Consider the following 57,671-nt stretch of genomic DNA (forward strand, 5'->3'; position numbering starts at 1 on the left):
TATTTTCAGTCTTCGAGAATTGATTTGAATCAGGATATTTAGATACTTTAACGGGAGGAGGCTGCTTTGCAATTAAATTGTGGCAGGCAGACTACTTTTAGATACGAAATTGGTTCATATTTTAGGCCTGTTTTTTTAATTGAGTAAGGATTATTGGCTTTTTTGAAAAAAAATAAAATAAATTTTAAGTGTAATATTTCTGTAATTGAGATAGTTTGCCCTATTTAAACCTAAGCTTGATTCAATTTCCAATTAAAAGATTTTTTTTAGAACTAAAATGCAATTATATTTGCACCGCAATCCAGCAAAAACGGCGAGGTAGCTCAGCTGGTTAGAGCGCGTGATTCATAATCACGAGGTCGGCGGTTCAAGCCCGCCTCTCGCTACAAAAAGGGAATAACTGAAAAGTTATTCCCTTTGTTTTTTTAATCTGACGATAATAAGCCGATGATTATTTTATCTTTGTTAATCAAAAAAAAATAATAGAATATGATGACAAATAATTGGTTCGAGTGCAAAGTAAAATATGTGAAAATTGATGAAGCATCTGGTAAGGAAAGAAAGGTTTCTGAGCCATATTTAGTTGATGCTGTATCTTTTACAGAGGCTGAGGCAAGAATTCACAAGGAATTGGAACAAATGATCAGCGGAGATTTTAACGTTACAAACATCAGTAAATCGAATGTGACAGAATTGTATCCAAATGAGAATGGTGATCGTTGGTTTAAGGCGAAGGTTTCCTTTGTAGATGTTGATGAAGCTTCCGGTAAAGAGAAAAAAGCGACTCAATATATGCTTACTCAGGCTAATAATGTAAAGCAGGCTTATGAGTTTTTGGAAGAGTGTTTAAGTACAATGATTGTTCCTTTTGAAATTCCTGCAATTTCAGAAAGTCCATTAATGGATGTATTCCCATATTTTAGCGATGAGCTTAATGAAGAGATTCCTGCACATTTAAAACCAATTGCAGAAATGGAAGTAAATAGTGACGAATTTGAATAGATCAGAATTCTTCGGATAATGAGATTTAATCTGTAATAATTAAAACAGATTTAGCATACAAAAGAGGTTGTTTCGTTTATCGGGGGCAATCTCTTTTGTATTGCTGAGAATTGTTAAATTTAGTGTTCGTTTTAAAATTGTAAGCATGACCGAAATAAAATTTGAATCCATTGGAGTAGTTCAGACTTCCTATAAGACTCTTGAAAATATGCCGATACAGCCAATGGGAGCGAAAGGGGTAAAGGCCAGTATTGTTTTAAATGATGAATTTGTTGATGGATTAAAAGATTTGGAAGAATTTTCTCATATTACTTTGATCTATCATTTGCATAAAGTTCAGGATTACAAACTTCGGGTTATTCCATTTATGGATATTGAAGAGCATGGTATATTTGCTACACGTTCACCTCGCAGACCAAATGCAATTGGTATTTCAACTGTGAAATTGATAAGTATAGATGGGAATATTCTTCATGTTGAGGATGCGGATGTTTTGGATGGCACACCTTTGTTGGATATTAAACCATTTTTTGGACAGTTTGATAATCGCGAAAATATAAAATCAGGTTGGTTGGACCGGAAATGGGATGAAAAGCACAAAACATTGAAATCTGATGAGCGTTTTAAAACATCAATGGACTAGATGGAGATTTTTAATCAGAAATAAAAAAACTGCCAAACTTCCTTTTTACAGGAAGCCTGACAGTAACCTAATTTACCACATATTACCACAGAATTGACTTTTGAATGTTTGTTTTGTGATTTGGTTTTTTTGTTGAAATTAATTAGAGCAGTAAAATAAGTTATTGTATAATTGTTTTAATTCTTTACAGTTTAGTCCTGATTTTTTTTTGGCTGAGAGCTTTTTCACAGCATCAATAAATACTTGGCTTTGCTTGTCGTTTAAATAAATTCCCATTTCTTTTAAGGTATCTTTCAGAACAGCTAAACCGGAATGTTTACCTATAATAAATTGACTTTTTTGCCCGATTAACTGTGGGTCAAAAGCATGATAACTCATTGGATCCCTGAGAAGACTGTTGCAATGAATTCCCGATTCATGACTGTAAACTTTTTCGCCTGAAATGGGTTTTGATTCTGAGTTTTTTCGTCCGGAAGCCTTTTCTACAAATTCGCAAAGCTGAATACAGCTTTTTAAATTAATTCCACTGGATTCGGAAAGTGAAAATGCCATAGCCGCAACAACTTCTTCCAAGGCAGCATTACCTGCCCGTTCCCCAAGGCCGTTCACGGTTACAGAAACAGCATTGGCTCCTGCACTTAAAGCGACAATGGTATTGGCTGTAGCCATTCCCAAATCGTTGTGAGCATGAAATTCCAATTCTGTTCCGTCTAAACAATGTTGATATCTTTCAAACAGTTTTTGCACCGACATGGGGTTCATGATGCCTACCGTATCAGCCAGTCGAATTCGATTCACCTTTAGCATTTCAGCGGCAAAAACAAAATCATCAAGCAAATCGGTTTGGCAACGGGAAGCATCTTGTGCACCGACAGAAACAAATGCAAACATATTTTGGGCTTGTTTAACTATTGTTGATAAGGTGCCAAGCATCCAATTCCGGTCTTTTCCAATCGATGTCAGATGAATTGCTGAAACAGGGAAAGAGATATTGATTCTTGAAACACCCGTTCGGGCTGAGGCCTGCAGATCGTTGGTGCAGGCCCGCGCCCAACAGGTGGCATTGAAACGAAATCTTTGATCGTTGATGATCCTAATGTCTTCTTCATCCGCCAAGGAGATGGCAGGAGTACCTATTTCCAATTCTTTTACACCAGTCTCGTCCAACAGAGCTGCAATTTTTAGCTTTTCTTCAAGAGAGAACACAACTCCAGGTGCTTGTTCTCCATCGCGAAGAGTGGTATCGATGATGTGCATGGTGTTTTTAATTAAAGAGTTATGTGTAGATTTTATTCGGCAATTAAATATTCGGCAACCGCCTCACCTTCTTCCAGGGCATCCAGAATTTCATCAATTCGATCCGGCGTTACGCCTCCATACCATAGGTTGTTTGGATGAACTACCATTACCGGACCTTGCGAGCAAACATTTAGGCAGCCAGTGGTTGAAACTGTTGCGTCGATTCCTCTGTCTGCGCATTCTTCCATAAGATATTGAACCATGTCTACTGATCCGTTTTTATTGCAATATCCTTGCGCTTCTCCTGCAATTCGAAATGAATTGCAAACTAAAATGTGAAATTCAGGTTTCTTCATGATGATAAAGATTTTATGTGTTTTTAATTGATCATTTGAATTTTGGTTGTCGTTTTTCAGCTGCATCCGGTAGCAGAACCAGTACATTCTGTTCCACATTTTGTCATTTCGGTTTTGCAGAGCGAACGAAGTTCGGTGCCTTTGTAAACAGAATCCAGGCCTTGGTCGATTAGTCCGCTCATCTCGATGATTTTAATTCCGCTGCGACCTAGAATACCTGCTGGTTTTTTGCCGATTCCTCCAACTAAAATTGCTCGGCAGTCAGCCAAAGTTTCCGCTAGTTTTTCCCAACGGGAATCGCCTTGACCAGTGTCGGGAGTTGCTCTAACATTTACCAGTTTGTATCCTTTAGGTGTTTCCCTGAAAACGTGAATTCGATCTGCTTCACCCAAATGTTGATTCACCAAAATTCCTTCCATAGAGGTGACTGCAACACAAGGTCTTTCTTCTCCTTTTTCAACTGTAAGAAGGGCTGTTTCAGAAAGTAACTTGGCCGCTTCTGCAGAATCTTTTCCGAGTAATCCAGCTGCGTCTGCCCTGCATCGTGCGCAATGTGACATTGGCGGAAGAAATACTTCTACTTTTTTGTGTAATGATTTCATAAATTCAGGGGAAGGTTCCTCCATGTGTTCCATGGCGGTATCTTTTACCGGAAACAATGGAATTGTGTTCATTAAATCCACTCCAAGTGTTGCAATTTTTTCTGCAATTTCTGCAATCTCATGATCGTTGATTCCCGGCATCACAATGGTATTTACCTTTACTGTAATGCCGGCTTCCTTTAGTTTGGCTATTGCTTCCAATTGTCTTTTAAGTAGATATTCTCCGGCTTGAGCTCCAAAATATCCTCTTTTGTCGTGTCGTACCCAACTGTAAACTTTTGCCAAAGTTTCGGGGCGCAAACTGTTCAATGTGATTGTAACATGAGATACGTCCAGCTCTTTTAATTCATCGATATACGATGCTACATTTAAACCATTTGTAGATAGGCAAAGCAGCATATCCGGAAAGTTATCCCGAACCAAATGAAGTGTTTTCATGGTTTGGGTAGGATTGGCAAATGGATCGCCTGGTCCTGCAATTCCCACCACTTTAAGCTCCGGCATTATTTTTACCAATTTAATAAGATAGCTTAATGCCTGATCGGGTGACAGAACGCTGCTGGTAACTCCGGGTCTGCTTTCGTTTACACAATCGAATTTTCGATTGCAGTAGTTGCATTTTACATTGCATGTTGGGGCTACAGGCAAATGTACCCGGGCATATTTATGATGTGCGTCTTTGTTAAAACAAGGATGAGTTGATAAATCTTTCATGATGTGGCTTTTATGTGAGATTTCTTAACTTTATTAATTGTAAATGCTCTCTTTTACATGTATTTATATCCGATAGGAGAATTATTTTGTTTGTATTCAATCATGGCATTTACCACCTTGTCGAATAATTCCTGAGTCCCCTGATAACCAAGAAGAGTAATTCGCTGTCCTCCAATTCGATCGTGAATTGGGAAACCGACTCTTATCAGCGGGATGTTAAAATTGCCGGCAATGTAATTCCCCTTACTATTTCCGATTAGAAAATCGGGTTTAATTGTATTGCACGCCTCATTGATTTGTTCAAAATCAGAATCACTAATTACTTTGATGGTTTTTCCATGTTCCGGACAATGTTTGATGATTTCTTTTTGAAGTTTTCCGCTGTTTGCTCCCGAGGCTGCCAAGACAACTTCAACTCCTATTTCATCGAGAAATGAACACAAGCCCAGTACTAAATCTTCTTCGCCGTAAACCACAGCCTTTTTCCCAAAAATGTATTTGTGTCCATCGGCATAGGAATCCAGTAAACGGCCTCGCTGTATTTTATATTTTACAGGAATGTCTTTCCCGCTTATTTTACTTAGGATATCAAATAACGTATCGTTGCTATTCATGCCAATGGGTAAAATGCATTGGTGATTTTTCACGCTGTGTTCACTTTCCAGCCACGATGCTCCGCTAACTTCTGTTCCGCCGTTTTGCCCGCCTTGTTTTACTGCTGTGAAAACACCCAATTCAATAGAGGCGTATGCTTCGCCCATTTTCTCAAGCTCTGATATTGGAGTACCTCCCTTTGGAACACGATAATATTGATCCCAAACGGGGTTGTCCAAAGTATCCGAGTAATCGGGTAAAATTGTTGTTGTAAGATCAAAGTCGATTAAAATTTCTTTGAGATGACGAATGTCTGCAGGCGAAACAAAGCCGGGGAACAAATTGATCTTGTCTGCAGACGGCAATTTTTTTGCAAAGTTTTTGACAACTTCCAATACGGTTGCATGAAATCCGTCCATGTGTGTTCCCTGATAACTTGGAGTTGAAACGGTGAATAAACTCGGTAAATTGGAATTTGTGTTGTCGTTTCTTATGTGACTTAGTTGTGATGCAACGTCTTCCCCAATGGTTTCGCTCAGGCAGGTTGTAGCAACACCAATTGCTTTAGGCTGATATTGATTGGTAACATTGGTTAGTGCAATTTTTAAATTCGCCTCTCCTCCGAAAATAGTCGTCTCTTCACTAAAATTGGAAGAGGCAATATCTACTGGCTCTTTGTAATGACTAATCATGTAACGGCGAATGTAGGTGGCACACCCTTGAGAACCGTGAATTACAGGAACGCAACCTTCAATGCCCTTTATAGCAATACAGGCACCCAAGGGTGAGCACAGTTTACACGCATTTCGCGTTGATACAAATGGTCTGATATATGATAATGTTGGGATTTTTTCCATGTGTGTTAGCGTTTAAAGAATTTCCATACAGGACTCGTAACCGAGGCGTAAACCTCGTTTGCAAAGTTTAGCATGCCTTCGAAACCAGCTAATGCTTCTTTTCTTTCGTGATTGTGATCGCAGAATCCGATTCCTAATTTGTAAGCAATCGGACGTTCTTTTACGCCACCAATAAAAAGGTCAACGCCTTTTTCTTTTACAAATTCGGAGAGTTCGTTTGGGTTCGAATCATCAACAATAATGGTTCCTTCATCGCACAATTTTTTAAGCAAATTGTAATCGTCTTTGTTTCCGGTTTGCGATCCTACCATTACGGTTTTCATCCCAATCAATCGAAGTGCTTTTACCAGACTGATTGCCTTAAAGGCACCACCAACATAAATCGCGGCCTTTTTGCCTTGTAATTTTTCTTTGAATGGTGCCAAAGCAGGTAGTAAAGTTTTAATTTCTTTTGAAACTAAATCTTTTGCTTTTTGAAGCATTTCATTATTCTTAAAAAAGCCGGCTACTTCGTAAAGGGCATCAGCCATATCTTCTATTCCAAAATAGGATACTTTAATGAATGGAATGCCGTATTTCTCTTCCATTTCTTTGGCCAGATGCATCATGGAGCCGGAGCATTGAACCACATTAATAGAGGCTTTGTGTGCCTGACGAATTTCATTTATTCTGCCATCGCCGGTAAGGCAGGTAATGATGTTTACACCAATTTTTTCGTAATATTCCTTTAGCATCCACAGCTCTCCGGCCAAATTAAAATCACCTAAAATATTAATGCTGAAAGGAGGTGCCTGAAATTCATTATCTGTGCCAACAAGTTTGGCCAAAGCATCGCAGGCTGCTTTGTACCCATCTTTTTTTGTGCCTTTAAAACCTTCGGCCATAACCGGCAGTACATCAATTTTTTGTTCTGCAGATACTTTTCGGCATACTGCCTCAACGTCATCGCCGATAACACCTACAATACATGTGGAGTAGACAAATGCAGCCTTGGGTTTGTAGGCTTCAATTAATTCAGTAAGTGCAGTATAGAGTTTTGGTTCTCCGCCAAAAACCACATCGCGTTCGCGTAAATCGGTCGAAAAACTTAATCGGTGCAATTGAGGTCCGGAGGATAATGCGCCGCGGATATCCCAGGTGTAAGCGGCACAACCTATGGGGCCGTGAATAAGGTGCAGAGCATCGGCAATGGGATAGAGTACAACCCGCGAGCCGCAAAAAACACAGGCGCGCTGGCTGACACTTCCGGCTAAGCTTTTCTTTTCACAATCTAAATCGTGGGCTGATGTCCCTATTGTGTGTACCTGAGTGGATCGTTCTTTGATTATTCTCTCCATGGTTGTTAATTGTATTTGTGCAAGGCACAGGTTCATATTGAGAGTGAAGAAAGTATGACTTTCTTTTGTTCCGGATGATAAAAATGAAGGAGGTGTGAGACACTTTATCCTAATTATGAGAAAAGGGTATGATTTTCAAATTAGCTAGTTACCTCCTTCATTTCATCGCATCACTACATTACCAGTTCGAATGATTCTTCAGGGCAGGCTGCATCCTGCTGATCCATAAGTTCAGAAAGAATTTTTTCAAGAATTCTCAATCCTCCCATATAGCCTAGTGTTGGAAAATAACTGTGTCCGATACGGTCAATAATTGGGAAGCCCATTCTTACAAATGGAATCTTTTCATCTCTTGAAATGTATTTTCCATAGGTGTTTCCAATTAACAGATCCACAGGATTTTCTTTGATCCATTGGTGCATTAAAAACATATCGGCATTGGCACCGTTTTTATATTTGGCCTCTGGTACACTTTTGCTTAGAATCTTTTCCATTCTTTTTTCGAATGTTTTACCTGGAGTTCCTGAAACAATGTAAACTGGTTTCATATCCATGTCTACCAAAAACTCTGCTAATGGAATCAATTGATCGGGATCACCCCATAATGCAACACGTTTACCATACAGGTATTGGTGCATATCAGTAATAACATCAACCAAACGTCCACGTTCATCGTTAATGGATTCAGGAACAGAAACAGATCCAAGTTTTGCCAGTGACTGAATAAAACGGTCAGTTGCCTGAATGCCAATTGGCAGATCCTGCATACTGAATTTTACTTTACACTGATTGTCGAGATTGATAGCTGCTTTTTCCGTTGCCCATTCACCCAAAGCAATAGTATGAAGGCTGTCACCCATGCTTACCATTTCAGGAATTGTAGTTCCTCCTTTGGGATACATTTCAAATTTCCCGTTCATTGGCGAATCCAAGACATCTGAAGTGTCAGGAAGCAAAACATTTTTCACCTTCATTAGTTTTAAAATCCTTTTTAATTCTCTCATATCAGAAGGTTCTACCCAACCAGAGAGAATATTCAGCTGATTTTTAAGGTTATCGCTTTTCTTAGCGAAATATTTTACAATACCTTCCAGCATATTGGCGTAACCAGTAACATGACTCCCCACATAACTTGGGGTTGGAGCCTGTATCACGTGCTTTCCTTCCGGAATTTTACCATCCGATGCAGCCTTACTTACAATCTGACCTAAGTCATCGCCAATTGTTTCTGATAAACATGTGGAATGTACAGCAATAATATCCGGTTCATATATTGTAAAGATATTTGTGATTGCCTGCAGTAAGTTTGCTTGTCCGCCAAAAACAGATGAACCTTCGGTAAATGAACTGGTTGCAGCCATTACAGGTTCTTTGTAGTGTCGGGTTAAAGTACTTCTGTGATAGGAACAGCAGCCTTGTGAGCCATGACTGTGAGGCAAACATCCGTGTATTCCTAATGCGGCATACATTGCGCCAACAGGCTGACAGGTCTTCGCCGGATTTACCGTTAAGGCCTTTCTCTCTACTATTTTACTTGTTGTATGATTTAATAACATCTATTTGTCCTCCTTTATTCGTTAATGGCAAAACTTCCAACAATTTCAGGGTCGGTTTTCCAAGGTGTAGTAACCATTTTCCAGATTCTTGTGCAAAGCATACGCTCCATTTCCAGATAGAAATTGATTGCTCCTTCAAAACCTGCATAGGGTCCACCGTAATCGTAACTGTGTAGTTGTTTCAATGGAACTCCTGACTTTTGTACCACATATTTTTCCTTAATACCTGCACAAAAAATATCAGGTTTGTAGTACTCAATCAGCTTTTCGGTTTCCCAATGGTTGATGTCATCAATAACCAGTGAGTTCTTTTTCATTTCGGGCATCATGCCGTCATAGTTGCTGAATTCGTAACCATTTTTAAGAAGTTTTTCTTTTTTTACAGCTAAGTCTTCGCGGTATAATTCAAGATCTTTCTCAACAGTCAGATCTTCAATGTTTCGGGTGTCGGCATCAATTTTGATGCTTGGAATAACATCTCTGCCTTCGTAATCGTCACGGTGAGCAAATTCATATCCTGCCGATACTGTGGTTACACCTATTTCAGTGAATAAATCCTGATAATGATGAGCTCTTGAACCTCCAACAAACATCATAGCCAATTTGCCTTCTGTTTTTGCTTTCACAGCTTCTCTTACCGTTTCCACTTTCTTCATCTCGCGCTCAATAATCTCTTCCACTTTTGCACTTAGCTCAGCATCATCAAAATACTCAGCGACTTTACGAAGAGCTTTTGCACTGCCTTCTGCACCAATGAAACTAACTTTCACCCAGGGAATACCATATTTCTCTTCCATCATCTCAGCAATGTAATTGATGGAGCGGTGACACATAATCAGGTTCAGATCGGCCATATGAGAGTATTCCATGCTTTCGATCGTAGAGTTTCCACTAAATGTGGACAGCAAAGTGATTCCTGCTTCATCAAACAATCTTTCCAATTCAAAGGCATCACCACCAATATTGTATTCGCCAAGCAAATTAATTTGGTATTTACCGATGCGCTCTCTGTTGTTGTTTCCAATTACATTTTTGAATACTCCATTGTTTGCGATGTGATGACCAGCAGACTGAGACACGCCTCGGTATCCTTCGCAGCTAAAACCGAAAATATTAATTCCCAATTCTTCTTTCATTTCGCGGGATACAGAATGAACATCATCTCCGATCAAACCAACAGGACAGGTTGAGAAAATACCAATCGCTTTGGGTTTAAAAATCTCGAATGCTTCTCGAACGGCATCTTTTAGCTTAGCTTCACCACCAAATACAATGTTAGAATCCTGTATGTCGGTAGAAAAACTGTAGGTAATAAAGTTATCTTCTCCTTCAGCAGGTCTGGTTTGGTTTCTTCTTGTAAGCCAGGCGTAAAAACTGCAGCCAATTGGCCCGTGAACCAAGTTGATAATATCTCTGGTTGGGCCTAATACTACCCCTTTACATCCTGCGTAAGTACATCCCCGTTGAGTAATAATTCCCGGAATGGTTCTTACGTTGGCTTGAATTTCTTTTCCTTCGGCAGGATCATTAACCACCAATGACTTTTGACGTTTCTTGGCAATTTTTGTCGGGTATTTTGCCATAATTTCATCCATCACTTTCGATGGATCCGGCAAACCCTGTGTTATATCTAATTTTTTTACCATAGCTTTTCGTTTAATTATCCAGAACTTGATCACCGCTTTCTGCAGTTCTTACACGTATCGCTTCATTTACAGGCAAAACGAAAATTTTACCATCTCCTGGGCTTTTTGATTGATTGGCTTCGATTATTGTTTCGATACATTCTGATACCTTATGGTTCGGAACAACAACTTGAAGCAGGCGTTGAGGGCGAAGTCTGGGCTCTTTTCCTAAAAGCTCCAATGCTTCAGGCTGATCATTCTTCACGCCTTCTAAAACTTTAGCATCCCAAAGGCCTTTGCCACGTCCGAATACACTACCAGTTGCAGTCATCGAAGAAAATCCGGCATCACGTAAAGCCCTTTTGGTTTTGTTCATTTTGTTAATCTTGATAATGGACATTATACACTTCATACCTTCGAGTTTTTAGGTTTATAATTCTTTGGTGCCTCTGCTTATTGTATAGGCTTCATCAACAGGAGATACGAATATTTTTCCATCACCGAAGGCTCCTTTTGGAGTGGATCGGGCAGCATCCAAAATGGTATTGATGGCGAAGTCTTTGTCTTCATCTTTTATAACCATCATCAGCATTTCTTTAGGCAGTTCATCGTAAGTAACATCACCAATTTTGATTCCCCGTTGCTTACCGCGGCCAACCACAGGCATTTTTGTTACAGCGATGTATCCAGCTTCAAACAGAGCTTTTAAGACCTTATTGGTTTTTTCAGGGCGGATTATTGCTTTTATCATTAACATAGTCTGTATTGTTTTAAATGTTTGGGATTATGTGTTTTATTAATTTGGGTAAGATTTGTTAGGCGTCAATACCAAAATCGATTAGAAGTTTTTCCAATTCTTCCATTTCCAATGGCGTTGGAATTACAAACATTTCATTGTCATTTATGGCATTGGATAATTTACGGTATTCATCGGCCTGTCCATGTTCCGGTTCATATTCAATCACTGTTTTGCGATGAATTTCAGCTCTTTGAACAACATTGTCACGAGGAACGAAGTGAATCATTTGTGTGCCTAATTTTCGTGCCAATTCTTCAATCATATCACTTTCGTGATCAACATTACGAGAGTTGCAAATTAAACCTCCCAAACGAACAACTCCATTCTGTGCATATTTTTGAATTCCTTTACAGATATTGTTTGCGGCATACATGGCCATCATTTCACCGGAAACAACAATGTAAATTTCTTCCGCTTTTCCTTCACGGATTGGCATTGCGAAACCGCCGCAAACCACATCTCCAAGAACATCGTAGAATGTGTAGTCTATTTCGTATTTGTCGTCCCAGGCACCCAGCTGTTCCAACATATTAATTGAAGTAATAATTCCACGACCGGCGCAGCCAACTCCTGGTTCAGGTCCTCCTGATTCAACACATCTTACTCCACCGTAACCAGGACGAACAATATCATCCAAATCAACGTCTTCTCCTTCTTCACGCAGTGTGTCAAGAACTGTTTTTTGAGCTAATCCTCCTAATAATAATCTTGTGGAGTCGGCTTTGGGATCACATCCAACAACCATGATGTTTTTTCCAGCTTCAACTAGACCTGCTACAGTGTTTTGGGTTGTAGTTGATTTTCCAATTCCACCTTTTCCGTAAATGGCAATTTTTCTCATGTCTGTTATTTTTATTTGGGTTAATAGTTGCCAAGCCGTATTCATAAAGCGTACCATTTGCTTTTTTAGTTTCGTTTCTCCTGGTCTCTTGTGGTGTTTAAGTGTTTGTTGTAGAGGTGTTTATTGTTTCTTTATCCGTATTTGTTTTGCATTGCAGACACTTCGATTTCCTACAAATTTGTAGGAAATATGGTTTTGGAGTACATATTTGAATTTAAGTGTGTAATCGTTGGTTCAGTAAGGGATTTCGATCTGTTTGATTATTTGATTCATACAGAAATGTATTTTAAACACGATGTTGAATTGAGGATTCAAACTGTAATAAAATGGTTTTGTAAGTGATGGGAATTGTTTAAATGGGGGTGTATTGGTTTTTAATGTATTTTTATTTGCATCAAACTGTATTTTTAATAGGGTATGATTTGTAATAAATATAAATTATTAAATGAATTGTGTATTTTATGGGGGTGTTGTTGCTTTTTTTATAATTTTGCAGATGTACCCCCTTAAATATTCGCTTATGAGTTTAAAATGCAAAAAAGCAGGCGACGAATGTTATGGTTTTAATGAAATGTCTCTTCTTTTCGATATAAGCCAAAGACTTTTGAACAGTAATGAATTAAAAAAGGATTTATCTCCGATATTAGCTTGTTTGGTGAAACATTTGAATGCCGAAAGAAGTTTTATCACGATTTTTAATCGGCAAACAAACCGGATGATGATTGAGGCTGCCTATGGATTAAGTGCATCGCAGCAAGCAAGGGGAAAGTACGATTTGGGTGAAGGAATTATAGGTAAGGTTGTTGAATTGGCCAGGCCTGTTGTTATTTCTGAAATATCAAAATCGAAACTTTTTATCAACAAAATTAAAACGGAACTTACAAAAGACGGACACGAGTTAACTTTTATTTGTGTGCCGCTTTTGCTTGATAATGTTGTAACCGGAGCCTTAAGTGTTGTGAGAATTTACAATTCCAACATTTCTGTTAATGAGGATATTCAGCTATTGAGTATTGTTGGATCGATGATTGCAAAAACGGCCCGATACAAGCAAGCTAAGCTTGAAGAATTAGAAGCATTACGAGAACAAAACAGAGAATTGCAAAGTCAGCTCGATAGCCAAAAACCGCATAATATTATTGGTAACTCAGGCAAAATGTGTGATTTGTATGCATTGGTGAATCGGGTGGCCCAAACAAACAGCACGGTTTTGTTACGTGGCGAAAGTGGGATTGGAAAAGAACTATTTGCTGAGGAAATACATGCCAAAAGCAAACAAAAGGATCGTAAACTAATTAAAGTAAATTGTTCTGCATTGCCGGAAAGTTTAATTGAAAGTGAACTTTTTGGACATGAGAAAGGTGCATATACAGGAGCTGATCAAATGCGAAAGGGGAGATTTGAATTAGCCGATGGGGGAACAATATTTTTGGATGAAATAGGTGATTTGCCTTTATCTACGCAAGTAAAATTGTTACGGGTTCTGCAGGAAAGAGAGTTTGAACGTGTGGGTGGTTCTAAAACCATTAAGGTTGATGTGCGAATAGTGGCAGCAACAAACCGTAATTTGGAGGAGCTAATTGAGAATGGTGATTTTAGAGAAGATTTCTATTACAGAATTAATGTTTTTCCAATATTTATTCCTCCTTTACGACACAGAAGAGATGATATTCCAATTTTGGTTGATCATTTTATCGATAAATTTAATCGAAAGAATAATTTTCAAATTAAAAGAATTACAACATCTGCAATAAATATGTTGATGGTTCATCGTTGGCCTGGAAATATTCGGGAACTGGAGAATGTAATTGAGCGATCGTGCATAATGACGAAAGATAATGTTATTCATAGTTACGATTTACCTCCAACTCTTCAAACTGCCGATTCAACAAACAGTGTAATGGAAGGTGGAATGATGGTTGTGGTTGAGCAGCTTGAAAAACAATTGATTCGGGATGCACTCACGACTACGGCCGGGAATGTGACAAAAGCGGCTGAATTGCTTTGTATTACAGAGAGAATGCTGGGGACAAGAGTAAAAAAATATGAGATTGAAACCTGGCGTTTTAAAGTGTAATTTTAAAATAGATTTCCAAACTGTAAATGCTTTTGCAAACCGAAAAACATGACAACACTTCCTTTTTCCTTTGTAGAGCTGAATCTTGATGATTCGGATCATCAGGCTGCATTGTTCAATTTAATGAATGCGTATATGTTGGATCGGATGGGATGTGAAAAGCCATTGCACGTCGATTCTTTCAAAGAATTAGTACGTGGATTGCAAAAACAGGCTAATTATATTGGTGTGTTGGTGATAAATGAGAATAAATATATTGCTTTGGCGAATTGCTTTGTGAATTTTTCAACGTTTAAGATGTCTTCTCTCATAAACATTCATGACTTAATAGTTTTACCTGATTACAGGGGGAAAGGTGTAGGGCGATTCTTAATGCAATCTGTTAAAGCCATTGCCCGGAAGAAGGATTGCTGCAAAATAACCTTAGAGGTTCGAAACGACAATCAAACAGCTCAAAATCTTTACCTTTCGGAAGGTTTCAAGGAGTGTAATCCTCCAATGTATTTTTGGGAAACAACAATTGATCGGGCTTAAAATTAGAAACTATTTAAAAATTTATTCTTTAGCTTTTCATAAGCCAAAAAGATCAAGAACCACTATTCGCATCAAATTTGCCTTATTCTGAGTCTTTTTTCTTCGATAAAAATTTCTATAAATAAATTTAAACAGCTTCTAAAAATACTTTTGAAATTAAATTGGTATTAACAACTAATAATTACCTGCCTAATGTATTGCCCTCGCTTTTATAAAATTATAATTGCGATTTTTTCATTTAACGAAGCCGTTAACGTATTATAATGACTTGCCTAAGCCTTTGGTGGAGGTATTAACAAATAATAACGACTTATTTTTGATGTTTCTCTGCAAAATGCTTATTGCTTCTGGCTTTCGAGGGTTTTACTTTCTAAAAATAAATTTGAACAGCTTCTTAGGCGAATTAATTATTTGAGGTTATGAATTAATTACCAAATCCTTCAAGGTGGCAATCCACTTCGGATGATCGTTTAGGCTCTCAACCAAGGCTAATTTTTCGCCACCGTTTTCCTCGAAAATTTCTCGGTATTCCATTCCAATTTCTACAGTTGTCTCTAAGCAATCAGCAACAAAAGCAGGACTGAAAACAAGTATCTTTTTAGTGCCATTTTTTGCTTTTTCTTCCACTACTTTATCAGAGAATGGTTCCAGCCAGTTTTTGTCCAATCGGGATTGAAAGGAAACGGTATATTTTTCTTTGGGAATAGATAATTTTTCAGCCAATAAGCGACTGGTCTCGAAGCAGGTTGAACGGTAACAATAATAATCTGTTTCCGGAATAAATTTTTTGTGACAATCGCATTTAAAACAATTCCGGTTAGGATGAACTTTGTTTATTTGACGAATTGGCAGTCCATGATAAGAGAATATGAAATGATCAAAATTGTTTAAATCATGCATTTTGGCATTTTCAGCAATAGTATCAAGGTATCCTTCATGGTCGAAGAATTGGTTTACAAATTTAACTTCAGGAATTACTTCCCAGGATTTGATAATTTCCATAGCCTTCTGGAAGGTAGAACCTGTTGATGAGGAAGCATATTGAGGATACATTGGAAGGATAATCAACTTCTGAGGCATATCCTTTTGTATTTTATCCAAAACGCTCTTCATCGAAGGTTGCTGATAGCGCATGGCCATCTCTACAGTAAAATTGGAATCCAGTTGCTTTTGAAGCAAGTCTTTTACTTTTTCTCCGTAAATCATCAATGGAGAACCTTCTTTGGTCCACAATTTTTTGTAGATTTTTGATGAACCTTTTGCCCGAAAAGGAACGATAATAAGGTTTACTAATATTTTCCGTAACAACCAGGGAATGTCAATTACTCTCGGGTCGTTTAGGAATTCGAAAAGATAGGTGCGAACATCAGATACATCAGGACTTTTTGGTGTTCCTAAATTGAGTAGTAAAACAGTCGTTTTTTTTGACATAGTGTTCGTGTTGATTATTGAGATAAAAAAGGAGTGCTTAGCTGTTTTCCAGTTTAAAGTAATAAAAATTTTCTTCTACTTCTAAACAAATCAAACAGCGAATTGTTTTTTGATTTGGTAAGTAATACCAAATTAACATCAAAACATGCCTTATAAAATGTTTCTTTTCAGCTATATCTTCGTTAAAAAAGATGCATCGTAACATGGCTATGCTTTACTTTTTTGCCTCGATACAGCTAAAAATTCATTCATTTTAATTAAAGTCTATTTTGAAATTAAATTGGTATAAACAGGATTGTAATTATTCCACCCAATTAATTCCTTTTTTTAGAAGAGAAAGTGTTAACTCTTCTTTGGAACCGCTTTCAATTGGGTACTGATAAGTCCATTTTACTTCGGGTGGCATGCTGACCAGTATTGATTCAGTTCTTCCATTGGTATCCAGTCCAAATTTGGTTCCTTTATCAAGTACCAGGTTGAATTCTGCGTATCTCCCTCGTCGGTGCAATTGCCAGTCTTTTTCTTTCTCCGAATAGCTTTCCTCCTTATTCTTGCTCATTATTCGACAGTAAAGAGGTGCAAATAAATTGCCTACATCCATTGTGAAATTAAAAATTTCCTCCTTGCTAAAACCATCTGTTCCATTTAAATGATCGAAGAATATTCCTCCAATACCGCGGGTTTCCTCCCGAAAGGGAAGAAAGAAATAATCATCAGCCCAAGTTTTGAATTTTGAATAATATTCCGGATGATGACGATCGCATACTTCTTTCAGTTCTTTGTGAAAATCTTTGGCTTGATCTACATTTATATAAATAGGAGTAAGATCGATTCCTCCACCGAACCAAAACGTACCATCCTCTAATTCGAAGTAACGAACATTCATATGAACGATCGGTACGTGTGGATTTTCGGGATGCATTATTAGTGAGACTCCGGTTGCAAAGAAATTTGAATTGGAAAGATTTAATTTGTGTTTGATTTTTTCTGGTAATTTGCCGTGAACTGCTGAGAATTGAACTCCACCTTTTTCTATAATGTTACCATTCACTATTACTCTACTTCTGCCGCCTCCACCTTCTTTGCGTTCCCAGGTATCTTCAATAAAATTTACTTTTCCATCGGTTGTTTCAATAGCTTTGCATATTCTGTCTTGTAGCAGGCGAAATTTTTCGGCGATTATTTCTTTATTCATGTAAGTGTGATTGTGTTCTTGGTCCATATCGCTTTTTCTAGGATAGAGGTTGTTTTTTCTTTTTAGGGATAAAACGGCTCAGCATTTTCTTTTCAAATTTCCAAAAGAATCGAAATTGACCCAATAAACTACCAACAATAATTAAAAACACTTGGTAGGTTGGAGTGATTATTAAAATGCTCATGAAAATTTTAATCAGCAGGTTTGTGTCAGAACCAATTGACAAGTAGGAAAAAACAGATTTTCGTACCATAACCGCGAGACTTCCGGTAACCGAAAAGGCAATAAAAATAAGTATCAATTGGATGTTAGAGGTGATCTCCCAACGCTTTTTAAGTTTCTCAAACATGAGGTTTTATTTAGAATTGTTTTGAATAAGAACAAATATAATATAAAATACCTTTATGTCTTAAATAGGATGCAAAAATTCTATTTGATTTTATTGATTGGTGTATCGAATATTTGATTGGAGAGCTGCAGGCATAAAAAAACCGCCTCAATTTGAGACGGTTTCTAATATGTAATATTTTCGTGTTAGGAAACTTTTTCCAGTTTTTTCATGATAGAGAAAATAAAAGAAGCAGCAATAAAACACAGAATAATGAAAATTGTCCATACTTGCCAGATCGCAACGCGTTCGTATAAATAGCTGCCAACGCCTAAGAACAAGTTTCCAACTGCAGTTGCTCCTAACCAACATCCTTGCATGATTCCCTGGTATTTTGGAGGAGAAACTTTTGATACAAAAGAAATTCCCATCGGACTCAAGAATAATTCAGCGATAGTTAAAGTAAAATAAGTACTAATTAACCAACCTGTACCAACACGAAGATGGTTTGGGTCTGCCTGCATAGCATTAAAAGGATCTAAACCTAAAGATCCAATTAACAGGATTAAGAAACCTACTGATGTAATAATCATACCAATACCAATTTTTCTTGGTGCTGAAGGTTCTATGCCTCTTTTGTTTAGCCAAGCAAATATTCCAACAATAATAGGAGTAAGTAATACAATCATAGTTGGATTAAAATGCTGGAATAACTCAGGAGAGAATGCATTTACCTCAGGGTTCTGAGTATAAAAATAATAGGTGGAAAACACTGAAACAGCAAGAACTCCAGCTCCAATTAATTTGTTTTTTGCTGATGCTCCTTTGTTAAATATAGAGCTTAAAGCAAGTATTCCAATTACAATTGAAAGTAAAGACCAAATATTGAAAACTAAATAGGTTGCAGGTCCTACACTTGTAACTGTGTAGTCACGGGCAAAGAAACTCATGGTTAAACCATTTTGGTGAAAAGCCATCCAAAAGAAGATAACTACCCCAAATACAAGGAATAAAGCTGTAAGTCTTTGTTTTGTTTCTTCTTTAGACATTTCAACAACTTCGCCTTTTTCTTTATCGGCTTTTTGAACATCAGGAAGGAACTTCTTATAAATAGTATAGATTACAAGAGATAAAATCATTGTTAGTCCAGCTACACCAAATGCATAATTAAAACCGGAACCGTAAGCGGAAAGGTAATTTGTTGCAAAGTCTGATAAATCAGCAACATGAGCTCCGGACACTTTATCTGCAAGTGTTTGTAATTCAGATATAACTCCAGTATCTGAAGGAGTGGCTTGAAATTTATGGATGATTGCAGGTAGGGCATCATCGCGTAAAAATCCTTTTGATTTTATAAACCAGTTAATGATTCCGGCAGCGGCACTAGGTGCAAAAAGAGCACCAACATTGATACCCATATAGAATACGCTAAATGCTGAATCTCTCAAATGAGAATATTTGGGGTCATCGTAAAGTTGACCAACAACAGCTTGTAAATTTCCTTTGAATAAACCATTTCCGAATGCAATTACGAATAGAGCAAGAACAGTAAAAATAAGACCAAAGCCTGGAATAGCCATTAAAACATAGCCGGCCAGCATCGTAATAAGCCCGATGTAAATGATTCCTTTGTAGTTTTTAGTTCTATCAGCTAGAAAACCTCCAACAAGAGCTAAACCATAGATGGAGCCATAAAAAACACTGTAAATCATACCTGCTTTAGTTGCAGATAAACCATATTTTGCGGTAAGGTAATATACCAGAATTCCCATCATGGTGTAGAAGCCAAAACGCTCCCCCAAGTTGGCGAAAAATGCAACGTATAGTCCTTTAGGATGTCCTTTAAACATAAATGTTAGTTTTTAATTAAAAGTAAAGTTTTAGTTTTAAGATTGACAAATATATAGAAAAAAACAGAAGACAGTGACGATTTGTTATCAGAATGAATCTATTTAAAACGTTTTCGTAAGCATATTCAATTATTGAAAGTTTAGTATCTTTGGTAAAGGCATTCAATACATGAGGAATTTAAACAAAAAAAGATATTGCGATAGCAAGCCTAAATTAGATACTGAACTATTTAGGTATTATCAGATTGTGATGTTTTGTTTATTAACTTTTGTATAACCTATCATTTAACGATTCAAAACCCAATAACAATGAAAATATTTACTGCCAGACAGATTGCTGAGATTGATGCCTACACCATAGCGCATGAACCAATATCTTCCATCGATTTAATGGAACGAGCCGCGGGTCAAATTTTTAAATGGATTACTTCACATTTTCCTGCTCCTCAAAGTTGCAGGATTTTTGCTGGTCCGGGAAATAATGGAGGTGATGGATTGGCCTTGGCACGCATGTTGGCCGATAAAAATTATGCTGTTGAAGTATTTGTGCTTCGGATAAATGATAAGATATCGGCTGAAGCTGAGGTGAATCTGGAGCGAATAAGAAATTTGAATACATTGGATTTGTATGAAATGACTTCGATTGAATCGATGCCATGGCTTTTTAAGGATGATATAGTTGTTGATGCAATTTTTGGCTCGGGTTTATCAAGACCTCTGGAAGAATTGGCGTTGGATGTTGTGAAAGCAATAAATAACAGTGATGCAAAAGTTATTGCCATTGATATTCCATCGGGTTTGATGGGAGAGGATAATTCTAAAAATAATTTGAGAGGAATTGTCCGGGCAGATTATACATTAAGTTTTCAATTTCCCAAATTGGCATTTCTTTTTCCCGAAAATGCTGAATATGTTGGTGAATGGGAAGTTTTGCCAATTGGGTTGCATCCTGAAATAATTCAAACAGAACCCACTGCTTACAAGTTATTAAGTAGAGAGTTTGTGAAGTCTTTATTGATGCCCAGGAAAAAATTTGATCATAAGGGAACCTACGGTCATGGCTTGCTTATAAGCGGCAGTTATGGGAAGATGGGTGCAGCAATACTGGCTTCCCGTGCAAGTTTGCGTTCGGGAATTGGTTTGTTAACTACCCATATTCCGCGTTTGGGATATCAAATTATGCAAACAGCAGTCCCCGAAGCTATGGTTAGTATCGATCGTTCGGATATTATTTTTACAGAATATCCCGATTTAAGCCAATTTAAGGCGGTTGCTATTGGTCCCGGAATAGATAAAAAGCAAAATTCTTTTAAGGCAATGATTGATCTTTTAAAGGAAGTAAAAGTTCCGATGGTAATAGATGCCGATGCAATTAATATCATAGGAGAGCATCCTGAACTAAAAGAAGAATTGCCGCTTGGAAGTATTTTTACTCCACATGTTAAGGAGTTTGAACGTTTGGTTGGGAAAAGCGGTGATAGTTATACCCGCAATTGTATGCAGCGGGAGTTTGCAAAAAAACATGGACTAAGTCTGATGTTAAAAGGAGCATATACAGCTATTTGCTGCCCGGAAGGAACTTGTTATTTTAATCCTACAGGTAATCCGGGAATGGCAACAGCAGGTAGTGGTGATGTGTTAACTGGAATAATATTATCTTTGTTATCGCAGGGCTATTCATCACATATCGCGGCAATAATTGGAGCGTATCTGCATGGTTTGGCGGGCGATTTAGCTTCTGTAGATGTTGGTGTAGAGGCTCTTACTGCCAGCGATATAATTGACTATTTACCAAAAGCATGGTTGCATTTAAAAAAATAGTAAGCTTTGTATATTAGTTAGGTAATAATTACCGTTAGTTTTAGTAGCCGATTTTAAATAAAAAATTCAGATTATAATGAACCGAATGATTCTAAGAACTTTATTGGTATTACTTGTTGTAATTTCTTGTCAGTGGTATGCTGGTGCTCAAAAGAGAAAAACGCTGGATACTCCTAATACAGTAGTGTATGCATTACCTCAAACCGTTTTAAAACTTAATGTGACTGCAGAAAAAACGATTTTGAAAAGAGGTCCTTTCGCCGAATATGCAAAGAAATATCTGAATATTTCGGATGTTGTTTCTGCCGATGGAGTGGAGTGGGAACTAAAATCAATTGATGTTTCCTCTTATGGTGAGGTAGATCCTGAAGAATATCATAAAATTACCACTTCCGTGGATTATGAGCCTAGTTTAATTTCTTTGACTCCTACCGGATTAATCAGAGGTTTTAATTTGGAGAAGAAAATGATATTGAAAGAAGAAAAAGAATCGGTTTTCATTACTGATGATAAGATTGATATAGAATACGGGAAATTTTCAATCGATCCAATAATAAAATATAAAGAGGATACCATTTTTAAAGTGGTGGAAACGGATACTGCTTTTGTAAAAGTTCCGGTTCTGGAAAAGCAGGCTTTGGTAAAATCTTTGGAGGAGAAAGCGGAAGAAGCGGCCCATCAGATATTTAAGTTAAGAAAAAGAAGATTTAAAATATTAACTGCAAATTATGAGGTATTGCCTCCGGATGGAAAGGCTTATGAGATCATTATTAAAGAATTGGAAAAATTAGAAAATGATTACTTATCTCTGTTTGTTGGCAAGAGAGTTGGATTTCAAGAGAATTTTCAGTTTTTATACACTCCTAAAAATGGAGAAAATGGCGGCGTAATTTTTCGAATGTCTCCGCAAGCTGGCCCGGTTGGAGTGAATGATTTGGGAGGAAAACCAATTCGTGTTGATTTTAAAAATTTAGAGATAACAAGAGAGTTGGCAATTATTCCAACAGTTGGAATTGTTCCTCAGAAGCAAATATTTTACAGAATTCCGGGAATGGCTGATGTATCTATTTCTAATGGGAAAGAAATATTATTTCAGAATAGAATGCCGATTGCACAGTTTGGAAAAATTGCGAATATGCCTGCTGAAGTATTGCTGAATGAAAATTACAGTATCGAATTTTTTCCTGATTTAGGATCAATCAAAAATGTAAGTAAATAATGTTTTTACAGAATTTAAAAAAAACCTGTTTGATTTTCAAACAGGTTTTTTTTGTGAGTCTTAACAGACTTTTATTATATCGCCTGATTAATCAAGCATTCTTTCAATAGTTTGAGCTCTGTTTGGACCAACAGAAACAATTTTAACAGGTACTCCGGTTTCTTCCTCAATAAAATCAATATAAGCATTGAATTCTTCAGGGAATTCATTTTCATGAGTAACGGTAGTCATATCAGTTTTCCAACCTTTAAACTCTGTGTAAACAGGTTTGATATCGTCAGTCATTTCATAAGGAACATGCTCAACTTCTTCACCATTTACAAGGTAAGATGTACAAATTTTAATCGTATCAAAATCGTCCATTACATCCGATTTCATCATGGTTAATTCAGTAACGCCGTTAATCATGATCGAATATTTAAGAGCAACCAAATCCAACCAACCGCATCTTCTGGCACGACCGGTTGTCGATCCGAATTCATTTCCTTTAGCTCTTAGTAAATCTCCATCAGCATCAAAAAGTTCAGTTGGGAATGGTCCCATACCAACTCTTGTGCAATAAGCTTTAAAAATACCAATAACTCTGCCGATTCTATTCGGTGCAATACCTAAACCAGTACAAGCTCCTGCACAAACAGTGTTCGATGAAGTTACAAATGGATAAGATCCAAAGTCAACATCCAGCATAGTTCCCTGTGCACCTTCAGCAAGAATTGATTTACCATCTTTAAGGGCATCATTAAGAAATTGTTCACTGTCGATTAACTGAAATTCAGCTAAAACTTTAATGCCTTCAAACCATTCGGTTTCGTATTCAGAAATGTCGTAATCAAACTCATAAAGTTTGTCAAGCATTAAACGGTGCTTGTCAACTAACGAGTCGTATTTTTCTTTGAAGTTTAATTTGATATCTCCTACACGCAAACCGTTTCTTCCGGTTTTGTCCATATAGGTTGGCCCAATTCCTTTAAGGGTTGATCCAATTTTTGATTTTCCTTTAGCCGCTTCAGATGCCGCATCAAGAATTCTGTGAGAAGGTAAAATTAAATGAGCCTTCTTCGAAATAAATAAGGTTTTGGATAGATTGATTCCAAGTTTTTTTATTCCTTCAATTTCTTTCTTGAAAATGACCGGGTCGATAACAACACCATTTCCAATAACGTTAATCTTATCATCGCGGAAGATACCGGAAGGAATTGTATGCAGAACGTGCTTTATTTCATTAAATTCCAAAGTGTGTCCTGCGTTGGGGCCACCCTGAAAACGGGTGATAAAATTGTACTTTGGGGTTAGTACATCCACAACTTTTCCTTTACCTTCATCTCCCCATTGGAGGCCTAAAAGTACATCAACTTTCATCTGTCTAATAATTTGATAGTAAATCTTAACAAGTAATTATCCAAACCAATTATGATTGGATTTATAAAATTGGTTCGGCTACGCTGTTAAATCTTGAAGAATGCTTGCAAGTTTTAACAGTCAAAGGTAATAAATATTTTTATTTAGGGCAGTTGAAAACAGGTCTTGTTGATAAGTCATTTTTGGGCATAAAAAAACCTCTTATTTAAAGAGGTTTTTGAAAGATATTGATTGTTGATAAACTTAGTTGTTTTCTAATTTTCGACATTCCTGGCAAATTCCGTAGATATATAAGGAATGATGAGAAACTTTGAAGTCCATATCATCAGAAACATTTTTACGAACATCTTCTAAACGGGTGTCGCAAAATTCAAGAACTTTTCCACAACGGGTACAAATCAAATGATCGTGTTTGTTGCTGTCATATGCTTTTTCGAACTGAGCGATATTTTTACCAAATTGGTGCTTAACTACCAATTTACAATCTAAAAGAAGATCTATAGTATTGTAAAGTGTTGCTCTACTGACACGATAGTTTTTATTTTTCATAAAGATATAAAGAGATTCAATATCGAAGTGACCTTCCCGGGAATATATCTCATCTAGTATTGCGTATCTTTCCGGAGTCTTTCGATGTCCCTTTTTCTGAAGATATTCTGTAAACATCTTCTTAACAATTTCTTTAGTGTCTTCGTTGCTCATATCAAAAAATAACCTAGGTGTTATCTAATCTAATTTAAAATAATGGGTCTAAAATAGTGATTTTTTTTAGAACTGAAAGCTTATTTAGAATAAATTTTAATTTAGCTGTATTCTTCAATATTTTCGATACGTTTCACATTATCAAGACCTTTGATCTTGATAAGTTTCATAATTAAATTGTTAAGATCTTCAGTATTGTGAACATAGAGATGGATTAAGCCCTCAAACACACCATCATGGCTTTCAAAGTGCAGCGATCGCATATTTACATCATGATCTTTTGAGATAACATTGGTAACTTCATTAACAATGCCAATTTTATCAATTCCTGTCAATTCAATAATGGCGAGAAAAGACATTAATCTATGACTGGTCCAATCTGCAGCAAGAATCCGATCGCCCTGACTTGACATTAATTTTAATGCGTTGGGGCATTTCCTTTTGTGTATGGTTACATTATTAGCCATATCCAGATAGCCAAGAACTTCGTCTCCAGGTATTGGTTTGCAGCAGGCTGCAATTTTATAACTCTCATTAGCTGCCAATTCTGTAAGCATAAGAGTTTTCTTTTTATCAAGTTCAGGTTTTGCATTAGGAGTTTCAAGGATTTCTTCGTCCTCATTTTCCTCTGAATTGCCAAAAAACTGAAGTTTCCAGTACTTAATGAATTTACTTTTTGATTTTTTTCGAACAACACCATCAATTTCGTTGATGTTGATGTTTCCGATACCAATTTTATAAAATAATTCTTCTTTATTCGAAAGTTTATAGTGCTCCAGCATTTTTCGAAATGCTTTCGCATTTAGGAGAAGACCGCTGTCAGATAATTGATCTTCTATCATTCTGGCACCTTTTAAAGTGTATTCTTTTCTTTCTTTTTTAAAGGCAGATTTAATTTTAGACTTTGCCCGGGCAGTAATTACAAATTCAATCCATTCATATTTGGGTACCTGTTTTTCAGAAGTTAGAATTTCCACCTGATCACCACTTTTTAATTCATGGCTTAATGGCACCAACCGATGATTTACTTTAGCTCCAATACAATGATTTCCAATATCTGTATGGATGTCGTAGGCAAAATCAAGAGTTGTGGCTTTTTTGGGTAAAGTGCGAATGTGACCTTTAGGTGTGAAAACCTGAATTTCCTTTGAAAATAAATTCAATTTAAATTCGTCGAGGAAAGCCATAGCGTCAGCTTCCGGGTTATCTAAAATTTCACGAACATCGTTTAGCCACTTATCTAATTCAGACTCTCCACCTCCACTGGTATTGTATTTAGAATGAACTGCAAAACCTTTTTCTGCAATGTCATCCATTTTCTCTGTTCTTATCTGAAATTCGACCCACCTTCCCTGAGGTCCCATGGCTGTTACGTGCAGCGCCTGGTAACCGTTGGCTTTCGGTGTACTAACCCAATCCCTGATACGTTCTGGTTTAGGTTTGTAAATATCAGTAATTAGGGAATAGATATTCCAACATTGGTTTTTCTCAGAAACACCTTCCTTGGGTGTAAAAACGACCCGTACGGAAATGAGATCGTAAATTTCTTCAATACTGGTATTTTGAGTTTCAATTTTATTCCATATAGAGAAAATTGACCTTGGTCGGTTTTTAATGGAGCATTGAATATCTGCTTCTTTAAGTTTCTCCTTAATCGGAGCAATTATGCTCTGTATTATTTTTTGTTGTTTTTCTTCTTGTTCTATTATCTTTTTGGAAATATTGTCAAAGTCATCCGGGTGTTCATATCTCAGACTTAAATCTTCCAGTTCAGATTTAATAGCATACAATCCCATTCGATGCGCTAAAGGAGCAAAAAGAAAAAGTGTTTCGCCGGCAATTTTCATTTGCTTGCGCAATGGCATAGAGTTCAGGGTGCGCATGTTGTGCAGTCTGTCTGCCATTTTTATCAGAATTACCCTAAGATCATCGGATAGGGTTAACAGCATTTTTCTGAAATTCTCTGCCTGCATTGAAGTTTGCTGATCAAATACATCCGAAATTTTAGTCAGACCATCAACAATTTGGGCAACTTTTTCACCAAAATGATTTTGGATATCTTCAAGGGTGTATTCAGTATCTTCAACTACATCATGAAGTAAGGAAGCTACAATAGATTTTGTTCCAAGCCCCATTTCTTTTGCTGCAATTTGAGCTACAGCAATTGGATGCAAAACATAAGGTTCTCCTGATTTGCGACGCACCTCTCTATGAGCTTCCCATGCAAAATGAAAAGCCTTGTCTATCATTTGTTTACTTTCCGGCTCACGACTCCTTTTGCAATGTTTCAAAAGTTCCTCGTAGGCATCAAGTATTAGTTGTTTGTCTTTTTCGGTTTCACTACTCATAAAAACCCCTTTGTTCTGTATATATTGTTGCTACGATTAAAAGTAGCAAAATCTTATAATTTTAAGATACTATATGTAGGACTTGTTTACCTTTTTTTAACAGGTAATCATTAATATGCGAATTTTCACAACAAATTACCATCCATTAAACTGAAATATTATCCAGTTTGGTAAAAAAAGAATTAATTTGGAAAAGTAACGGCTTCTTCGCATTCCTTCGGTCCGCAGACTATAAGGTAAATATCATCAAGCTGTAAATACTCATTCGCCAATTCCATTATTTTTTTTGCAGTAACGGCTTTCAAATCCTTAATAAACTGGGCAAAATATGTATTGTCTAATCCAAAAGGTAAATTTCCTTTTAATCCATCCGACAAGGCAAAAGGACTGTCTAAATTTCGAAGCAATTCACCTGAAATATAATTTTTCACTAATGTCAACTCATCTTCGGGGATCAATTCTTCTCTTAACCGCTTAATTTCGATGAATATTTCTTGAACTGCAGCCTTACAAACCTCAGCGCCAACCTCAGTAACAATGGTAAAATGGCCATCTTTTAGATGTGAGATCAGGATAGAGTTGATTCCGTAGGTATATCCCTTTTCTTCTCTAATGTTTTGCATCAACCGTGATCCAAAATAGCCTCCTAATATTAAATTTAAAAGTTGCATTCCCGTATGATCTGGGTGAGTTTTCGTGAACAATTTGCGGCCAATTCGGATTGTCGATTGAACAGCATCATCTTTGCATACGAAGGCTGACTTTTCTTTTGAACTTATTATTTTATGGTCGAAATCAATTGACGCACTTTGATTTGTCCATTTATTTTCACCAAATAAATCTTCAACCTCAGATAGTACATTATCATCCACCTTACCAGCTATTATAATATGGCAGTTGTTGGGCGTGTAATGTTCTTTGTAAAATTCTTTAACATCCTGCAGACTGCAATTGTCAAATTCACTACTATCATAAATGTTTGCATAAGGATGATTTTTTCCATAAATCATCTCTGTGAATTTTTCTTTAGCTAAAACATTTGTTTTTTGATGATCAATTTGATATTGCTGTTTTTTATTAGTTAAAATTGTTTTGAATTCTTTCTCGGGAAAAATGGAATTCTTGATTAGATCCGAAATTAAAGCAAGAGTTTCGGAAAAATGTTTTTTTAGGCTGTACAGAGTAACACTTGCATCATGTTTGCTCGCCGAAAATCCAATGTGAGCCCCAAGGAAATCAAATTTATCTGCAATATCAGATGCTGACAAAGAGGAGGTTCCCTCGTTAAGCATTGTGTTGGTTAAAGTAGCAATTAGCGGTTTTTTCTGTTGCCAGATTCCAGCATTAAAAATAAATTCAATTTTCACAACATCCTGACTGCCACCATTAATGATGTGAACGGGAATGTTGTTGCTCAGCGAATGTTTTAGTGAGGGCAGAATTTCAACGCTATCTACTGTTTTGAATTCGGGAGCTGTGTTTCTATATAAATTTTCCATTCCTATTTTTTTGAGTAGTAATAAAGTGTAGAGCAATTTTCTTTTCTGAAAATTTTAGCGGAACTGTTTAAAATGTCAGCAACACTTACTTTCTGATATTTTTCCACTTCTTTATTAATGTCGTCGGCATCACCTAGTAATTCATGAGTAGCCAAGTTCATAGCCTTGTTTAAATAGCTGATTTCTGAAAATACTAAGCTTGACTCCACCTTATTTTTTACTTTCTGAAGTTCGTACTCATCAACTTTTGTTGTGGCCATTTTATTCAGTTCTTCCCAAATGGCAGCTTCTGCTGTTTCCATGGCTACACCTTCAACCAGTTTTCCTGATATCAGAAACAATCCAGGTTCAAATTCACCTGTAATATAAGCGTCGATGGAAGAGAATAAATTCTTTTCTTTTACCAAAGATTGAAAAATACGTGACGATTGCCCGTTTGACAAAACATCCGAAACCAAATCAATGATATAGAAATCCTCGTCCATTCTTTTTCCCATATGAAAGGCCATATAGATTGCATCGAATGGTACGTTACTTTCGATTCGTTTGCTCCGAAATTCATTTTGAGTTGGTTCAACAGGAAGATTTCTTTCTTGAATTTCTCTTCGTTCAATTGGGCCAAACCATTTTTCCGATAGTTCTTTAACTTGTTGAGTATCCACATTTCCTGCAACTACCATAATGGCATTATTGGGTGCATAATGGTGAAAAAAGAAATCTTTAACTTCTTCTAAGGTAGCTTTTTCAATGTGATCGATAGATTTTCCAATTGTAGGCCACTGGTATGGATGTTCTTTATAGGCCAAAGGGCGAAGGTGTAACCAAACATCGCCGTAAGGCTGATTGAAATATCGTTGTTTAAATTCTTCAATGACTACACTTCGCTGCACTTCCAGACTTTTTTCGCTGAAAGCAAGACTCAGCATTCTGTCGGATTCCAACCAAAAAGCGGTTTCTAAATTTGCTTTTGGAACAGTAAGGTAGTAGTTAGTGATGTCATTATTGGTCCATGCATTGTTGTCGCCTCCTACCATTTGCAGGGGTTCGTCATAATTTGGAATATTTATCGATCCTCCAAACATGAGGTGTTCAAAAAGGTGAGCAAATCCGGTTCTTTCAGGATTTTCATCTTTTGCTCCAATATTGTATAATATATTTACGGCAGCCATTGGAGTGGTTTCATCGCGATGCACAATTACCCGCAAGCCATTCTTAAGTGTAAATTTATCAAATTCAATCATAGTTTCTTCTGTGTAATTTAAGAATGGATACGCCTTAAAATTTATATTTATTGGATTGTAATTGAGCCAGACTCTCTTGATATTCCTGTTCTATTTGGGATATAATTTCAGAAACGGTTTGGATTTTAGTGATTAGTGCTGAAACCTGCCCAATCTCCAATTCTCCGTCATCCAAATTTCCTTCAAACATGCCACTTTTAGCGCGGCCTTTTCCTAAAATTTCCTTCATTTCTTCCGGAGATGCACCTCTGCACTCCGCTTCATTCACTTGATTGAAAAAATTATTTTTAACCAAACGAGTAGGGGCTAATTTTTTCAAAGCCAGTTTTGTTCCGCCTTCACCTAGTTCCAGTACCGATTTTTTAAAATTTTCGTGAGCCGATGATTCTTCAGAAATAGCAAAACGGGTTCCCATTTGAACGCCATCAGCTCCTAATATCATTGCAGATAACATGCTTTCTCCGGATCCAATTCCACCAGCCGCAATCAAAGGCAATTGAGTGGCTTTTCGAACCGAAGGAATTAATGTCATTGTAGTTGTTTCCTCTCTTCCGTTATGTCCTCCAGCTTCAAAACCTTCAGCAACAACTGCATCAACACCAGCTTCTTCGCATTTTTTTGCAAAAAAAGCACTTGATACAACATGCACCACCGTAATATCATGTTCTTTTAAAAAAGGAGTCCATTTTTTAGGGCTTCCTGCCGATGTAAATACAATTTTAACACCTTCTTTTACAATGATGTTCATGATCTTATCCATTTCAGGATAAAGTAATGGAACGTTAACACCAAATGGTTTGTTGGTTGCAGCTTTTGCTTTCTGAATGTGCTTCTGAAATGTATCAGGGTGCATCGATCCGGCACCAATTAAACCTAATCCTCCGGCATTACTAACAGCCGTTGCCAACTTCCAACCTGAGCACCAAACCATTCCCCCTTGAATAATTGGGTATTTAATATTGAAAAGAGATGTTATTCGATTTGTCATTTTCTTTAAAATCTAATGTTATTCAATCAAAAAAAGACACAAGAACAAAGATTGTATGCTTGTGTCTGTTAAGTATGAATCGGTGATGATGCAAATTTAGAAAAATTCTTGATAAGAATAAGACGTGGAAGTATGATTTTAAGCATACCTATTCAACTTGTTACTCTTTTGAACGTAGTAATATGATCTGACAGATGTTCTTTAGATCTATTATATATATCAGATTACATTGGATTATTTTTTCGATTAGGGAGTTGCTTCTTGTATCTTAAGGAAGATATTCTTTATTTTAAGCTTCGAATGAAGGAATTTGGTGAACGATTGGCAATTGGTTGCGTTGGAATCGTGAGATTGGTTTTATTTAAATTTTAGGGTGAAAAAAAAATCATTATTAGGTCGTTTTTTAGTTTGGCGTTTAAAGCACATAAATAATCGTCAGTTTATTTCAATGTTAGCCATTATTATTGGTGTAACATCAGGAATAGCAGCAGTAATTATTAAAAATTCTGTGCATTTTATAAGTTCTCTTCTTCACCGTAATGCCTCTCCGGAATATGAAAATATTCTGTACGTGATTTATCCCACTATTGGAATTTTAATGGCTGTTTTATTTATAAAATATGTAATCAGACGTCCGGTTCGGCACGGTATACCTAATGTACTGTATGGCATTTCAAAATCCAATGCTCAAATTAGCCGGCACAATATGTTCTCATCGGTTGTAACATCGGCTCTAACAGTTGGATTTGGTGGTTCTGTTGGTTTGGAAGGACCAACCGTGGCGACCGGAGCTGCTCTTGGTTCAAATATTGGCCGTTTATTTCACTTAAATTACAAGCATATTACATTGCTTTTGGGGTGTGCCTGTGCGGGAGCAATGGCTGCCATATTTAAAGCGCCGATTGCCGCAATTGTTTTTGCTTTGGAAGTAATTATGCTTGATCTTACCATGTGGTCTTTAGTCCCGCTTTTGTTAGCATCTGCATCAGCTATTATCACCTCTTATTTCTTTCTGGGAATGGATGTTTTGTATCCTTTTAAGGTGCAAAACGGGTTCATTATGTCGGATTTACCTTACTACATTGTTTTGGGGATTTTCACCGGTCTGATTGCCACTTATTTTACAAAGTGTTACATGTTTATACATGGTATTTTTGAGAAGATTGATTCGATTTATAAGAGATTAATTTTTGGAGGATTATCACTTGGAGTTATTATCTTCTTTTTTCCTTCTTTATTTGGTGAAGGTTACGATGCGATAAATTCCTCTCTGTCTGGAAATTACTCTTATCTGTATAACAATTCATTTTTCTATTCTTTTCAGGATAGCTTTTGGATGATTATTGTTTTGTTGGTCATTGTGATATTTTTTAAAGTAATTGCTTCTTCAATTACTTTTGGAGCAGGTGGTATAGGTGGTATTTTCGCACCAACACTGTTCATGGGCGTTAATGCTGGAGTTTTGTTTGCTAAACTTGTGCAGCATCTGGGACTACGGAATTTAGAGGTTAATAATTTTGCTCTTATTGGTATGGCAGGAATGATCGCAGGAGTATTGCATGCACCGTTAACCGGATTATTTTTGATTGCCGATATATCAGGAGGATATCAATTGTTTGTTCCTCTGATGATTACAGCTACGGTTTCTTATGCTACCGTAAAAACCTTCGAAACACATTCTGTTTATACAATACAGTTAGCCAAACGCAAGGAGTTGATGACACATGATAAAGACCAGAATGTGCTGTCGTTGATGCGTGTTACCAGATTAATTGAGAAAGACTTTAGTACCGTAAATTCAGATGCCACATTAGGTGAATTGGTGAAAATTATTGCTAAAGCACATCGAAACATATTTATTGTAATTGATGAAGCTAATAATTTTCAAGGCATTGTAAAACTGGATGATATCCGGGAGATCATGTTTCAGCCGGAGAAGTATGATGACGTATTTGTTCGGGATTTGATGGTTGTTCCTGAGGTTGTTATTCAGCACGACGAGTCGATGGCTGATGTGGCCAGTAAGTATCAGTATTCCGATAAATTTAACTTAGTTGTTCTTAATGAAGGTAAGTATTGTGGGTGCGTATCGAGGGCACAGATTTTTTCTACTTACCGTCGTATGTTAAAGCACTTTTCAGAAGACTAATAAAATCGAAAACTAAGTTCGTTTCTTATACTGTGATATAACAAACGTTTGCTTTATTTGTTCTGATTGTCAGTGGTTTAATTTGTATTGGGAAAAGTTTATAAAATTTCCTGTCAAAAGGTTTTCTCCTTACTAATTATCTGTTACTTTTGCACTCCGTTTGAAGAGCTGTTATATAAATGTATAGTCTAATAAGTTCAGATACTCAATGGGATACATAAGATTAATGAAGTCGCTGGATTTTTTTATGTAATTCTCTATAGGGTCGCCTGACTTCTTCAGCCATCCGACCAATACGTATTAATAATGTCGTTAGACATAAACGTTGATTTTTTAGAAATGAAGAATAAAAGCTTGCTTTCCCGGTTTTTAATTTGGAGAGTGAAGAACATCAAGGAACGACAGTTCGTTCTACTTTTAAGTTTTTTAGTGGGTCTTGTAAGTGGTTTGGCTGCGCTTCTGTTAAAGAATGCAATTCATTTTACCCACCATTTTTTAACGCATCGATTGCATGTTGATTCAGCCAATCTACTGTATTTGGCTTATCCGGCAATTGGAATTTTATTGACTGTTTTGTTCGTGAAGTTCTTTGTTAAGGATAATATTGGTCATGGTGTGTCGCGGATCCTGTACGCAATTTCGAAGAAGAATTCTCAGATAAAATCTCATAACAACTACTCTTCAATTATCGCCAGTACTTTAACAATTGGTTTTGGAGGATCGGTTGGAGCTGAGGCACCGGTAGTACTTACAGGAGCATCCATTGGTTCGAATCTGGCTCGCTTATTCCACATGAATTACAAAATTGTAACTTTAATGATAGGATGTGGCGCGGCAGGTGCAATTGGCGGTATTTTTAAAGCCCCTATGGCTGGAATGATTTTCACATTGGAAGTTCTCATGCTTGATTTAACCATGGCTTCTTTAATTCCTCTTTTAATTTCATCAATTACCGGAGCCAGTGTTACCTACTTTTTTATGGGAAAAGCTGTCTTGTTAAGCTACGATGTTACAACCCCTTTTGTGATTAATAATATTCCTTACTATATTATTTTAGGTGTTTTCGCAGGTTTGGTTTCTCTTTATTTTACCCGCTTTTCAATGTATCTGGAATCTATATTTGGGAAGATTACCAACTGTTATCGAAAAATGGTTGTTGGAGGTATTTTACTGGGGATAATGATTTTCTTATTTCCTCCGCTTTATGGAGAAGGTTATAATACCATTCAATCTTTGCTGAATGGCAATCATACTGATTTAGTAAATAATAGTATATTCTATTTTCTGAAAGACAATTATTGGCTGTTGTTAGGATATGTTGTGCTGGTTATTGGTTTTAAGGTGATTGCCTCAACTGTTACTACAGGTAGTGGAGGGGTTGGAGGTATTTTTGCTCCTTCTTTATTTTTGGGAGCTGTTGCTGGATTTTTTGTGGCCCGGGTAATTAACGGATTTAATTTTATTAAGCTTTCCGAAAGCAATTTTACCCTTATCGGGATGGCAGGGATGATGGCAGGTGTTATGCACGCGCCTCTTACAGCAATATTTCTTATTGTTGAAATCACCGGTGGCTACGCATTGTTTGTACCAATCATGATTACAGCAACCATAGCTTATCTTACAATCATGTATTTTGAGCCACATTCAATTTACACCAAACGATTGGCAAAACGCGGCGAGCTGATTACCCATAATAAGGACAAAGCGGTTCTTACACTTATGAAAATGGGTAAGGTGATCGAGACGGATTTGAAACGAGTGAATCCGAACGCAACTTTAGGAGAATTAGTGAAGATTATTTCGCATTCACAACGGAATATTTTCCCTGTAGTTGATGAGGATGAGAAATTGTTGGGAATAGTGTTGTTGGATGATATCAGAGACATCATGTTTAATCCTGAGATGTACGATGATACATACGTGTGGAGTTTAATGATTATGCCGCCTGCAATTTTGGATGTTGATGCTCCTATGGATAAGGTGATGCGAAAATTTGAAGAAACAGGAGCCTGGAACCTTCCGGTTGTACAGAATGAAAAATATTTGGGGTTTGTCTCAAAAGCGAAAATATTCAATGTCTACAGAAGAGTTTTGGTGCATTTCTCGGATGAATAGATATTTACGATTGGTTATTAGATTTGTTAAGGTCCATTTTGCAATTGCGAAATGGACTTTTCTTTTTTTGTAAATAACTGATATTAAGATTCAATTTATTAAATTAGGACTAAACCAATTGAATTTCATGATCGGAAACACGCGATGGCGCCGGTTTCTAATATGGAGACTACGTCACATCAACAATCGGAGTTTTATTTTAATTCTGAGCGTACTTATCGGTATTGCTTCCGGAATGACTGCACTTGTATTGAAAACAGCAGTCTATCGCGGGCGTGAGTTTTTGCTGGAAGGAATCAATTGGAGTTATCAGAATTATTTGTTTTTTCTGTACCCGATGATTGGGGTTGGCCTTACTTTGGTATTCAGAAAATACATTCTTCGCGATCTCGCAAAACACAATCTCACATCACTATTACATGCAATATCAAAAAGAAATAGTATTGTTAAATTGCACAAAACCTATTCATCCGTTATTGGAGCCATTATCACTGCAGGATTTGGAGGTAGTATCGGTCTTGAGTCTCCAATCATTTCTTCGGGAGCGGCTATCGGATCGAATATGGGGCGTAATTTTCATTTAAACTACAAAGAAATTACTTTGATGTTGGCTTGTGGTGCATCGGGAGCAATTGCAGCTATTTTTAATACTCCTATTGCAGCCATTGTATTTGCTTTGGAGGTATTATTAATCGATTTGTCGCGGTTTTCCTTAATCCCCTTACTAATGGCCTCGGTTAGCGGGGCAATAACAACAAAGCTTTTTTTTGATGAGGATATATTGATTGAGTTTGCTATCATTCATCCTTTTGTGATACGGGATATTCCCTTTTTTATTTTACTGGGCATTCTCTCAGGACTTATTTCTGTTTACTTCACCAAAACATTTCTTTGGATTGAAAAACGATTTGAACAATTTAAGTTTCTGAGACACAGAATGCTGATTGGAGGACTTTCTTTAGGAATACTCATATTTTATTTTCCCGCTTTATATGGAGAAGGCTATAACACAGTAAAAGCATTGGTGGGTGGGAATCTTGCAGAGGTTTTTCGTTCAAGTTTATTTGAGGATTATACTGATGTTTGGTATATGGTAGTTATTTTTATCGGAGCTTTGGTTTTTTTTAAAGTGATTGCAGCCTCAATTACTTTAGGTGCAGGTGGAATAGGCGGGATTTTTGCTCCTTCGGTGTTTACAGGAGCGATGCTGGGCTTTTTGTTTGTATTTGTATACAATCATTTCGAGTTGGGGGAGCCACTTTCAGAGAGTAATTTCACATTGGTTGGTATGGCCAGTGTTCTTGGTGGCGTTTTACATGCGCCATTAACGGGAATCTTTTTGATAGCAGAAATAACGAGTGGATATGAGCTCATTGTTCCACTGATGTTGTCAACTACTATTTCTTTTATTACTGTAAAAAGTTTGCAAAAAGAGTCGATTATTACTGCACAGTTGGCTAAAAGAGGAGAGTTGATTACTCACAATAAGGATTTGGCTGTTTTACGTTTTATGCAACTGTCAAAAGTGATTGAAACGGATTTAATAAGCATTTCGGAAGATGGGAATTTAGGTGATCTGGTGAAAGTGATATCCAAATCGAAGAGGAATATATTTCCAGTGCTTACCGAAGAAGGTTATTTAATCGGGATCATTTTGCTCGATGAAGTTCGTGAAATCATGTTTAATGATGAATTGTATTCTACACCCATTAGTAGTTTAATGATTATGCCTCCGGCATCAATATCTCTTACCGATTCAATGGAAAATGTGTTGGCCAAATTTAAGGAAACAGGAGCCTGGAATTTACCAGTTTTGGATCAGGGAAAATACGTAGGATTTGTTTCAAAATCCAAATTATTTTCTGCTTATCGGCAACATTTGTTAGATATAACTGCCGATTAAGCATTTTCTTGTAAAGGAACTATTCTTGCTGCAAGGATTACAAATCGATAGATTTACTTTTATCGTTCCGATGCTTCCAATATATAGAATCTCTTTGTTGAAAATATCTTTTTTGCTTTTTCATAAAATCATTGTGCAATGAGTCAAGATTTCGATCCATCTTTTCATTGTGTCCCTTGGAAAAATACATGTGCTCTTCCATTATTTTCTCCATTTTTTGAAGAATATCATTGTGACTGGAATCACGGGAGAAAAAATCATTATTGAAGGATTGAGGATCGAAAAAATCATCATTAAAGAAATCTTCGTTGAAAAATGGATGGTGAAACTGGTTGTTTCCCGAACTGTCCTGATTAAGAAAATGCTCCAATTGTTCCTGCATCTTTTTTCTCATCTCATGGATGTCCGAAAAATTATGAAAGGCAGAGTCGGGAGTAATCTGTTGGCAGCTATCCGATGACCAAGTGTAAACATAGGTGGAATCATATCGAATCAGGTTTCCATCTTTATCAAATTCCTTATTTACTTTAATGTCCTCGTTGGGTTTTGTTTTTTTATTATTGTTTTGAGGAAACCCGGAAAGGGAAAACAGTAAGATCAAAACAAAAAATACATATTTAGTTCTCATTTTAAGTAAAGTTTAGTTTCCAATATCACTGTAAATTTACAAAAAGAGTGATTTTATTCCGAGTTAAATAATTTTAAAAAGTATTAAAAAAGCCACTCGAAATGAGTGGCTTGCATCTAATATCTTGTTGGTTTTGCTAGTCCATGTGTTTTAATTGCAATGCATAAAGGATGACAAACAAAGTAACTACCGCTCCTCCGATTAAGGAATTTGTCATTGAAGCATCAAAATCGATTAAAACCAAAGGGACTAACACCCAAAAGTAATTTACAATGGTGTATAAGAAGAAACCATTCTTTTTCAATTTAAACATCATGAAAACGCCAAGTAAACTTAATAATGCAAAAAGACAATTTACACCAGTTATCAGACCCAGATTCTGAGACATTTTCTCTAGTACTACGATTCCATTTTCAGTGCTTTTGTAGAAAAAACCAGAATCCATTCCTGCCTGTTCTAATTGATCCATTGCGGTCGTTAATTTTTCCATTTGAGCAGGATAAGTGCTTTCAAATGTTGCATACTGATATACAGAATACAATAATCCAAATCCACCACTACCAATAAGTGATAGGATACAAAGAACGGTTAAGAAAGTTGGTCTTTTTTTAGGGGCTTCAATAGTTGTTACATTTTCTTCCATAATAGTTTGGTTTTTTAGGGATAATAAATATTAATTAATTCATTTTATTAAGGTTGATAGCATAAAGGGCAATAAATAGGATGGTGAATATACTTCCAAATAAGATTCCAATATTAACAAATAAGTTAAATCCAATAAACACAGGAGCTACAAAGAGAAGCAACACTTGAGCTGCAGAATAAATATAAAACCCTGTCTTTTTTAATTGAAACATTAGAATGGCACCTGTTAAGCTTGCTGCATACAATATGAATTGAGTCAGCGAAATTTCAAAAATATGTTGAAGTGCTTTTTGTCCCATTTCAAGCGCTTGTTCTACAAATTTTCGGGCATACTCATCATGAACATTGTCCAGTGCGTTATCAAAGAACTCAGGATCCAGCAGATTTTGGAGAGGAGACATAATCATCCCAAGGATATTTTTTAAAACACCAAATCCACTTCCAATAAAGGTAAGAATGCACAAGGCAGTTAATAGTCCTGGTCTTTGTTTAGGGTTAATGTCTACGATTTCCATGATGGTTTGGATTTGGGTTAATTGCAATGTTAAATTTACAATAAATGCCTTAAGTTGCGAAATGAAAATTTAGAATTTAGATTTTATGCGCTTATTGAAAGGTGAGTTGCGATTTTTACAAGATGATTATTGGTTTTTACAGCTTCATGAAGTTTTGTAAGAATGTAGTGAGATCTGGGATTTTAATTGATCAATTTTCTATATGCTTTATAAATATTCATTTAAGGATGAATTATGCAGGAAATAATTTTTTTAATATGCTGATTTGTCTAATTTTGAACCTGCACTTTCAGGAATCTGTAATTTTAATTTTTTTGTGGTGCATCATCTTTTCAAGGGGGAGTAAATACTTTATCGATAAGGAATTATATTCCTTCTAAACACTAACAAATCATTAATTCATTTCGATTTATTTCGGAAAAAAGACAAACAACAATGGAAAGAGATATTCAAATTTTCGACCTAATTGATCAGGAATACCTACGTCAAAAGAATGGTATTGAACTAATTGCTTCTGAGAACTTCGTGAGTCAGCAAGTAATGGACGCAATGGGCTCATGCCTGACAAATAAATATGCTGAAGGATATCCAGGAAAGAGATATTATGGTGGTTGTCAGATAGTAGATCAAACTGAACAATTGGCTATTGACAGAGCATGTGAATTGTTCGGAGCAGAATATGCTAATGTGCAGCCACACTCTGGAGCACAGGCAAATGCAGCAGTATTTTATGCATGTATGCAACCAGGAGATACATTCCTGGGATTGGATTTGTCACATGGAGGTCACTTATCACACGGTTCTCCGGTAAATCTTTCCGGTACTTTGTATAATCCCGTTGCTTATCATGTAAAAGAGGAAACAGGTACAGTAGATTACGATGAGTTAGAGCAGTTGGCTTTGGAGCACAAACCAAAAATGATTGTTGCCGGAGCATCAGCTTACTCCCGCGATTGGGATTTTGTTCGTTTGCGTGAAATTGCAGATAAAGTAGGTTGTTTGCTTATGGCGGATATCGCTCACCCTGCAGGATTAATTGCAAAAGGATTACTAAGCAATCCAGTTCCTTACTGTCATATTGTGACTACAACAACTCATAAAACTCTTCGCGGACCACGTGGAGGATTGATTTTGATGGGAAAAGATTTTGAGAATCCTTGGGGACAAACAACTCCAAAAGGGGAAGTGAAAATGATGTCTCAGGTATTAAATTTTGCTGTATTCCCAGGACAACAAGGCGGACCTCTTGAGCATGTTATTGCTGCTAAAGCGGTTGCTTTTGGGGAGGCTTTAACCGATTCATATAAAGAGTACGCTGTTCAAATGCAGAAAAATGCAAAGGTAATGGCAGCAGAATTTATGAAATTAGGATATAAAGTTATTTCCGGTGGAACAGATAACCACTCAATGTTGGTTGATCTTCGTTCTAAATTCCCTGAAATTTCGGGTAAAAAAGTGGAAAATGTATTGGTGCAGGCTGATATTACAATTAATAAAAATATGGTTCCATTTGATACTCGTTCTCCATTTGCAACATCTGGTTTGCGTGTTGGAACTCCTGCAATTACAACCCGTGGTTTAAAAGAGGAGCACATGCCAATTATCGTTCAAATGATTGATGAGGTAATTAGTAACATCGAAAGTGAAGAGGTTATTGCTTCTGTTCGCGAGCGCGTAAACGAAATGATGTGTGAGCGACCAATGTTTGCTTGGTAGGCTTATTTCACAAATATAGTAGAAGAGGAGAATTTGATTCTCCTCTTTTTTTTGTTCAATATTCTGAGAAATGCTTCGCAATTATTGGTTTTATATTTATGAATAATATGTATAATCCAATTAATTTCTAAAAGGTATTTTGTTTTTTAACATGTTTTGTTTCAATTTTTATTTTTAGTTTAAACGCCTAAAAAAGATGAAATTATGGAGTGGTATTATTATATTTTAATTGTAATTGTCGGCGTTTTTTGTGGGTTTCTAAATACGCTTGCGGGTAGTGGATCAATTATTAGCCTGGCTATGTTGATGTTTATGGGACTTCCCGCAAATGTCGCCAACGGCACTAATAGAATTGCCATTTTAATGCAGAATATTGTTGGGGTCAGCAGTTTTAAAAAGCAAAAAGTATTTTCTTTTAAAGAAGGGATTTGGCTGGCACTTCCAGCCATTGTCGGATCGGTAATTGGAGCAGGCCTGGCTGTTGAAATCAATGAGGATATGATGCAGAAAACCATTGGAGGTTTACTTATTTTCCTCTTTTTTATTGTGCTTTACAAACCGGATGCGTGGGTGAAAGGACAAGCTGGTTTAATTCGATCTAAGCCGAGTATCATACAAATTGTAATTTTCTTTTTTATAGGATTGTATGGTGGATTTATACAAGCCGGGGTTGGATTTTTTCTTCTTTCAGGATTGGTGTTGGGAGCAGGTTTTGATCTTGTTAAGGCAAATGCAATTAAGGTATTTATTGTTTTACTTTATACTCCATTTGCTTTGGGCGTTTTTGTTATGAACGGACAAGTTGACTACAAAATTGGTTTTATTCTTGCTGCAGGAAATATGATCGGCGCTTATATTGCGGCTAATTTTGCTGTTAGTTTAGGAGCTAAATTTGTCCGTTACATTCTTTTAGCGGTAATTATTTTCGCCTCTCTCAAGTTTCTTGGAGTTTATGAAATGCTTGGATTGATATAAATCAATCCAATTGAAAATGATAAGTGATTGATCCCTGTTGAAATGCAGAAGCTTTTGGGTCAGAATTGAAAACGGCTTTCATTGCGGCCTTTCTGGCCACTTCGAACAGGGTAGAGTTACTGGTTGTAGAACCTGGCATTCCAGGTCTTGCATTAACGACTTTACCATTTCTGTCAACAGTTATTTCAACTACCACTTTTCCGCTTTCTTGCAGGTTGTATTGTGGCTTAGGGATGGACATTGAGTTTCGGCCTTTTAAATCGTACGAAACTCCTTTATTTCCTAATCCGGAACCACTGTAATTATCGGAGTCTGGAGATCCGTTAGGATCACCTTGATTACCCGATGGAAATGTTTTGCCCTGCGATGAATTTGAGGAAGTTCCCTGACCAAAAACGTTTTTTGCCTTGTTGTTGATGTTGGCAATTTTTTCCTGTCTTTCCGCTTCTTCTTTTTTAAGTTTCTCTATTTCAGCCAAACGTTGTTTTTCAGCCTCGGCTTCCTGTTGTTGTTTAATCTCTTCCAGCCGTTTCTTTTCGGTTTCGATTTTTTTCAGTCGATCTTGTTCTGCTTTTATTTTTTTATTTTTTTCAACTTCAGCCTTTTTTTTCGCAATTTCCTTTGCCGAAGGAACAGAAGGAGCTTCTTCGCTGTCTTGAGTAAGAATTTTTTCGTTGGCTGAACTTGTTGATTTTTCCGGTTTCGATTGAGAAACTTGTGGTTTTGTTGCAGGTTTCGAAACAGCAGTAATAGCTTGAGTTGACTGAGAAGGAGCCGGATCTTTTTTTCCCAGTCCCTGATTCGTATTCCCAAAATTCACCAAAATACCTTCTTCTTCTGGCAGAGGAAGTGGCGTATGAAAGCCTAGATAAAATAGTATAGCAAGCAATCCAATGTGGAAAATTATAGTTCCAACTAATCCAATTCGTTTCCCCTTAGAATTACTCATCTGATAAAATTATTTAGCTCTTGTTGCCAATATTAACTTGTACTTGTTGTTTTTCGCGATATTCATTACCCGAACAACTTGTTCCATAGGTACAGATTTGTCAACGTGCAGAGATATGGTTGGATCTTCTTCTCTGCCCAAACGTTTTTGTAGACGATTTTCAAGCTGTGAAAATGGAATAGGAGTGGTTTCAATAAAAAAATTAAACTCCTTATCGATAGAAACTGTAGTTATTGGTTTTGCCGAAGTTTGATTCTTACTTTGCGGCAAGAGTAATTTTAGTGCGTTTGGTGCGATAAGGGTTGATGTTACCATAAAGAATATAAGCAGCAAGAACACAATATCTGTCATTGATGACATACTAAAATTAGGATTTACCTTGTTTCTGGTTTTTAATGCCATGAGCTAATTACTTAATTGGTTCGTTCAATAAATCCATAAATTCGGTAGTGGTTGCCTCCATAGTGAAAATGACTTTTTCAACCTTTGCCACCAAAATATTATAAGCAAAATAAGCAATTATCCCTACAATAAGACCAGCAACCGTTGTTACCATTGCAGTATAAATACCGTGTGACAGAAGGGATACATCAATATTATTGCCAGCAGTGGACATATCGTAAAAAGCCTGAATCATACCCATTACTGTTCCAAGGAATCCAATCATAGGAGCTGCGCCGGCAACAGTAGCAAGAGTAGGCAGGTTTTTTTCAAGTTTAGAAACCTCAAGATTGCCGATGTTTTCAATGGCAGCATTAACATCATTTAGTGGTCGTCCAATTCGCTTAATTCCTTTCGAAATCATTTTTGACACAGGAGTGTCATTCGACTCACAAAGAGCTAATGCCGAATCCATTTTTCCTTCATGAATGTAATCTCTGATTCTGTTCATGAAATTTGAATCTACTTTTGTTGCTTTTCGTATGGCATAGAATCTCTCAAAAAAAATGTACATCGCAATACCCGAAAGTACTATGATTGGAACCATAATCCATCCTCCTTTAAAGGCCAGATCGATAAAATTAAGAGAAATTTCGGTGGCTTCCGTTCCTTGTCCTTCAAGTAAGGCTTCATTTTGTGCCGCAGTTTGAATCCCAGCTAAAATCAAAAGATAATTCATATTTACTATTTTCAAGTTAAATCTAACACATAAAAAAACGAGATATAATACAGAATATTATATCTCGCTAAATTAATATTATTGTTTTTGATTCTCGATACAAAAACAGGAAATTCTAATTTTAATGCAATAAGACTGCTTCGAGGTAGTAAACCCCGGCACCAGCAAGGTATCCGGCTAAAGCCAGAAGTGAAATCTTTTTCAAATACCAGATAAAATCGATTTTTTCCATTCCCATAGCTGCAACACCGGCAGCAGATCCAATAATCAAGATACTTCCTCCTGTACCAGCACAATAAGCTAAAAATTCCCAGAATAAACCATCCTGAACAAAGTTGGATAGATATCCTACGGCTCCTGCACCTTCAATAGAATACATTCCCATTGCTCCTGCTACCAATGGCACATTATCCACAACAGATGAGAGTATTCCAATAATTAGGTTGATGATGTAAATGTTATGAATGTTTTCATCCATATATCTGGCAAGAATATCTAAATGCCCTGCGGATTGTAAACTTGATACGGCTGACAATATACCTAAAAAGAAAAATACAGTAGGTACATCAACTTTTTTAAGAACCCCAATAACAGTTAGTTTTCTCTTATCTTCATGAGTCTTGTTTTTATGCATAATTTCAGTAACCACCCACATTGTACCTAATCCAAATAACATTCCAAGGTAGGGAGGTAAATGGGTTATGGTTTTAAATACAGGAACAAATAGTAAGGCTGACACACCCAGACAGAGAATGAAAACTCTTTCCTTATGTGTAGTGTATTCTTTTTCATCCCCATTTACATCAGTAGGACGCTTAATGATTCCTTTCATTGAGAAGGAAACGATGATTAGTGGTACAATCATTGTGAACAAAGAGGGAAGAAATACTCCGGTGACGATTTTAAGAGTTGTTACCTGTCCTCCAATCCAAAGCATAATTGTTGTAACATCACCGATGGGAGACCAAGCACCTCCTGCATTTGCGGCAAGTACAACCATTGATGCAAAAAACCAACGGTTTTCTTTGGCCGAAATTAATTTACGGATAAGGGCAACCATCACAATCGTTGTAGTTAAATTATCCAAAGCTGCAGACATGAAGAAGGTTAAAAAACTTAGTACCCAAAGTAGTTTAACTCTATTCGTGGTTTTTATTTTATCAGTAATGATTTTAAATCCTTGATGCTGATCTATGATTTCAACAATTGTCATTGCTCCTAAAAGGAAGAAGAGAATGGCTGATATTTCAGATAAATGATGAAGAACCTCATGATGCACAATAAAGTCAAGCATTCCTTCATGAGAATCAGCACTCGGGTTTATTGCAACGTATTCATTCCAGGCTCTGCTAACGCCGGTTGAAAGAATATCTACTCCTCCAAATACGTAAAGAACCCAGGTTATAACTCCGATTAATAGAGCAGAAGCTGCTTTGTCAATTTTTAGGGGATGTTCCAGAGCGATAGCTGTATATCCGAGAACAAAAACCACAACCATTAGTGTAAACATAGTAATAGATTATTTTTGAATGAATTAATTTTTACTAGATAAGATGCTAATATAGCAATATTTGCTATTTAATATCCGAGGTAATTAAAGAAAAAAACCTCTAACTAATTCTGCTGAAAAACATTGAACTGGCAATTTAAAAACACATTTCTGCTGATAAAGGCTAGTTTTCTTTTTTGCCTTTATTTGATTTGAGGAAATTGAGGTATTTTTTCACTAATCCGGAAAACGTGTTGAAGTCTTCTTTGTAAAAAATACCAATTCCTTGAGTATTTCTCGTTTCCTCGTACACCAGATATTCATTTGAACGGGTGAAAGCTTTGAGTTGTAACTTTCCTTTTTTGTCCAATCTGAAGTTTACATCAACATCACCAACAATATCATTATTGCTGGTCTGATTATTTCCTGTTCCAATATTTCCATTGATAGTTACCCTGTCGTCAAAAACCTGTGTAGACAGAGCCAGATCAATCTCATCACTGGTCAGATTGTCTCCGGGGCGGTAACTTACACCAATATCAAAATCGTTACTGATTTTACTAAGCCAGTTTGATAGTTGATTGGAAAGCATTTCGCTTGCGGTAACTCCAACGGCATAGCTGGAATTTTTATTTTCAAAATCAGGATCAGTGGATCGCAGGTATTCGGGAGTGAAAAACCGGTTTAAAACAAGTAAGGATAAAATCTGCTTATTCATTTCATCTTCAGTTGAAAACAGGCCTTCCAGAATACTTTGTGTTTGCTGATCCAAAGTAGGGAAATTGATATCAAAGCGAATAAGCGGATTTTCAAGATTCTGGCTTAAGTTCATATTACAATCAACAGGAATCTTCTTGGAATTGTCAATGTAAGGAGTATTCAAAAGCAGATCGTACAATGTTGTTTTAACACTATATACTGCATCAATATTAAGTGTTGCGTTGTAAGGGTCACCGTCCCATTTGATGTTTCCTCCGCTTGCTAAATCAAACTTTTTATTGATGACATTTTGTAAGGTAAAAAGGTAACTACCTGTTTGAATTGTATAATCTCCAAAAATTTTAAAATCGCCCTTGGTGTCAATTTGCAGTTTTAAATTTCCTCCTCCTTTGGCTTTTAAAACATCACCAATTTTCGAGTCAAATATAATTTGAACTTCAGTTTCCGGAGTAATTTCCAAATCGCAGTTTAATCGGATACCTGACAGATCAATTTTGTATTCTTCTTCCAAATTTGAATCAGCATTCAGATTTGAATTAACAAAGGTGATAAAATTACTTTCTTCGATATCTCCGCTGTTGTTAAGAGGAACATATAATTTGGTGTTTTTATTTGTTTTCACTCTCACCTCAATATCCAAATCATTCACCGGACCAAACAGAGTTGTAATTCCGGTAACATAGGCTTGTCCGTAAAATAGTTCGTTATCAGTCGGTTTTGTATTCAGGACATTAAAATTAAGTGCATTTACAGCTAAGTCTAAATTGAAGTTGTTGAATTGCTCATGAGAAATCACTCCGTAAATAACAGCTGAGTTTTTATCTGAATCGATAAGTTTAAATTGATTAAACTGTAACTCTGACGGTGTTATTTTAATGCTGTCATTGCAGGAATAAGTTGTTTGCAGCTCGTTTATTGTGAAACTTGCATTTTCCAATTTAAGAAAGCCTGTCGATTTTGGTTTACTGGATGAACCTTCTATATGTACCCGGCCAGAGGCATTACCCTTTATGTTGGAAATATTTTCCTGCAGGTAAGGATTTAATAACCCCAGACGTATTTTATCAATATTAATATCCATATTCAGGGAGTCTGACCCGGGGAAGTAACTGCCGTGTAAATCAATCTCTTTATGAGTGTTGTAGTCAGTAAATGAGGAAAATGAGAGCTTTTTGTCAAATTTATCCCAATCGCTGATCAAGTAGAAATTCCCTAAGGTATCATTATTAAGAACAAGGTTCTCGAGCATGAGATTGGAGTTGGATAATCTGTCGCCATAAAAGTCGGAAACTTGCACGTAGCCACGAACAGTCCCATCAATTCCAATGTTTTGTTCTCGGGTTAAATCATTTAAATTCTTTAAACTAATGTTCTGAATTTGAAAGTTTATACTGTCAGCAGGATTGGAGGAGATTTTTCCATCCAATCCAAAGTATTGATTCTCTCTGCTGATTCTGAAATTATCAATGGCGAAACTTGTGCTGTCAATAATCAGGTTGGATTGTTGAACAGACCAAATACTATCGGCCATAATTATGCTGCTGGGAAGTAAATTAATATTCCAGACAGGACGATCTGATTCTTTTGATTTTTCGACATTCCCTTTGGCGCTAACAAAACCACTGTAGGTAACAGCATCCCAGTTATTCCAAAGCAGATCCAGGTTAACATTGTTATTACTGGCTGTAATTTTTTCTGACAGATTGTACAATTTAAATTGATCCGAAAAGTTAAATTTATTTGTACGTCCCTTTATAACAAGCTCTTTATTATCGGTAGAGAGATCTAATTTGAGTTCTTCAAACGATTTATCTTGTATTGTAAGAATTGGTGAAGTAAAATGCATTTCGATTGACTGTTCTTTTGCATTTAAACTTCCTGCTAAGCTGGTATTTGGAGCTAATTTAATATCTGGATAAAAAAGTTTTGTAATGGGCTCTGTTTCTTTTAAATCTATTTTGAATTTGAAATTATTTGTACTGTCAGTATTTACAAATTCTTTTTCAGGAGCATAGGCTGGAAAATAGACATAGGCCATGTTTGCAACAGAAGAAATTAATTGATCAATTTCATAATTTCCTTCTATTTTGGCATCTGAAATATCAGAGTTCAGGATGATTCTTTTAAACGTTGGAGAGGAAAATGAGTTAATTGTAAATTTGTTGAGAACAAATTCGCCCAAACTGTTTTTGTATTCTGTATTTGTAAGTTCAATAATACCATTGGCGTTATCAAATTCGCTTCCTGAAAAATTCGCATCCAGAGATAAGCTAAGTTCTGATTTTGGATCTTTTGTATTTAAATGAAGGGGAAAAAGTTTAGCATTACGAAGATGGGAACTAAATTTCATGGTTGGAATTTCCTCTGAAAAGTCAATGTTACCAGTAAAATTAAACCCTATATTCGGATCTTCAATAGAAATTTGACCATCAAAGCTTGAATTCGTGAAAAATCCGTCTAAGGAAAGGTTTTTATATTCGTAATCGTAGAAATCCACTTTACTAATATTTCCTTTCATTTTACCTTGGGTTGTATTTGTTTCAGTAAAACCATTTACCGAAACGTTTAAGGAAACATTTCCAACTTTTTCCTGTTCAATTAAACCTCCGAGGTAGAAGTTTGATGCTTTAATATCTCCCGTAAAATTTAATCTGCTGCTTCCAGGGTTGGGTTTAAATAATATATCCGTTTCTATTTCTCCCAATTCAGTTTTAAAATCTCCATAGAAAACAAAGTCATTTAAAAAACCATTAAATTGACCATTGTAATGGATTAAGCCTAAATTATCGAAGTATTCAGGCAAACTAAAGAATTCTTTTTCATAACCTGGAATGTAAACTTTTTCAATATCAGAAATTGTAGTTGTGAGTTCTTCAAAATCTGCCTCTAAATAAGCATCTTTAAGGTAAGGAAGACCATTCATATAAAATCGTCCTTTAAGAACCGTATTTGCACCATATACAATATCAATATCACGACCTCTTAAATCGTAAACAGTGCCGTAAATATGTCCGGAAAGAAATCCGGTCTCCCGAAATCCCAAGAGCAAACTATTAAAATAAGCTACGTCTAAAAAACTAACCCGAGAGGAGATTAATTGGAAATCCAGCTTCATTTTCTTAGTAAAATGCTGCCAATATTGTTTGCCCGGTTCGTAGTCGAAATATAAATGTTCTGCTTGAAGTTTACTGTTTGCTGATGTGATTTTTACATCTTTTAATCCCCATTGATGAATTGTTATCCATGTTTTGGCTGTAAAGTCTTTCAATTCGAATCCTGATTTTTCAATACAGCTTAAATGCTGCAGTTGAAAATCTACCGAATCGCCAATAATTTGAATTTTTCGGGCTTGAAGATTCAATTTTGAGACATAAATATTGTTATAATTCATGCCAAATTCTTGAGGTATACTATCAGGTGCGCTATATCCAAACTGAGAATTGATAAGATCAACGTTGGTAACGGTAATTTCCCATGATTTTTGAATTGTATCTGTCGTATTTCCTTTTTTACCACTCGATAATGAGTCCAGAAAAACATCATAGTTAAATAATCTGTTCTCATCTTCGCGTAGGTTTACATAGGCTTTGTCTAAAGTCAGTTTGTTGATGAAAATCTTTTGTTTTCTGATGTTAAAAGAATCAATTTTAGCTGTCAGGCTACCCACATAAACCAAAGTGTCCTTCTGATAATCTTCAATATAAAGGCCTTTAAGTATTATGCTTTTAAAGGGGGAGATGTTAACTCCTTCAATTCTGACAGGAGTATTTGTTTGTTGGGAAATATAATTGGCAATTTTTTTGCTTGCGTAGGTTTGTACACGACTGTTCAAGAATATCAAATAGGTTAAAATGGGTATCATAATGATAACCACAAGCGTCCAAATTGATATTTTGAGAAATTTTTTGATAATTTTGCTTTTTTATGAGATGCACAAAATTAGCTAAAAAGAAGAAGATTTTTACACCTTAATATAGTGTTTCAAGAGATTTTTGATTTTTTTAACCATTTAAGTGTGTAAAGCCATTTTTATTCTGATTTAAATAAAATTTAATGAGTATAACTATATTAGGAATTGAGTCGTCATGCGATGATACTTCTGCTTCAATATTAAAGGATGGAGTAATTTATTCAAATGTCACAGCCAATCAGGATGTACACATGGATTATGGCGGAGTGGTTCCGGAGTTAGCTTCCAGGGCACATCAGCAGAATATAATTCCGGTGGTTCATCAAGCCATGCAAAAAGCAGGAGTTACTGCCGATGAGATTGATGCAGTTGCTTTTACAAGAGGACCGGGTTTGCTGGGGTCATTAATGGTTGGAACTTCCTTTGCCAAAGGTTTTGCTCTTTCTAAAAATATTCCTTTAATCGAGGTGAATCATCTTCAGGCACATATTCTTGCACATTTTATTGATGATTTAAAGAACAAATACGAACATCCTGACTTTCCTTTTTTGGCTTTGCTTGTGTCCGGCGGTAATTCTCAAATTATTGTGGTCAAAGATCATTTAGAAATGGAAGTAATTGGGGAGACCATTGATGATGCAGCAGGTGAGGCTTTTGATAAATGTGCCAAAGTGATGGGATTGCCTTATCCGGGAGGTCCAATAATTGATCGTAATGCAAAATCAGGCAATCCCCTTGCGTTTGAATTTAGCCGGCCAAAAATTCAAGGCTTAAACTATAGTTTCAGTGGCCTTAAAACATCATTTTTGTATTTTGTTCGTGATCGGATAAAGGAAAATCCGAATTTTATAGAGGAAAATATGAATGATTTGTGTGCATCGCTGCAATACACAATTGTTGATGTTTTAATGAACAAAATTAAAAAAGCAGCAAAAGAAACCGGGATTAAGCAAGTAGCAATTGCCGGAGGAGTTTCAGCCAATTCCGGATTGCAAAAGGCATTGACAGAGGTAGCTGTAAAGTTCAAGTGGAAAGTTTTTATTCCTCAGCTTGGTTATTCTCTCGATAATGCTGCTATGATTGCAATTACCGGATATTTTAAATTTCTTAAAAAGGAATTTGTGGATCAGGACACAGCTCCCTTTGCAAGGATGACTATTAAATAACAAATGGAAAACGGAAGGAATTAAAGTCTTCCGTTTTTTATACATTCAAATAGTTTTTTAGTACCGTAATTGCATTATCACTAAAATAGCAGAGATTGATTGGTATTTTTTCTTTGCTTTTTAGTACAATAATTAGTTTGTGATCTGTAATTGTAAAATCTTTAATATCCTTTAAGTAAATTTTTAGTTCTTTATTTCCCCATCCGGTTTTATAAGTTAATTTTCTGGCGTTAATAGTCAAATATTCTTTTGGGTAAAGAAATTTACAACCTAAAAGTAAACCTATAAAATAAAGCGAAGCAATTACCAAAACAAGTACAAGGTATTCGCTAAAAGGAAAGAAATCAAGATAGTTGATAAATACAAAAAATAATGCGACGCAAATCAAAAAGGAAATACCTAAGGCAAGTTGTATTCCTCTCGATTCGTTATTGTTAATTTTATGGTTCCGTATATCAAATTCAAATTGGAGCATCAATACGCAGCTTTAGATTCTATTTTAAAGTTACTAAATTGTTCGATGATATAAGTAAAAAAAAATACGACTGATTCGCTAGAAATATTATTCATCAACTAAAATCTGACTAAAAAGATTATTCTGTTGTAACAGATCGGAGTATGATTCTGATATTAAATGTTTTGCATTGATTTCGAGGATTTTAATGTATTGATTGCATTGTTCCCGCAACTTATCAATTGATATACTGCCATCATTATTTTTGGCTATGATTTCAACAAAATCACCTAAACCTTTAACTGTGTCGATATGGTATGTCACATTATCTATAGCATAAATTTCTCTTGTTTTTTCGACTACAGACCTTGTACCTAAAGTCTGTGTAAGAATTTCTTTTAAAGTAGAATCAGGATTTGTTGAATAAAGGTGAACCTGACTTTCATTAGATCCTTTTTTGTCTTCCCTAATATAATGGATTAGCATATTTTCGATAGATCCTTCCTTGAACTTTAGTATGCCTGATTTGGAATGGAAGTAAGTGTCTGTTTGGTGATCAGTTCCGTTGCATCCGGCGCCAATTGACAAAAGTATTTTTCTAATTTTCTCCTTGTTTTCACAATAAGCTTTAATCTCTATATTAGTTGGCATTTTCTTCGAATTAGTTATTGTGGAAAGTTCGGGAAAAATAATGGTTTATATCTTATACCAAATTAACATCAAAACATGCCTTATAAAATGTTTCTTTTCAGCTATATCTTCGTTAAAAAAGATGCATCGTAACATGGCTGTGCTTTACTTTTTTGCCTCGATACAGCTAAAAATTAATTCATTTTAATTAAAGTCTATTTTGAAATTAAATTGGTATTCCTCCAATATAATCTGAAATGTTTTGGAGCTTATTTATGAATAAATCTGGCTATAGGTTCAATTATCAGCTTAATATAGTTCACTTAATTCGATTATTTTTTTTGAAATCTGGTCTAAGGGTAAGATGTAGTCTGGTTTCATTATTTCAATGGCCGAAGCAGGCATTATTGTCGCAATAGCTGTTTCTGGATCTTCAACGATAGTAATACCAGCATATTTTTGAATTTCTTTTATTCCAAGGGCACCATCCTTATTTAATCCGGTTAAGAGAATACCAATCAATTGATTTTTAAAGTGCCAGGCTGCCGATTCAAACAAAACATCAATTGATGGTCTCGAATGATGTATTTTAGGATCAGCAGATAAAGCAATGGTAGAATCGTTTTCTATTAGTATATGATAGTTTGGGGGGGCAAAATAAACCGTTCCGGGTTTTATTTCTTCCTTTTCTTCGGCCTCTTTTATTTTTACTTTACTCTGTTTTTTTAGGTGTCGAATGAAGGAATCGTTTTTATTATCACCAATATGAAGTACAACAAAAACAGCCAAAGGGAAATCTTTTGACAGATGAGGAATAATGGCTTTTAAAGCATCTAAACCACCATAAGACGTACCGATAACAACAGCTCTAAACATTAATTAATTCTCTTTTTATATATTTTTTGTGAGGAATCGATATTGGCGAAATTGCTTTCTAATTGCGTAAATCGGAGACTTTCTTTTGTGCCTAAACATAAAAATCCGCTTGATGATAAACTTTGGTAGAATAAGTTGATCACCTTGTTTTGTAGATCTTTATTAAAGTAAATTAATACATTTCGACAAAGTATTAAATTAACTTCAGCAAAAACAGTATCGGTTACTAAATTGTGATCGGCAAAAACAATTTTCTTTGATAGGGATTGATCCAATTTAAGGGAACCATATTTAAGTGTGTAATAGTCAGAAAGCCTGCCCTTTCCCCCAGATTCAATATAGTTACGATTGAATTTTTCAAGATCCTGGGTTGGATAAATTCCTAATTTAGCAATATCCAAAACTCGTCGATTAAAATCTGTTGCATAAATCTGACATCTGTCCAAAAGATTTTCCTCTTTCAAAAGAATTGCAAGCGAGTATACTTCTTCTCCTGTAGCACATCCGGCGTGCCATATTTTAATAAACGGATAGGTTCTTAAATTTGGTACAACCTGTTCACGAAAAGACGAGTAGAATTCTGGATCGCGGAACATTTCAGTAACGTTAATGGATAGATCTTCAAGCAAGCTGATAAAAAAACTTTTGTCTCTCAGAACTTTATCTTGCATAAGGGAAATTGAATTAAATTTGCCAATTGCCATCCGATGCATTAAACGTCTTTTGATATGTGCTTTTGAATAATCTCTAAAATCGTATCCATATTTCTGAAATATAGCTTCCAAAAACAATGGAATTTCAATATCGATATTTTCAAGATCTTCAAATTGGTTTGGGTCCATATTATTCTCTATAGTGCTATACTTTTTGATGCTTCATTTAATATTTTTCGAAGTCCATCTTCTTTGAATGGTTTACTTAGGAAATCATTCATGCCAGCTTCGAGACATCTTTGTTTGTCTTCGATAAAAGAATTGGCCGTAAGCGCAACAATATATGTTGGTTCTTTAATTGTCTCAGCATTTTCGAAGCTTCTTATTTTTTCGGTGGCGCTAATTCCATCAAGTACAGGCATTTGCATATCCATGAGGATGACTTGATAACGATCTTTTTTATACATTTCGAGGGCTTCAACACCATTTTTTGCAATATCACAAGTTAATCCCATCATTCGAAGAGTTAGCATAACAACTTTTTGATTGATTGGATTGTCCTCTGCTACCAATATAGATAAATTGGAAGGAGGCTTAATGTATTGATCCGTAGTCATATTTTTTTGTTTTTCTTTGTGTCCAAATCTCAATTCAAACATGAATTCGGAACCAATTCCAAGTTCGCTTTCGACTATAATTTTTCCTCCCATTAATTGGGTGAGGTTCTTTGAAATGGCAAGGCCTAAACCTGTACCTCCATATTCTCGGGTAATTGATTTGTCTGATTGAGTAAATTCTCTAAAGAGCTTTTTTTGTGCATCCTTCGATATTCCAATCCCTGTATCTTTAACAGAGAAGAATAAAGATACTTGTTCTTTCGTCTTTTCAATGCATTTTATTGATAATGTAACAGAACCATTTTGCGTGAATTTTAGCGCATTGTTTGCCAAATTCATTAGTATTTGATTTAAACGAAACGAATCTCCAATTAAATTTTCAGGAATTATCTCATCTACTTCTATTTTAAAATCCACCTCCCTTTCAATGGCTTTGTAATTTAAAAGATGGAAAATTGTGTCGGTTACTTTTCGGATATCAAAATCAATATTTTCAATTTCAATTTGTCCTGCTTCAATTTTCGAATAATCTAAAATGTCATTAATGATTTGAATTAAATTTTCGCCTGATCTTGCCATAACATCGAGCATGTCTTTTTGTTCTGAATCTAGGTTTGACTGTTGTAAAATTTTGGAAAGTCCCAAAATCCCATTCATCGGAGAGCGAATCTCATGCGACATATTGGCCAAAAACAATGATTTTGATTTGGTTGCTTCCTCGGCTTTATTCTTTTCAATAATTAATTCTTCGTTCTTTTTTTCTAAATAAACCAAAAGGAGATCTAATTCCTTGCGTTGACGATATAAATCAAGAAAAACACTTACTTTCCCTTTTAAAACTTCAGGAATAATAGGTTTCGGAATAAAATCGACAGCTCCGGTTTCTATTCCTTTAATGATGTGCAAATCGCTTTGATGAATTGCAGAAACAAAGATCACCGGTAAATACTTGGTTTTCTTTCGTTGTCTCATTAATTCGAGGGTTTCATAGCCATCCATTTCTGGCATTTGCACATCAAGAACAGCCATTGCAAATTCATCTTTCAGAGTATATTTTAGGGCATCTTCACCAGATGATGCACGAACAAATTCAACATCAAAATCGCTAAGAATTCTTTCAAGGCTTATCAAATTTTCTTCCTTGTCATCAACGATTAATATTTTGTCTTTTTTCATTTTCCTGTTATTGTTTGTTGTCCAATTGTATTTTGTTTGGTACTGATTTTCTGCTTTAATTGAATCTATTTTAAGCGTAGAGTTAGTTGTAAAGCCAAATCTTTAACATTGAAAACAATTTATTTTCATCAATTGGTTTTGATAAATAATCATTTGCTCCCGATGAAATGGCTTTTTCATAATCTTCTTTCATTGCCTTGGCAGTCAGACAAATAATTGGAATGTTTTTAATTCCCGGAGTTTTGCGAATGATAGTCATGGCTTCATAACCATCCATTTCCGGCATCATAATATCCATAAGTACTAAATCTACGTTTTTGTTTTCTTTTAAAACATCAACTGCAATTTTACCATTCTCGGCTTCAAAAACCTCAATTTCCTTGTCTTCAAGTATTTTGCCCAGCGCAAAAATATTTCTGATTTCATCATCAACAACCAGTACTTTTTTTCCTTTAAAAATAGAATCATCTATTTCGGTAACCTTAATTTTAGGATTATCGGGAATTGTTGTTGCAACATGATGAAGAAAGAGCGTGACTTCGTCCATTAATCGTTCATCGGATTTTAATCCTTTTAAAATAATTGAATTGGTGTATATGCTTAGTTGCCGGTGTTCTTCCCGTGATAATTCTTTACCTGTATAAATAATTGTGTTTGGTATTATTATATTGGCTTCGGACAGCTTGGCCAGCAGTTCATTCCCTGTGAAATCAGGCAGACCTAAATCTAATATTACGCAATCGTAACTATTTTCTTTAATTAGCTTAAAGGCTTCAATTCCTGTAGAAACTTCTTCTATTTCAGCATTTGTTGATTTTAAAAGTGTCCTAATAATTTTTCGGGTAAACGAATGATCTTCAACGATTAAGATTTTTTTAGATTCTGAAAATAGTTCTTTTTGAATTTTTTTAATGGCACTCGAGAAATCTGTAGCTTTAACAGTTGGCAGTACATTTTTTTCCCTTTCTCTGATTCCCTCAACAGGATTTACAATATGAATAGGCAAGTTGGATGCATATGGGTGTGACCGTAAGATATCTAACTCTGCTTCTCCATTTTGCATTATAAGTTCAACTCCTATTATTATTGCAGAAGGTTGATGTGCTTCAATAAGTATAATTGCATCTTCAACATTCGATGCTACCAAAGCATGAAAATTACTTTCTTGAATTTGATAGTATAACAAAGTAGCTTCTTTTTGATCAGGATGAATTACAATTACAGCAGAACCTGTATGTGGAATGTCTCTATCATCATCAATGAAAAAAGGCAATACAACCGGCTTTTCTTCAAACGTCAACTCCTTGTTTTGTGATGTAAAATTTTGGGTTTTCGCTGGTTTACTTGCTTGTTTTACAGGTATAATTAGTGTAAAAGATGATCCTTTTCCAGATTCACTTTCTAAGTGGATTTCACCACCAAGCATTCTTGCTAGTTCTTTAGAAATTGATAAGCCTAATCCGGTTCCTCCATATCTTCTTGAAGTGCTTCCGTCCGCTTGCTGAAAGGCTTCAAAAATAGCTTCTTTCTTTTCATCTGGTATTCCAACACCTGTGTCAGTAACCATAAATGCACATGCTTCAACTTCTTTTAAATCATTACGTCGCAGAATATTTTTGTCTGTAACCTTTTTCATAGATACAGAAATGGAACCTTTCGAGGTAAACTTAAAGGCATTAGAAAGAAGATTTTTTAAAATTTGCGACAAACGCAACTGATCTGTCTCGATAGTTTTCGGGAAGTTCTTATCAATATCGATCATGAAATCGATTTTTTTCTTCACCGCCTGATGCTTAAAGTTCATCAAAATTTCTTGAGCGATACTGTCGGAACCGAGGTTTTCAAAATGGACAGTCATTTTTCCAGCTTCAATTTTCGAAAGATCTAGAATCTCATTAATTAGCTGAAGCAAATCTTTACCGCTTCTATTAATTATTTCGATAGACTCGATATCTTCTTCATCTAAATTGCCTTTTTTGTTTTTAGAGAGAAGACTTGATAAAATTAGTAAGCTATTTAAAGGAGTACGCAACTCATGAGACATATTTGCGAGGAAATCTGTTTTATATTGACTCGTCTGCTCCAATTCGCGTGCTTTTGTTTCTAATTTTTCATGTGTTTGGGATAAGCTAATGTTCTTGCTTTGAATTTCATCTTTTTGAATCTCCAATTGGTTGGTTCGTTCCTCCAATTCCTCGTTGGCAACTCTCAACTCTTCCTGCTGAACCTGAAGCTTTTTTTCGTTATCAATAAGTATTTTAGTTTGTTCAGCTAATTCTTCGTTGGCCACCCGAAGTTCTTCTTGCTGAACCTGTAATTCGCTGGCTTGTTTCTGAGTGGTATCCAATAAATTTTCCAATCGTGCGCGAGCTAATGTTGAGGCAATTTTCACAGTAATACTTTCACGAACAGCTTTAATGAATTCAATTTCCGATTCGCTAATCTTTTTAATCGATGCTAATTCCATTACACCCCAAAGAGTGTTGTTGAAAATTAATGGAACAATAA

Annotated in this window: 46 protein-coding genes and 1 tRNA gene (1 of these 47 running past the window's edge); 13 read left to right on the forward strand and 34 right to left on the reverse strand. The window is 36.0% G+C overall.

Annotated elements, in window-relative coordinates; all coding sequences use genetic code 11:
- Positions 1–312: 312 nt before the first annotated feature.
- The 3 genes from BZG01_RS11955 (at position 313) to tsaA (ending at position 1,645) form a co-directional block, all read left to right on the forward strand.
- A tRNA-Met gene (locus BZG01_RS11955) sits at positions 313–386 on the forward strand.
- A gap of 103 nt (positions 387–489) precedes the next feature.
- Positions 490–1,002, forward strand: a complete 513-nt coding sequence (locus BZG01_RS11960; protein WP_245870355.1) for a DUF4494 domain-containing protein — start codon at positions 490–492, stop codon at positions 1,000–1,002.
- Between the two features lie 145 nt (positions 1,003–1,147).
- The gene (gene tsaA / locus BZG01_RS11965; protein ID WP_101310166.1) at positions 1,148–1,645 is read left to right on the forward strand and encodes a tRNA (N6-threonylcarbamoyladenosine(37)-N6)-methyltransferase TrmO; all 498 of its coding nucleotides are present in this window, start codon (positions 1,148–1,150) and stop codon (positions 1,643–1,645) included.
- A gap of 138 nt (positions 1,646–1,783) precedes the next feature.
- Here the strand turns inward: tsaA and BZG01_RS11970 are convergent, their stop codons facing one another.
- From BZG01_RS11970 to nifH, 10 genes are all read right to left on the reverse strand, one after another.
- Positions 1,784–2,902, reverse strand: coding sequence for a homocitrate synthase/isopropylmalate synthase family protein (locus tag BZG01_RS11970; protein WP_101310075.1), 1,119 nt, complete (start codon positions 2,900–2,902; stop codon positions 1,784–1,786).
- Positions 2,903–2,934: 32 nt separating this feature from the next.
- A complete protein-coding gene (locus tag BZG01_RS11975) occupies positions 2,935–3,240 on the reverse strand; it encodes a (2Fe-2S) ferredoxin domain-containing protein (protein WP_101310167.1) in 306 nt (101 codons plus the stop codon).
- A 56-nt stretch (positions 3,241–3,296) separates the two neighbouring features.
- Positions 3,297–4,556 (reverse strand): radical SAM protein, encoded by a 1,260-nt coding sequence (locus tag BZG01_RS11980; protein WP_101310076.1) that lies wholly within the window; start codon positions 4,554–4,556, stop codon positions 3,297–3,299.
- 53 nt (positions 4,557–4,609) lie between these two features.
- On the reverse strand, positions 4,610–6,007 hold the full coding sequence (locus BZG01_RS11985; protein WP_101310077.1) for a nitrogenase component 1: 1,398 nt from the start codon (positions 6,005–6,007) through the stop codon (positions 4,610–4,612).
- Between the two features lie 5 nt (positions 6,008–6,012).
- A complete protein-coding gene (gene nifE / locus BZG01_RS11990) occupies positions 6,013–7,344 on the reverse strand; it encodes a nitrogenase iron-molybdenum cofactor biosynthesis protein NifE (RefSeq protein ID WP_101310078.1) in 1,332 nt (443 codons plus the stop codon).
- A gap of 173 nt (positions 7,345–7,517) precedes the next feature.
- On the reverse strand, positions 7,518–8,900 hold the full coding sequence (gene nifK / locus BZG01_RS11995) for a nitrogenase molybdenum-iron protein subunit beta (RefSeq protein WP_101310079.1): 1,383 nt from the start codon (positions 8,898–8,900) through the stop codon (positions 7,518–7,520).
- Between the two features lie 14 nt (positions 8,901–8,914).
- Complete coding sequence (nifD, locus tag BZG01_RS12000; protein WP_101310080.1) at positions 8,915–10,546, reverse strand: nitrogenase molybdenum-iron protein alpha chain; 1,632 nt, start codon at positions 10,544–10,546, stop codon at positions 8,915–8,917.
- A gap of 10 nt (positions 10,547–10,556) precedes the next feature.
- Positions 10,557–10,937: a P-II family nitrogen regulator gene (locus BZG01_RS12005; protein WP_101310081.1), complete on the reverse strand. Its 381-nt coding sequence runs from the start codon at positions 10,935–10,937 to the stop codon at positions 10,557–10,559.
- A gap of 18 nt (positions 10,938–10,955) precedes the next feature.
- A complete protein-coding gene (locus BZG01_RS12010) occupies positions 10,956–11,276 on the reverse strand; it encodes a P-II family nitrogen regulator (protein WP_218973094.1) in 321 nt (106 codons plus the stop codon).
- Between the two features lie 64 nt (positions 11,277–11,340).
- Positions 11,341–12,165: a nitrogenase iron protein gene (gene nifH, locus BZG01_RS12015; protein WP_101310083.1), complete on the reverse strand. Its 825-nt coding sequence runs from the start codon at positions 12,163–12,165 to the stop codon at positions 11,341–11,343.
- 520 nt (positions 12,166–12,685) lie between these two features.
- Here nifH and BZG01_RS12025 point away from each other — a divergent pair.
- Positions 12,686–14,242: a sigma-54 interaction domain-containing protein gene (locus BZG01_RS12025; RefSeq protein ID WP_101310168.1), complete on the forward strand. Its 1,557-nt coding sequence runs from the start codon at positions 12,686–12,688 to the stop codon at positions 14,240–14,242.
- A 48-nt stretch (positions 14,243–14,290) separates the two neighbouring features.
- The gene (locus BZG01_RS12030) at positions 14,291–14,776 is read left to right on the forward strand and encodes a GNAT family N-acetyltransferase (protein WP_101310085.1); all 486 of its coding nucleotides are present in this window, start codon (positions 14,291–14,293) and stop codon (positions 14,774–14,776) included.
- Between the two features lie 417 nt (positions 14,777–15,193).
- Here the strand turns inward: BZG01_RS12030 and hemH are convergent, their stop codons facing one another.
- The 4 genes from hemH to BZG01_RS12050 form a co-directional block, all read right to left on the reverse strand.
- Entirely contained in the window at positions 15,194–16,207 is a 1,014-nt protein-coding gene (hemH, locus tag BZG01_RS12035; protein WP_101310086.1) for a ferrochelatase, read from the reverse strand.
- Positions 16,208–16,508: 301 nt separating this feature from the next.
- Positions 16,509–17,402: an oxygen-dependent coproporphyrinogen oxidase gene (gene hemF, locus BZG01_RS12040; protein WP_101310169.1), complete on the reverse strand. Its 894-nt coding sequence runs from the start codon at positions 17,400–17,402 to the stop codon at positions 16,509–16,511.
- A gap of 37 nt (positions 17,403–17,439) precedes the next feature.
- Positions 17,440–17,751 (reverse strand): DUF6787 family protein, encoded by a 312-nt coding sequence (locus BZG01_RS12045; protein WP_101310087.1) that lies wholly within the window; start codon positions 17,749–17,751, stop codon positions 17,440–17,442.
- 185 nt (positions 17,752–17,936) lie between these two features.
- Complete coding sequence (locus BZG01_RS12050) at positions 17,937–19,580, reverse strand: peptide MFS transporter (RefSeq protein WP_101310088.1); 1,644 nt, start codon at positions 19,578–19,580, stop codon at positions 17,937–17,939.
- Between the two features lie 309 nt (positions 19,581–19,889).
- Here BZG01_RS12050 and BZG01_RS12055 point away from each other — a divergent pair, with 309 nt between their 5' ends.
- Both BZG01_RS12055 and BZG01_RS12060 read left to right on the forward strand, forming a co-directional pair.
- A complete protein-coding gene (locus BZG01_RS12055) occupies positions 19,890–21,401 on the forward strand; it encodes an NAD(P)H-hydrate dehydratase (RefSeq protein WP_101310089.1) in 1,512 nt (503 codons plus the stop codon).
- Positions 21,402–21,477: 76 nt separating this feature from the next.
- Positions 21,478–22,620: a DUF4831 family protein gene (locus BZG01_RS12060; protein ID WP_101310090.1), complete on the forward strand. Its 1,143-nt coding sequence runs from the start codon at positions 21,478–21,480 to the stop codon at positions 22,618–22,620.
- A gap of 87 nt (positions 22,621–22,707) precedes the next feature.
- Here BZG01_RS12060 and BZG01_RS12065 read toward each other — a convergent pair whose 3' ends face one another.
- The 6 genes from BZG01_RS12065 to BZG01_RS12090 form a co-directional block, all read right to left on the reverse strand.
- Complete coding sequence (locus BZG01_RS12065) at positions 22,708–23,979, reverse strand: adenylosuccinate synthase (protein ID WP_101310091.1); 1,272 nt, start codon at positions 23,977–23,979, stop codon at positions 22,708–22,710.
- 243 nt (positions 23,980–24,222) lie between these two features.
- The gene (locus BZG01_RS12070; protein ID WP_101259429.1) at positions 24,223–24,681 is read right to left on the reverse strand and encodes a Fur family transcriptional regulator; all 459 of its coding nucleotides are present in this window, start codon (positions 24,679–24,681) and stop codon (positions 24,223–24,225) included.
- 101 nt (positions 24,682–24,782) lie between these two features.
- Positions 24,783–27,029: a RelA/SpoT family protein gene (locus tag BZG01_RS12075; protein WP_101310092.1), complete on the reverse strand. Its 2,247-nt coding sequence runs from the start codon at positions 27,027–27,029 to the stop codon at positions 24,783–24,785.
- 182 nt (positions 27,030–27,211) lie between these two features.
- Complete coding sequence (locus BZG01_RS12080) at positions 27,212–28,528, reverse strand: M16 family metallopeptidase (protein ID WP_101310093.1); 1,317 nt, start codon at positions 28,526–28,528, stop codon at positions 27,212–27,214.
- Positions 28,529–28,530: 2 nt separating this feature from the next.
- Positions 28,531–29,769, reverse strand: a complete 1,239-nt coding sequence (locus tag BZG01_RS12085; RefSeq protein WP_101310094.1) for a M16 family metallopeptidase — start codon at positions 29,767–29,769, stop codon at positions 28,531–28,533.
- Positions 29,770–29,803: 34 nt separating this feature from the next.
- Positions 29,804–30,757: an NAD(P)H-dependent flavin oxidoreductase gene (locus tag BZG01_RS12090; RefSeq protein WP_101310095.1), complete on the reverse strand. Its 954-nt coding sequence runs from the start codon at positions 30,755–30,757 to the stop codon at positions 29,804–29,806.
- Positions 30,758–31,130: 373 nt separating this feature from the next.
- Here BZG01_RS12090 and BZG01_RS12095 point away from each other — a divergent pair, with 373 nt between their 5' ends.
- The 3 genes from BZG01_RS12095 to BZG01_RS12105 all read left to right on the forward strand — a co-directional run bounded on the left by BZG01_RS12095 (position 31,131) and on the right by BZG01_RS12105 (position 36,924).
- Positions 31,131–32,906, forward strand: coding sequence for a chloride channel protein (locus BZG01_RS12095; protein WP_245870357.1), 1,776 nt, complete (start codon positions 31,131–31,133; stop codon positions 32,904–32,906).
- 306 nt (positions 32,907–33,212) lie between these two features.
- A complete protein-coding gene (locus BZG01_RS12100) occupies positions 33,213–35,021 on the forward strand; it encodes a chloride channel protein (RefSeq protein WP_218973095.1) in 1,809 nt (602 codons plus the stop codon).
- A gap of 127 nt (positions 35,022–35,148) precedes the next feature.
- On the forward strand, positions 35,149–36,924 hold the full coding sequence (locus tag BZG01_RS12105) for a chloride channel protein (RefSeq protein WP_101310097.1): 1,776 nt from the start codon (positions 35,149–35,151) through the stop codon (positions 36,922–36,924).
- A gap of 37 nt (positions 36,925–36,961) precedes the next feature.
- Here BZG01_RS12105 and BZG01_RS12110 read toward each other — a convergent pair whose 3' ends face one another.
- The 3 genes from BZG01_RS12110 to BZG01_RS12120 form a co-directional block, all read right to left on the reverse strand.
- A complete protein-coding gene (locus BZG01_RS12110) occupies positions 36,962–37,552 on the reverse strand; it encodes a hypothetical protein (RefSeq protein ID WP_101310098.1) in 591 nt (196 codons plus the stop codon).
- Positions 37,553–37,688: 136 nt separating this feature from the next.
- Complete coding sequence (locus BZG01_RS12115; RefSeq protein WP_101310099.1) at positions 37,689–38,195, reverse strand: hypothetical protein; 507 nt, start codon at positions 38,193–38,195, stop codon at positions 37,689–37,691.
- A 34-nt stretch (positions 38,196–38,229) separates the two neighbouring features.
- Entirely contained in the window at positions 38,230–38,712 is a 483-nt protein-coding gene (locus BZG01_RS12120) for a hypothetical protein (RefSeq protein WP_101310100.1), read from the reverse strand.
- A gap of 435 nt (positions 38,713–39,147) precedes the next feature.
- Here BZG01_RS12120 and glyA point away from each other — a divergent pair, with 435 nt between their 5' ends.
- Complete coding sequence (glyA, locus tag BZG01_RS12125) at positions 39,148–40,428, forward strand: serine hydroxymethyltransferase (protein ID WP_101310101.1); 1,281 nt, start codon at positions 39,148–39,150, stop codon at positions 40,426–40,428.
- 204 nt (positions 40,429–40,632) lie between these two features.
- The gene (locus BZG01_RS12130; protein ID WP_101310102.1) at positions 40,633–41,403 is read left to right on the forward strand and encodes a sulfite exporter TauE/SafE family protein; all 771 of its coding nucleotides are present in this window, start codon (positions 40,633–40,635) and stop codon (positions 41,401–41,403) included.
- A gap of 1 nt (position 41,404) precedes the next feature.
- On the opposite strand, the gene tolA is transcribed toward BZG01_RS12130, so the two are convergent.
- From tolA to BZG01_RS12155, 5 genes are all read right to left on the reverse strand, one after another.
- The gene (tolA, locus tag BZG01_RS12135; protein WP_101310103.1) at positions 41,405–42,352 is read right to left on the reverse strand and encodes a cell envelope integrity protein TolA; all 948 of its coding nucleotides are present in this window, start codon (positions 42,350–42,352) and stop codon (positions 41,405–41,407) included.
- A 9-nt stretch (positions 42,353–42,361) separates the two neighbouring features.
- On the reverse strand, positions 42,362–42,754 hold the full coding sequence (locus tag BZG01_RS12140; RefSeq protein ID WP_101310104.1) for an ExbD/TolR family protein: 393 nt from the start codon (positions 42,752–42,754) through the stop codon (positions 42,362–42,364).
- A gap of 7 nt (positions 42,755–42,761) precedes the next feature.
- On the reverse strand, positions 42,762–43,472 hold the full coding sequence (locus tag BZG01_RS12145; protein WP_101310105.1) for a MotA/TolQ/ExbB proton channel family protein: 711 nt from the start codon (positions 43,470–43,472) through the stop codon (positions 42,762–42,764).
- Positions 43,473–43,593: 121 nt separating this feature from the next.
- Positions 43,594–44,982: a sodium:proton antiporter NhaD gene (nhaD, locus tag BZG01_RS12150; protein WP_101310106.1), complete on the reverse strand. Its 1,389-nt coding sequence runs from the start codon at positions 44,980–44,982 to the stop codon at positions 43,594–43,596.
- A gap of 163 nt (positions 44,983–45,145) precedes the next feature.
- Positions 45,146–49,513 carry a translocation/assembly module TamB domain-containing protein gene (locus BZG01_RS12155; protein WP_180327300.1) on the reverse strand — a complete coding sequence of 1,456 codons (4,368 nt, stop codon included), beginning with the start codon at positions 49,511–49,513 and terminating at the stop codon, positions 45,146–45,148.
- 221 nt (positions 49,514–49,734) lie between these two features.
- On the opposite strand from BZG01_RS12155, the gene tsaD reads away from it, so the two are divergent.
- Positions 49,735–50,757, forward strand: a complete 1,023-nt coding sequence (gene tsaD, locus BZG01_RS12160) for a tRNA (adenosine(37)-N6)-threonylcarbamoyltransferase complex transferase subunit TsaD (protein ID WP_101310108.1) — start codon at positions 49,735–49,737, stop codon at positions 50,755–50,757.
- Between the two features lie 37 nt (positions 50,758–50,794).
- Here tsaD and BZG01_RS12165 read toward each other — a convergent pair whose 3' ends face one another.
- The 6 genes from BZG01_RS12165 to BZG01_RS12190 form a co-directional block, all read right to left on the reverse strand.
- Positions 50,795–51,232 (reverse strand): hypothetical protein, encoded by a 438-nt coding sequence (locus tag BZG01_RS12165; protein ID WP_101310109.1) that lies wholly within the window; start codon positions 51,230–51,232, stop codon positions 50,795–50,797.
- Positions 51,233–51,319: 87 nt separating this feature from the next.
- Positions 51,320–51,862: a class IV adenylate cyclase gene (locus BZG01_RS12170; RefSeq protein ID WP_101310110.1), complete on the reverse strand. Its 543-nt coding sequence runs from the start codon at positions 51,860–51,862 to the stop codon at positions 51,320–51,322.
- 288 nt (positions 51,863–52,150) lie between these two features.
- The gene (locus BZG01_RS12175; protein ID WP_101310111.1) at positions 52,151–52,717 is read right to left on the reverse strand and encodes a chemotaxis protein CheB; all 567 of its coding nucleotides are present in this window, start codon (positions 52,715–52,717) and stop codon (positions 52,151–52,153) included.
- A complete protein-coding gene (locus BZG01_RS12180; RefSeq protein WP_101310112.1) occupies positions 52,717–53,559 on the reverse strand; it encodes a CheR family methyltransferase in 843 nt (280 codons plus the stop codon). Before BZG01_RS12180 ends, BZG01_RS12175 begins: the two co-directional genes overlap by 1 nt.
- Positions 53,560–53,567: 8 nt before the next feature.
- Positions 53,568–55,163, reverse strand: coding sequence for a response regulator (locus tag BZG01_RS12185; RefSeq protein ID WP_101310113.1), 1,596 nt, complete (start codon positions 55,161–55,163; stop codon positions 53,568–53,570).
- 82 nt (positions 55,164–55,245) lie between these two features.
- Positions 55,246–57,671: the 3' portion of a response regulator gene (locus BZG01_RS12190; RefSeq protein ID WP_101310114.1), read on the reverse strand. 1,318 nt of this gene lie beyond the right edge of the window; only the last 2,426 of its 3,744 coding nucleotides appear in the window; its start codon lies off the right edge, out of view — the gene reads right to left on this strand; it ends in the stop codon at positions 55,246–55,248.

It is taken from the genome of Labilibaculum manganireducens (assembly GCF_002843385.1).
GTDB classification, from domain to species: domain Bacteria; phylum Bacteroidota; class Bacteroidia; order Bacteroidales; family Marinifilaceae; genus Labilibaculum; species Labilibaculum manganireducens.

Excerpts from the sequence above, each read along its gene's own strand:
- BZG01_RS12070 (WP_101259429.1), bottom strand. The coding sequence starts at position 24,681 with ATGAGCAACGAAGACACTAAAGAAATTGTTAAGAAGATGTTTACAGAA.
- BZG01_RS11985 (WP_101310077.1), bottom strand. The coding sequence starts at position 6,007 with ATGGAAAAAATCCCAACATTATCATATATCAGACCATTTGTATCAACG.
- nifH (WP_101310083.1), bottom strand. The coding sequence starts at position 12,165 with ATGAGAAAAATTGCCATTTACGGAAAAGGTGGAATTGGAAAATCAACT.
- tsaA (WP_101310166.1), top strand. The coding sequence starts at position 1,148 with ATGACCGAAATAAAATTTGAATCCATTGGAGTAGTTCAGACTTCCTAT.
- BZG01_RS11960 (WP_245870355.1), top strand. The coding sequence starts at position 490 with ATGATGACAAATAATTGGTTCGAGTGCAAAGTAAAATATGTGAAAATT.
- BZG01_RS12180 (WP_101310112.1), bottom strand. The coding sequence starts at position 53,559 with ATGGACCCAAACCAATTTGAAGATCTTGAAAATATCGATATTGAAATT.
- nifE (WP_101310078.1), bottom strand. The coding sequence starts at position 7,344 with ATGGAGAGAATAATCAAAGAACGATCCACTCAGGTACACACAATAGGG.
- hemF (WP_101310169.1), bottom strand. The coding sequence starts at position 17,402 with ATGAATAAAGAAATAATCGCCGAAAAATTTCGCCTGCTACAAGACAGA.
- BZG01_RS12185 (WP_101310113.1), bottom strand. The coding sequence starts at position 55,163 with ATGAAAAAAGACAAAATATTAATCGTTGATGACAAGGAAGAAAATTTG.
- BZG01_RS12090 (WP_101310095.1), bottom strand. The coding sequence starts at position 30,757 with ATGACAAATCGAATAACATCTCTTTTCAATATTAAATACCCAATTATT.
- BZG01_RS12055 (WP_101310089.1), top strand. The coding sequence starts at position 19,890 with ATGAAAATATTTACTGCCAGACAGATTGCTGAGATTGATGCCTACACC.
- nifD (WP_101310080.1), bottom strand. The coding sequence starts at position 10,546 with ATGGTAAAAAAATTAGATATAACACAGGGTTTGCCGGATCCATCGAAA.
- BZG01_RS11970 (WP_101310075.1), bottom strand. The coding sequence starts at position 2,902 with ATGCACATCATCGATACCACTCTTCGCGATGGAGAACAAGCACCTGGA.
- BZG01_RS12005 (WP_101310081.1), bottom strand. The coding sequence starts at position 10,937 with ATGAAGTGTATAATGTCCATTATCAAGATTAACAAAATGAACAAAACC.
- BZG01_RS12105 (WP_101310097.1), top strand. The coding sequence starts at position 35,149 with ATGATCGGAAACACGCGATGGCGCCGGTTTCTAATATGGAGACTACGT.
- BZG01_RS11975 (WP_101310167.1), bottom strand. The coding sequence starts at position 3,240 with ATGAAGAAACCTGAATTTCACATTTTAGTTTGCAATTCATTTCGAATT.
- BZG01_RS12170 (WP_101310110.1), bottom strand. The coding sequence starts at position 51,862 with ATGCCAACTAATATAGAGATTAAAGCTTATTGTGAAAACAAGGAGAAA.
- tsaD (WP_101310108.1), top strand. The coding sequence starts at position 49,735 with ATGAGTATAACTATATTAGGAATTGAGTCGTCATGCGATGATACTTCT.
- BZG01_RS12060 (WP_101310090.1), top strand. The coding sequence starts at position 21,478 with ATGAACCGAATGATTCTAAGAACTTTATTGGTATTACTTGTTGTAATT.
- BZG01_RS12025 (WP_101310168.1), top strand. The coding sequence starts at position 12,686 with ATGAGTTTAAAATGCAAAAAAGCAGGCGACGAATGTTATGGTTTTAAT.
- BZG01_RS12115 (WP_101310099.1), bottom strand. The coding sequence starts at position 38,195 with ATGGAAGAAAATGTAACAACTATTGAAGCCCCTAAAAAAAGACCAACT.
- BZG01_RS12045 (WP_101310087.1), bottom strand. The coding sequence starts at position 17,751 with ATGTTTGAGAAACTTAAAAAGCGTTGGGAGATCACCTCTAACATCCAA.
- glyA (WP_101310101.1), top strand. The coding sequence starts at position 39,148 with ATGGAAAGAGATATTCAAATTTTCGACCTAATTGATCAGGAATACCTA.
- BZG01_RS12010 (WP_218973094.1), bottom strand. The coding sequence starts at position 11,276 with ATGATAAAAGCAATAATCCGCCCTGAAAAAACCAATAAGGTCTTAAAA.
- BZG01_RS12050 (WP_101310088.1), bottom strand. The coding sequence starts at position 19,580 with ATGTTTAAAGGACATCCTAAAGGACTATACGTTGCATTTTTCGCCAAC.
- BZG01_RS12130 (WP_101310102.1), top strand. The coding sequence starts at position 40,633 with ATGGAGTGGTATTATTATATTTTAATTGTAATTGTCGGCGTTTTTTGT.
- BZG01_RS12085 (WP_101310094.1), bottom strand. The coding sequence starts at position 29,769 with ATGATTGAATTTGATAAATTTACACTTAAGAATGGCTTGCGGGTAATT.
- tolA (WP_101310103.1), bottom strand. The coding sequence starts at position 42,352 with ATGAGTAATTCTAAGGGGAAACGAATTGGATTAGTTGGAACTATAATT.
- BZG01_RS12080 (WP_101310093.1), bottom strand. The coding sequence starts at position 28,528 with ATGGAAAATTTATATAGAAACACAGCTCCCGAATTCAAAACAGTAGAT.
- BZG01_RS12100 (WP_218973095.1), top strand. The coding sequence starts at position 33,213 with ATGTCGTTAGACATAAACGTTGATTTTTTAGAAATGAAGAATAAAAGC.
- BZG01_RS12175 (WP_101310111.1), bottom strand. The coding sequence starts at position 52,717 with ATGTTTAGAGCTGTTGTTATCGGTACGTCTTATGGTGGTTTAGATGCT.
- BZG01_RS12110 (WP_101310098.1), bottom strand. The coding sequence starts at position 37,552 with ATGAGAACTAAATATGTATTTTTTGTTTTGATCTTACTGTTTTCCCTT.
- BZG01_RS11980 (WP_101310076.1), bottom strand. The coding sequence starts at position 4,556 with ATGAAAGATTTATCAACTCATCCTTGTTTTAACAAAGACGCACATCAT.
- nhaD (WP_101310106.1), bottom strand. The coding sequence starts at position 44,982 with ATGTTTACACTAATGGTTGTGGTTTTTGTTCTCGGATATACAGCTATC.
- BZG01_RS12165 (WP_101310109.1), bottom strand. The coding sequence starts at position 51,232 with ATGCTCCAATTTGAATTTGATATACGGAACCATAAAATTAACAATAAC.
- BZG01_RS12140 (WP_101310104.1), bottom strand. The coding sequence starts at position 42,754 with ATGGCATTAAAAACCAGAAACAAGGTAAATCCTAATTTTAGTATGTCA.
- nifK (WP_101310079.1), bottom strand. The coding sequence starts at position 8,900 with ATGTTATTAAATCATACAACAAGTAAAATAGTAGAGAGAAAGGCCTTA.
- BZG01_RS12065 (WP_101310091.1), bottom strand. The coding sequence starts at position 23,979 with ATGAAAGTTGATGTACTTTTAGGCCTCCAATGGGGAGATGAAGGTAAA.
- BZG01_RS12145 (WP_101310105.1), bottom strand. The coding sequence starts at position 43,472 with ATGAATTATCTTTTGATTTTAGCTGGGATTCAAACTGCGGCACAAAAT.
- BZG01_RS12030 (WP_101310085.1), top strand. The coding sequence starts at position 14,291 with ATGACAACACTTCCTTTTTCCTTTGTAGAGCTGAATCTTGATGATTCG.
- BZG01_RS12120 (WP_101310100.1), bottom strand. The coding sequence starts at position 38,712 with ATGGAAATCGTAGACATTAACCCTAAACAAAGACCAGGACTATTAACT.
- hemH (WP_101310086.1), bottom strand. The coding sequence starts at position 16,207 with ATGTCAAAAAAAACGACTGTTTTACTACTCAATTTAGGAACACCAAAA.
- BZG01_RS12075 (WP_101310092.1), bottom strand. The coding sequence starts at position 27,029 with ATGAGTAGTGAAACCGAAAAAGACAAACAACTAATACTTGATGCCTAC.